This is a genomic window from Achromobacter insuavis (assembly GCF_902859645.1).
Lineage (GTDB): Bacteria > Pseudomonadota > Gammaproteobacteria > Burkholderiales > Burkholderiaceae_B > Achromobacter > Achromobacter insuavis.
In genome coordinates this window covers 1-49,951 of record NZ_CADIJR010000047.1, presented here as the reverse complement: position 1 = coordinate 49,951, position 49,951 = coordinate 1, and the positions used below count along the sequence as shown (strand labels likewise).

The 49,951-nt window shown below is 64.5% G+C and carries 44 protein-coding genes and 4 pseudogenes; 29 read left to right on the top strand and 19 right to left on the bottom strand.

Annotated features, from left to right (window positions below; genetic code table 11):
* The coding region (locus tag H0523_RS21330) for an MFS transporter (protein ID WP_180180136.1) at window positions 1-1,288 on the bottom strand (1,288 nt) is incomplete at its 3' end.
* A 38-nt stretch (window positions 1,289-1,326) separates the two neighbouring features.
* Entirely contained in the window at window positions 1,327-1,755 is a 429-nt protein-coding gene (locus H0523_RS21325) for a VOC family protein (protein WP_054431201.1), read from the bottom strand.
* Window positions 1,756-2,019: 264 nt separating this feature from the next.
* On the opposite strand from H0523_RS21325, the gene H0523_RS21320 reads away from it, so the two are divergent.
* From H0523_RS21320 to H0523_RS21250, 15 genes are all read left to right on the top strand, one after another.
* Complete coding sequence (locus tag H0523_RS21320; protein WP_054431203.1) at window positions 2,020-2,910, top strand: nitrilase family protein; 891 nt, start codon at window positions 2,020-2,022, stop codon at window positions 2,908-2,910.
* Between the two features lie 39 nt (window positions 2,911-2,949).
* Window positions 2,950-4,116: a substrate-binding protein gene (locus tag H0523_RS21315; protein WP_054431205.1), complete on the top strand. Its 1,167-nt coding sequence runs from the start codon at window positions 2,950-2,952 to the stop codon at window positions 4,114-4,116.
* Between the two features lie 55 nt (window positions 4,117-4,171).
* Window positions 4,172-5,005 (top strand): branched-chain amino acid ABC transporter permease, encoded by an 834-nt coding sequence (locus H0523_RS21310; protein ID WP_054416553.1) that lies wholly within the window; start codon window positions 4,172-4,174, stop codon window positions 5,003-5,005.
* Entirely contained in the window at window positions 4,998-6,875 is a 1,878-nt protein-coding gene (locus H0523_RS21305) for a branched-chain amino acid ABC transporter ATP-binding protein/permease (RefSeq protein WP_054431207.1), read from the top strand. Before H0523_RS21310 ends, H0523_RS21305 begins: the two co-directional genes overlap by 8 nt.
* Window positions 6,872-7,585 (top strand): ABC transporter ATP-binding protein, encoded by a 714-nt coding sequence (locus H0523_RS21300; RefSeq protein WP_054431209.1) that lies wholly within the window; start codon window positions 6,872-6,874, stop codon window positions 7,583-7,585. The genes H0523_RS21305 and H0523_RS21300 overlap by 4 nt, the downstream gene beginning before the upstream one ends.
* Window positions 7,586-7,638: 53 nt before the next feature.
* Complete coding sequence (locus tag H0523_RS21295; protein WP_054431212.1) at window positions 7,639-8,799, top strand: transporter substrate-binding domain-containing protein; 1,161 nt, start codon at window positions 7,639-7,641, stop codon at window positions 8,797-8,799.
* Between the two features lie 2 nt (window positions 8,800-8,801).
* A complete protein-coding gene (locus H0523_RS21290) occupies window positions 8,802-9,455 on the top strand; it encodes an ANTAR domain-containing response regulator (protein ID WP_082380490.1) in 654 nt (217 codons plus the stop codon).
* On the top strand, window positions 9,452-10,945 hold the full coding sequence (locus H0523_RS21285; protein WP_054431214.1) for a M81 family metallopeptidase: 1,494 nt from the start codon (window positions 9,452-9,454) through the stop codon (window positions 10,943-10,945). Before H0523_RS21290 ends, H0523_RS21285 begins: the two co-directional genes overlap by 4 nt.
* Window positions 10,946-11,464: 519 nt before the next feature.
* Window positions 11,465-12,565, top strand: a complete 1,101-nt coding sequence (locus tag H0523_RS21280; protein WP_231689875.1) for a hypothetical protein — start codon at window positions 11,465-11,467, stop codon at window positions 12,563-12,565.
* 392 nt (window positions 12,566-12,957) lie between these two features.
* Complete coding sequence (locus tag H0523_RS21275) at window positions 12,958-14,139, top strand: hypothetical protein (protein WP_054431218.1); 1,182 nt, start codon at window positions 12,958-12,960, stop codon at window positions 14,137-14,139.
* A gap of 97 nt (window positions 14,140-14,236) precedes the next feature.
* Window positions 14,237-14,644 carry a carboxymuconolactone decarboxylase family protein gene (locus tag H0523_RS21270; RefSeq protein ID WP_054431219.1) on the top strand — a complete coding sequence of 136 codons (408 nt, stop codon included), beginning with the start codon at window positions 14,237-14,239 and terminating at the stop codon, window positions 14,642-14,644.
* A gap of 9 nt (window positions 14,645-14,653) precedes the next feature.
* Window positions 14,654-15,262, top strand: a complete 609-nt coding sequence (locus H0523_RS21265; RefSeq protein WP_054431221.1) for an LON peptidase substrate-binding domain-containing protein — start codon at window positions 14,654-14,656, stop codon at window positions 15,260-15,262.
* Window positions 15,263-15,333: 71 nt separating this feature from the next.
* A complete protein-coding gene (locus tag H0523_RS21260) occupies window positions 15,334-16,158 on the top strand; it encodes a ParB N-terminal domain-containing protein (RefSeq protein WP_054431453.1) in 825 nt (274 codons plus the stop codon).
* A 102-nt stretch (window positions 16,159-16,260) separates the two neighbouring features.
* A complete protein-coding gene (locus H0523_RS21255; RefSeq protein ID WP_054431454.1) occupies window positions 16,261-16,881 on the top strand; it encodes a hypothetical protein in 621 nt (206 codons plus the stop codon).
* 78 nt (window positions 16,882-16,959) lie between these two features.
* Complete coding sequence (locus tag H0523_RS21250; protein ID WP_054431223.1) at window positions 16,960-17,319, top strand: Rap1a/Tai family immunity protein; 360 nt, start codon at window positions 16,960-16,962, stop codon at window positions 17,317-17,319.
* 57 nt (window positions 17,320-17,376) lie between these two features.
* Here H0523_RS21250 and H0523_RS21245 read toward each other — a convergent pair whose 3' ends face one another.
* Window positions 17,377-17,802, bottom strand: a complete 426-nt coding sequence (locus tag H0523_RS21245) for a hypothetical protein (protein WP_156350066.1) — start codon at window positions 17,800-17,802, stop codon at window positions 17,377-17,379.
* Window positions 17,803-18,437: 635 nt separating this feature from the next.
* Between H0523_RS21245 and H0523_RS21240 the strand changes: the two genes are divergently transcribed.
* From H0523_RS21240 to H0523_RS21225, 4 genes are all read left to right on the top strand, one after another.
* Window positions 18,438-20,036, top strand: coding sequence for a tetratricopeptide repeat protein (locus H0523_RS21240; protein ID WP_156350068.1), 1,599 nt, complete (start codon window positions 18,438-18,440; stop codon window positions 20,034-20,036).
* Window positions 20,037-20,392: 356 nt separating this feature from the next.
* A complete protein-coding gene (locus H0523_RS21235) occupies window positions 20,393-22,015 on the top strand; it encodes a methyl-accepting chemotaxis protein (protein ID WP_054431228.1) in 1,623 nt (540 codons plus the stop codon).
* Window positions 22,016-22,157: 142 nt separating this feature from the next.
* The gene (locus tag H0523_RS21230; protein ID WP_054431230.1) at window positions 22,158-23,135 is read left to right on the top strand and encodes a cation diffusion facilitator family transporter; all 978 of its coding nucleotides are present in this window, start codon (window positions 22,158-22,160) and stop codon (window positions 23,133-23,135) included.
* 25 nt (window positions 23,136-23,160) lie between these two features.
* Window positions 23,161-23,712 (top strand): cytochrome b, encoded by a 552-nt coding sequence (locus H0523_RS21225; RefSeq protein WP_054431231.1) that lies wholly within the window; start codon window positions 23,161-23,163, stop codon window positions 23,710-23,712.
* A gap of 67 nt (window positions 23,713-23,779) precedes the next feature.
* Here the strand turns inward: H0523_RS21225 and H0523_RS21220 are convergent.
* Window positions 23,780-24,661 (bottom strand): annotated as a pseudogene (locus H0523_RS21220) (beta-ketoacyl synthase N-terminal-like domain-containing protein); the annotation flags it as partial.
* Between H0523_RS21220 and H0523_RS32465 the strand changes: the two are divergent.
* Window positions 24,656-24,775, top strand: a pseudogene (locus H0523_RS32465) (TetR/AcrR family transcriptional regulator); the annotation flags it as partial. The pseudogenes H0523_RS21220 and H0523_RS32465 sit on opposite strands and share 6 nt — an antisense overlap.
* Before the next feature lie 356 nt (window positions 24,776-25,131).
* Here H0523_RS32465 and H0523_RS21215 read toward each other — a convergent pair.
* From H0523_RS21215 to H0523_RS21195, 4 genes and pseudogenes are all read right to left on the bottom strand, one after another.
* Complete coding sequence (locus tag H0523_RS21215) at window positions 25,132-27,570, bottom strand: AAA family ATPase (RefSeq protein ID WP_054431234.1); 2,439 nt, start codon at window positions 27,568-27,570, stop codon at window positions 25,132-25,134.
* Window positions 27,571-27,809: 239 nt separating this feature from the next.
* Window positions 27,810-27,960, bottom strand: a pseudogene (locus H0523_RS21210) (transposase); the annotation flags it as partial.
* Window positions 27,961-28,087: 127 nt separating this feature from the next.
* Window positions 28,088-28,309, bottom strand: a pseudogene (locus H0523_RS21205) (helix-turn-helix domain-containing protein); the annotation flags it as partial.
* A gap of 263 nt (window positions 28,310-28,572) precedes the next feature.
* Window positions 28,573-29,844, bottom strand: a complete 1,272-nt coding sequence (locus H0523_RS21195) for an HNH endonuclease signature motif containing protein (RefSeq protein WP_197287370.1) — start codon at window positions 29,842-29,844, stop codon at window positions 28,573-28,575.
* A gap of 725 nt (window positions 29,845-30,569) precedes the next feature.
* On the opposite strand from H0523_RS21195, the gene H0523_RS32320 reads away from it, so the two are divergent.
* From H0523_RS32320 to H0523_RS21155, 8 genes are all read left to right on the top strand, one after another.
* Window positions 30,570-30,776 carry a hypothetical protein gene (locus H0523_RS32320; RefSeq protein ID WP_231689873.1) on the top strand — a complete coding sequence of 69 codons (207 nt, stop codon included), beginning with the start codon at window positions 30,570-30,572 and terminating at the stop codon, window positions 30,774-30,776.
* Between the two features lie 119 nt (window positions 30,777-30,895).
* Window positions 30,896-31,576, top strand: coding sequence for an RraA family protein (locus H0523_RS21185; protein WP_054431238.1), 681 nt, complete (start codon window positions 30,896-30,898; stop codon window positions 31,574-31,576).
* The gene (locus tag H0523_RS21180; RefSeq protein WP_054431240.1) at window positions 31,573-32,826 is read left to right on the top strand and encodes an aminotransferase class I/II-fold pyridoxal phosphate-dependent enzyme; all 1,254 of its coding nucleotides are present in this window, start codon (window positions 31,573-31,575) and stop codon (window positions 32,824-32,826) included. The genes H0523_RS21185 and H0523_RS21180 overlap by 4 nt, the downstream gene beginning before the upstream one ends.
* A 72-nt stretch (window positions 32,827-32,898) precedes the next feature.
* On the top strand, window positions 32,899-33,720 hold the full coding sequence (locus H0523_RS21175) for an ABC transporter substrate-binding protein (RefSeq protein ID WP_054431242.1): 822 nt from the start codon (window positions 32,899-32,901) through the stop codon (window positions 33,718-33,720).
* 16 nt (window positions 33,721-33,736) lie between these two features.
* Window positions 33,737-34,426 carry an amino acid ABC transporter permease gene (locus H0523_RS21170; protein WP_006386293.1) on the top strand — a complete coding sequence of 230 codons (690 nt, stop codon included), beginning with the start codon at window positions 33,737-33,739 and terminating at the stop codon, window positions 34,424-34,426.
* On the top strand, window positions 34,419-35,108 hold the full coding sequence (locus H0523_RS21165; protein ID WP_006386294.1) for an amino acid ABC transporter permease: 690 nt from the start codon (window positions 34,419-34,421) through the stop codon (window positions 35,106-35,108). Before H0523_RS21170 ends, H0523_RS21165 begins: the two co-directional genes overlap by 8 nt.
* Before the next feature lie 62 nt (window positions 35,109-35,170).
* A complete protein-coding gene (locus H0523_RS21160) occupies window positions 35,171-35,905 on the top strand; it encodes an amino acid ABC transporter ATP-binding protein (RefSeq protein ID WP_054431244.1) in 735 nt (244 codons plus the stop codon).
* Window positions 35,906-35,995: 90 nt separating this feature from the next.
* Window positions 35,996-36,961: a LysR family transcriptional regulator gene (locus H0523_RS21155; protein WP_156350070.1), complete on the top strand. Its 966-nt coding sequence runs from the start codon at window positions 35,996-35,998 to the stop codon at window positions 36,959-36,961.
* A 118-nt stretch (window positions 36,962-37,079) separates the two neighbouring features.
* Here H0523_RS21155 and H0523_RS21150 read toward each other — a convergent pair whose 3' ends face one another.
* The 7 genes from H0523_RS21150 to H0523_RS21120 form a co-directional block, all read right to left on the bottom strand.
* Window positions 37,080-37,799, bottom strand: coding sequence for an RES domain-containing protein (locus H0523_RS21150; protein WP_054431245.1), 720 nt, complete (start codon window positions 37,797-37,799; stop codon window positions 37,080-37,082).
* Window positions 37,800-37,812: 13 nt separating this feature from the next.
* Entirely contained in the window at window positions 37,813-38,469 is a 657-nt protein-coding gene (locus H0523_RS32315) for a hypothetical protein (protein WP_231689872.1), read from the bottom strand.
* 10 nt (window positions 38,470-38,479) lie between these two features.
* Complete coding sequence (locus H0523_RS21140; protein ID WP_156333311.1) at window positions 38,480-38,890, bottom strand: hypothetical protein; 411 nt, start codon at window positions 38,888-38,890, stop codon at window positions 38,480-38,482.
* Window positions 38,891-38,928: 38 nt separating this feature from the next.
* Window positions 38,929-40,650, bottom strand: a complete 1,722-nt coding sequence (locus H0523_RS21135) for a nicotinate phosphoribosyltransferase (RefSeq protein WP_054431251.1) — start codon at window positions 40,648-40,650, stop codon at window positions 38,929-38,931.
* A gap of 22 nt (window positions 40,651-40,672) precedes the next feature.
* Window positions 40,673-41,587, bottom strand: a complete 915-nt coding sequence (gene prs / locus H0523_RS21130; protein WP_054431253.1) for a ribose-phosphate diphosphokinase — start codon at window positions 41,585-41,587, stop codon at window positions 40,673-40,675.
* A gap of 90 nt (window positions 41,588-41,677) precedes the next feature.
* Entirely contained in the window at window positions 41,678-42,328 is a 651-nt protein-coding gene (locus tag H0523_RS21125) for an NUDIX hydrolase (RefSeq protein ID WP_054431255.1), read from the bottom strand.
* A gap of 72 nt (window positions 42,329-42,400) precedes the next feature.
* Complete coding sequence (locus H0523_RS21120; protein ID WP_054431257.1) at window positions 42,401-43,273, bottom strand: aldo/keto reductase family oxidoreductase; 873 nt, start codon at window positions 43,271-43,273, stop codon at window positions 42,401-42,403.
* A 108-nt stretch (window positions 43,274-43,381) separates the two neighbouring features.
* Here H0523_RS21120 and H0523_RS21115 point away from each other — a divergent pair, with 108 nt between their 5' ends.
* Window positions 43,382-44,281, top strand: coding sequence for a LysR family transcriptional regulator (locus tag H0523_RS21115; protein WP_054431259.1), 900 nt, complete (start codon window positions 43,382-43,384; stop codon window positions 44,279-44,281).
* Between the two features lie 25 nt (window positions 44,282-44,306).
* Here H0523_RS21115 and H0523_RS21110 read toward each other — a convergent pair whose 3' ends face one another.
* The 4 genes from H0523_RS21110 to H0523_RS21095 all read right to left on the bottom strand — a co-directional run.
* Window positions 44,307-44,645, bottom strand: a complete 339-nt coding sequence (locus tag H0523_RS21110) for a hypothetical protein (RefSeq protein WP_054431261.1) — start codon at window positions 44,643-44,645, stop codon at window positions 44,307-44,309.
* A gap of 119 nt (window positions 44,646-44,764) precedes the next feature.
* A complete protein-coding gene (locus tag H0523_RS21105) occupies window positions 44,765-45,145 on the bottom strand; it encodes an I78 family peptidase inhibitor (protein ID WP_054431263.1) in 381 nt (126 codons plus the stop codon).
* Window positions 45,146-45,380: 235 nt separating this feature from the next.
* Window positions 45,381-48,608 (bottom strand): error-prone DNA polymerase, encoded by a 3,228-nt coding sequence (locus H0523_RS21100; RefSeq protein ID WP_054431266.1) that lies wholly within the window; start codon window positions 48,606-48,608, stop codon window positions 45,381-45,383.
* A gap of 5 nt (window positions 48,609-48,613) precedes the next feature.
* Window positions 48,614-49,951: Y-family DNA polymerase (locus tag H0523_RS21095; protein ID WP_257225163.1), on the bottom strand; the 1,338-nt coding region annotated here is incomplete at its 5' end.

Here is a 49,951-nt window from a genome sequence, read left to right as displayed (position 1 = left end):
CGCCGGCCAGCGCCGCCGTGCGCGCCGCGGCCAGGCTGGCCAGCACCGCCAACCCCAGCGCGCCGCCCATCATGAAGGCGGTGTTGACCACGCCGGACGCCAGGCCCGACTGGCTCGGCTCGACGTCGCTCATGGCGGCCAGCAGCATCGGGTTGAAGGCGATGCCCGCGCCCAGGCCCAGCAGCAGCATGCCCGGCAGCACATCGGCCGTGAAACCGCCGTCGACCGGCGCGCGCGCGAACAGCGCCAGCCCCAGCGCCGCCATCAGCAGCCCGGTGGCCAGCGGCCCGCGGATGCCAAAACGCATCACCAGCTTGGCCGACAGCCCCAGCGAGAACGCCGCCATGATCAGGTTGGCCGGCAGGAACGCCAGCCCCACCTGCATGGCGTCATAGCCCAGCACCAGCTGCATGTACAGCGCCGACACGAAGAACCACGCGAACATGGCCGCGGCCCACAGCACCCCGACCACGTTGGCGGTGGCCACGTTGCGCAGGCGGAACAGCGCCAGCGGCATCAGCGGCTCGGCCACGCGCGCCTCGATCGCCAGGAACAGCGCCATCAGCAGCGCGGCCGCGCCCAGCAGGCCGAGCGACTGCGCCGAGGTCCAGCCGGCCTCGTTGCCGTTGACCACGGCGTACACCGCCAGCATCAGCGACGCGGTGACCGCCAGCGCGCCGGCCACGTCGAGCCGGCCGCCGCCGGCCGCGCCGCGCGCCGCCGGCAACAGCCGCAGGCATAGCGCATACACCACCGCGCCGATCGGAATGTTGACCAGGAAGATCCAGTGCCACGACAGCGTGCTGGTCAGCAGCCCGCCCAGCAGCACGCCCAGGCTGCCGCCGCCCGCACAGACGAAGCCGTACACGCCCATGGCGCGGGCGCGTTCGCCGGCCTCGGTGAAGAGATTCATGATGAGCGACAGCGACACCGCCGACACCACCGCGCCGCCCAGCCCCTGCGCGGCGCGCGCGGCGATCAGCAGGCCCTGGCCCCGCGCCAGCCCACAGGCCAGCGATGCCACGGTGAACAGGACCAGGCCCGCCAGGAACATGCGCCGGTGGCCGAGCAGGTCGCCCAGCCGTCCGCCCAGCAGCAGGAAGCCGCCGAAGGTCAGCATGTAGGCGTTCACCACCCACACCAGCGAGGTCTCGGTGAAATGCAGGTCTTCGCGGATCGAGGGCAGGGCGACGTTGACGATGGTGGTGTCCAGCACGATCATCAATACGCCCAGGCACAACACCATCAGTGCCCACCAGCGTTGCTTGCCCTGTATGCCATGCGTCATGGATCTCTCGCTCCATCCGCTTGTGGCGGATGCGGTTGTCAGTGGTTGAGCCGCCCGCCGCTGACCATCCACCGCGTGTCGTAGCGGTCGATCAGCGCGCCGTAGGCTTCGGCCCAGAAGGTTTTCTGGAGCGGCATGGTAACGCTGCCGCCCTCGGCCAGCATATCGAACACGCGTTGCGCGTCCGAGACCGTGGGGTAGGCCAGCGACAGCGCCATGCCCTGCTTGCCGGGGTAGGGATGGCCGGCGGTGGCGTCGCTCGCCATCAGCACCTGTTCGTCCAGCGCCAGGCGGGCGTACATGATGCGTTCGGCGTCTTCGCCGGACAGCGCCGGCATGGCGGCATCGGCGGGCGCATCCGCGTAGCGGACCATGGCTTCGACGCGGCCGCCGAGCACGCGTTCGTAGAAACGCATGGCCTCGGCGCAGTTGCCGTCGAAACTGAGGTAGGCGGAAAGTTGGGGCATGGCGGGTTCCTCCTTTGTGGCCGATCCTGATTCTCGCATCCATGGCGCCGTCCGGGAAACCTCTTATTGCCGCCGGTCCGAGCCCATCCCTATCATTCGCCACAGGATCAGGACTGATCCGCACGCACCGGCACGGCTTGGTGCGGCAGTGCCCCGCAGCAATGATTGCTGCCCGAACCTTCGTCTGGCTATAGAAGCCCCCGACTCACACGCAACGCGTGGTCGGGGGCTTTTTTGTTTTCCAAAACGTTGCAGGGAGATCGCATGCAAGTTTCACCGCCGCCGGACGCCACCTCGTCCGCGATCCACGTGGCCAGTGTGCAGACGGCCCCCGTCATGGGCGAGGTCGCCGCCAACGTGGCCCGTTCCATCGAACTGGTCGAGCAGGCCGCCGCGCAGGGCGCGCGGCTGGTGGTGCTGCCCGAGCTGGCCAACACCGGCTACGTGTTCGCCAGCCGCCAGGAGGCCCACGCCCTGGCCGAAACCGTGCCCGACGGCCCCAGTTCGCAGGCCTGGATCGCGCTGGCGCAACGCCTGGGCATCTACCTGGTGGCCGGCATCGCCGAGCGCAGCGGCGGCCGGCTGTACAACGCCGCCGTCATCGCCGGCCCCGACGGCTATCTGGGCACCTACCGCAAGCTGCACCTGTGGGGCGACGAGAACCTGTTCTTCGAGCCGGGCGACCTGGGCCTGCCAGTGTTCCATACCGAATTCGGCCGGCTGGGCGTGGCGATCTGCTACGACGGCTGGTTCCCCGAGGTCTACCGCCTGCTGGCGCTGCGCGGCGCCGACATCGTCGCGGTGCCCACCAACTGGGTGCCGATGCCGGGGCAGACGCCCGACGGCCCGGCCATGGCGCATGCGCTGGCGGCGGCCGGCGCCCACAGCAACGGCCTGACGCTGGTGTGCGCCGACCGGGTCGGCGTCGAGCGCGGCCAGCCCTTCGTCGGCCGCAGCCTGATCGTCGGCTCGCAGGGCTGGACCGTGGCCGGCCCCGCCAGCCACGACCGCGAAGAGGTGCTGGTGGCGCCGGTGGACCTGGCCGCCTCGCGCCGCGCGCGGCAACTGAACGACTTCAACCACGTGCTGCGCGATCGGCGCCGCGACCTTTACGACGAACTGCTGGGCGCCGCCGAGGCGCCGCGGCAGCGTTGAATACAACGGCGGACAGCCGGCCCCCAAGGAGAAATCCCCATGAAAAACCCCACTTGCAGCTTCCTCATCCGACTTTCCTTCATCGCCGCGCTGACCGGCGCGGCGGGCGCGCAAGCGGCCGAACCCTTGCGCATCGGCGTGCCGGTCGGCCTGTCGGGCGCCAACAGCGTGGTCGCGCCCGGCGTGGTGCAGGCCTCGCAGCTGGCCGCCGATGAAATCAACGCCGCCGGCGGCATCCTCGGCCGCCAGGTGGTGCTGGAGATCGCCGACGACGCCTCGGGCGCGGTCGGCGCGCAGAAGGCCTACGACACGCTGGTGTTCCAGAAGAAGGTGGACGCCATCATCGCCATGGAAACCAGCGCGGCGCGCAACGCGGCGCTGCCCATCGTCTCGCGCGGCAAGGTGCCGTACATCTACACCTCGTTCTACGAAGGCCGCTCGTGCAACCGCTGGATGCACGTCAACGGCTGGGTGCCCGAGCAACAGGTGGCGCCGGTGGTGGACCACTTCATGAAGGAACGCGGCGCCAAGACCTTCTTCCTGGTCGGCAGCGACTACGCCTTCGGCCGCGGCATGCTCAAGTTCACCCGCGAATACATCGAGAAGCAGGGCGGGCGCGTGGTGGGCGAGGAATACCTGCCCATCGACGGCTCCGACTGGACGCCGGTGGTCTCGAAGATCCGCTCGGCCAACCCGGACGCGCTGATCAGCTCCACCGCCGGCGGCGGCCCCAACGTCAGCCTGGCCAAGCAGGTCAAGGCGGCCGGCCTGACCATGCCCTACGGCAACCTGGCGATCGACGAAGCCACCGCCAAGACCATGGGCGACACGGCGGTCGGCATGTACCTGTCGGCCTCGTACCTGACCAGCATCGATACGCCGCAGAATCGCAAGTTCCTCGACGGCCTGAAGGCCAAGTTCGGCGCCGACGCCAAGACCGCCAACGAGTTCTCGGGCCCGCAGTACGAAGCCTTCTTCCTGTACAAGGCGGCGGTCGAGAAGGCTGGCGGCACCGATTCGCAGAAGGTGGTGCAGGCGCTGAGCGAAGTGTCGTTCGACGGCCCGCGCGGCCCGGTCAAGATGGACCGCCAGCGCCACGCCGCCCTGACCATGCGGCTGGGCCAGGTGCAGCCGGACGGCTCCATCAAGATCCTGCAGACCTTCAACCAGGTCGATCCGGGCGCGCAGTGCCCCGACCTGAAGTAACGCGCTAAGCCACACCCTGCGCGCCGCCGGTTCGCCGGCGGCGCAGGAGAACACAATGGGTTTGATGCTGGACATCCTGAGCACGGCCGCCATGCTGTTCATCGTGACGGCCGGGCTGATGATCATTTTCGGCGTGATGAAGATCGTCAATTTCGCGCACGGCGCCATCATCACGCTGGGCAGCTACGCCGCCCTGGTGGTGACGCGGCTGGGGCTGGACCCGTGGCTGGCGCTGCCGTGCGCGCTGGCTGCGGGCGTGCTGGTGGGCATGCTGGTCGAGCGCCTGATCGTGCAGCCGCTGTACAAGCGGCCGCTGGACGCCATCCTGGCCACCTGGGGCCTGGGCATCGTGATCGGCCAGCTCATCACCATGGCCTTCGGCCGCGAGGTGCAGTTCGCCGACGCGCCGATCCAGGGCGCGGTGCCGTTCCTGGGCACCGAATACTCGGCCTACCGGCTGTTCCTGGTGCCGGGCGCGCTGCTGCTGTACGTGGCGCTGACGCTGCTGCTGAACGGCACGCGCTTCGGTGTGCGCACCCGCGCCGTCATCATGAACGAGGACCTGGCGCGCGGCCTGGGCATCAACGCCGAACGAATCCGCTTCACCACCTTCGCGCTCGGCGCGGGGCTGGGGGCGCTGGCCGGCGCGCTCATCACGCCGCTGTCCAGCGTCGATCCGAACATGGGGCTGCCGTGGCTGGTCAGCGCCTTCATGCTGGTGATGGTGTCGGGCAATTCGATCACCGCGCTGCTCCTGACCTGCCTGGTCTATGGCGCCTGCCAGGTGCTGGTGGGCGTGTTCATCAGCCCGATCCTGGGCGGCGTCACCATCGCGGTGCTGGCGGCCCTGACCCTGCGCCTGCGCCCCAAAGGATTCGCCCATGACTGATTCCTCCCTCGCGCAACCGGCGCTGGCGACCCGCGCCGACCCGCGCCGCGCCGCCCGCGGCCGCGACCTGCTGTGGCTGGCGGTCGCCTGCCTGGCGCTGACCGTGGCCGGCCCCTGGCTGTTCGACACCTATCTGCTGAACGTGCTGATCAAGGCGCTGTTCTTCGCCGTGGCGGCGGTCACGGTGGACATCCTGTGGGGCTACACCGGCTACCTGACCTTCGGCCAGTCGGCCTTCTTCGGCGTCGGCGCCTATGCCGCCGGGCTGGCCTTCACGCACTACGGCTTCTCGCCGGGCATCGCGCTCGCGGCCGCGCTGGTGGCGGTGGGGGCGGCCATGCTGCTGGCGCTGGCCACTGGCTGGCTGTCGTTTTACCGCGGCGCCTCGCCGTTTTTCGCCACCGTGATCTCGCTGGTGCTGCCCATCGTGCTGACCCAGGTCGTGCTGTCGGGCGGCACCTACACCGGCTCCTCGTCCGGCCTGACCGGCTACGACACCTTCGACCTGTCGCTGGAGGCCTGGTACGTCATCGCCGCCGGCGGCCTGTCGATCGTGGCGCTGCTGGCCTGGGTCGCGGTGCGCAGCGACGGCGGCCGCATCCTGGCCGCGCTGCGCGACAACGAGGGCCGCTGCAGCTACCTGGGCCTGAACACCGCGCACTGGCGCATCGCGCTGCTGGTGGTGTGCGGCGCGGTCGCCAGCCTGGCGGGCTTCGGCTACGGCGCCTTCAGCGGCGTGGTCGCGCCGGAACTGACCGGCTTCGTGTTCGGCACCGAACTCATCATCTGGGTGGCGCTGGGCGGACGCGGCACGGTGTGGGGCCCGGTGCTGGGCGCCGTGCTGATCAACGTGGCCGGCTCGTACCTCAGCGGCAACATGCCGTTCGTCTACCAGCTGGTGCTGGGCGTGACCTTCATCCTGGTGATCCTGCTGCTGCCGCGCGGGCTGCTGCCGCTGCTGCTGGCGCCGTGGCGCCGCCGGCGGCCGGCCCCGGTGCCGGAATTGGTGGCGCGCGCGCCAGCCCAGGCCGCCACCGAAAGCGGCCTGGTCCTGGCCGGCGTGGCCAAGCGCTTCGGCAGCCTCAAGGTGCTGGAAGGCATCGACCTGCGGGCGCGCGGCGGCGAGCTGCTGGGCCTGATCGGCCCCAACGGCGCCGGCAAGACCACGCTGATGCGCTGCATCGCCGACGGCGCCGAGCGCAGCGACGGCGCCGTCGAACTCTGCGGCCACGCGGTCAAGCGCGACGGGCCGGAGCAGTGCGTGCGTTACGGCCTGGGCCGCAAGTTCCAGAACGCCAACATCTTCGACACCCTCACCGTCGCCGAAAGCCTGCGCATCGCCACCACGCTGCGCGAACGCCCGTCATGGCGCCGCCGCGCGCCCGACCTGGCGCTGCCGGCCTACGCGCTGGAGGTGCTGCGCATGACCGGCCTGGACCAGCAGCTGGACCGCGTGGCGCGCGACCTGTCGCACGGCCAGCAGCAGGCGCTGGAACTGGCCATGGTGCTGGCGCTGGAGCCGCGCGTGGTGTTGCTGGACGAACCCACCGCGGGCCTGAGCAAGGACGAGCGCGCCCGCATCGGCCAGGTGCTGTCGGCCCTGGCCCACACCCACGGCCTGTGCTGCCTGCTGGTCGAGCACGACCTGGACTTCGTGGCCGAAGTGGCCACCCGCATCATCGTGCTGCACCAGGGCCGCATCGTCATGGACGGCAGCTTCCGCGAAGTGGCCGAATCCGAACTGGTGCGCACTATCTACGCCGGCAGCGCGCCGGCCGGGCAGGGCGCCCAGGCCGGCACCCTCGGCGAAAACCCCGGCGGCAATCCGCCCGACCCGCAACCCACCCCGTCCCAAGGAGCCCCGGCATGAGCCACGCCGCCCCGGCCTTGCGCCTGGACCACGTCGCCAGCGGCTACAAAGGCGCCGTGGTGCTGAACGACATCTCGCTGTCCGTGGCCGGCGGCGCCTGCGTGGCGCTGCTGGGCAAGAACGGCATGGGCAAGAGTACGCTGCTCAAGACCGTGATGGGCTACCTGCCCAAGCTGCGCGGCAAGGTCAGCCTGGGCGGCGTCGACGCCACCCGCCTGCGGCCGCACGAAGTCGCGCGCCGCGGCGTCGCCTACGCGGCCCAGGACCAGCCGCTGTTCCCCGACCTGAACATCCGCGACAACCTGCGCCTGGGCCTGGCCAACGACCGCCTGTTCGACGAACGCTTCGGCGAGATCGCCGACCTGTTCCCGGTCTTCGCCAGCCGCCTGCGCCAGCATGCCGGCACCCTGTCGGGCGGCGAGCAGAAGATGCTGCTGGTGGCGCGCGGCCTGATGCAGCGGCCGGCCCTGTTGCTGCTGGACGAGATCACCGAAGGCCTGCAGCCCTCGATGATCGAGCGGCTGGGCCGGGCGCTCAACTGGGAGCGCGAGCGGCGCGGCACCTCCATGTTCATCGTCGAACAAAACGTGGCCTTCGCGCTGGACGTGGCCGACCGCTACCTGGTGCTCAAGCAGGGCGCCATCGTCGACCAGGGCGAGGCTGGCGCGCCCGGGGCCGCCGGCCATATCATGGACCACTTGAAGGTATGAACCGTGCCGGCGCCAGCGGCGCGCCGGCCACGATCTAGCAGAAGGAAGCCCCTATGACCCCCCGCACTGACACGGACGCCGCCACGCCGGGATGGCGCATCGGCGTGCTGTATTCGCGCAGCGGCGTGACCGGCACCACCGAATCGCAGCACTTCTTCGGCACCGTGCTGGCGGTCGAGGAAATCAACGCGCTCGGCGGCGTGCTGGGCCGGCCGCTGGAACCGGTGGTCTACGACCCGCGCAGCGACGCCGAGGAATACCGCCGCCTGGCCGCGCGGCTGCTGCTGGACGACGAGGTCAACGTGATCTTCGGCGGCTGCACCTCGCATTGCCGCAAGGCCATGCTGCCGGTGGTCGAACGCAGCAACGCGCTGCTGTGGTACGCCTCGGTCTACGAAGGCTTCGAGTATTCGCCCAACGTCATCTACACCGGCGCCGCGCCCAACCAGGGCAGCATGCAGCTGGCCGCCTACCTGATCCAGCACTGCGGCAAGCGCATCTTCCTGGTGGGCGCCGACTACATCTACCCGCGCGAAACCAACCGCATCATGCGCGACACCGTCGAGGAGCACGGCGGCGAGATCCTCGACGAAACCTACCTGCCGCTGGGTTGCGACGAAGGCGAGATCATCGACGTGGTGCGCGACATCCGCCGCATCAAGCCGGACGTGGTGTTCTCCACCCTGATCGGCGACGACGCCCAGCGCTTCTACCGCCGCTACCACGCCGCCTGCGAGGCCGACCCGGGCGCGCCGCACATCCCCATCGCCAGCCTCACCATGGCCGAATCCGAGGTGGCCGAGATCGGCCCGGCCCTGTGCGCCGGCCACATCACCGCCGCCACCTACTTCAACACCGTCGACTCGCCCGCCAACGCCCATTTCCTGGACCTTTGGCGCGCCCGCTTCGGCGACCGGCCGGCCAGCGTCTACGCCGAGGCCTGCTACAGCCAGGTGCACCTGTTCGCGCGCGCCCTGCAGCGCGCCGGCAGCCTGGACACGCGCAAGCTGGTGCAGGCGGTGCACCAGGTGGGCTTTGACGCGCCCGGCGGCCGGCTGACCATCCTGGCCGAGAACAACCACAGCGTGCTGACCCCGCGCATCGGCCTGTGCCGCGCCGACGGCCGCTTCGACATCGTCTGGGCCAGCGGCGAACCGGTCAAGCCGGACCCCTACCTGACGGCCTTCGGCCTGGACGAGTTTTGGCTGGCATGAGCATGGACCATAGCCTCCGCCGCCTCTACGAAGACCTGCGCAGCGTGGCCGTCGCCGTGGCCTATCCGCCCGGCGAAGACCGCGACCTGCTGGTCGAGCAGCTCAAGCGCATCGGCTGCCGCATCCACCTGGTCTGGCCGTTCCCCGACAAACCGCCGGCCGGCGCCGACGTAGTGTTCTTCCAGGTCTCGCAATGCGGCCAGAACTCGTTCGCCTGGTCCGCCAGCGAGGTCGACGCCACCCTGATCGCGCTGTCCGAATACGAAACCCCCACCACCTTGAAGCAGCTGCTCAAGACCAACGCCCACGGCGTGCTGACGCGGCCGTTCCGCTCGGCCGGCATCCTCAGCACCCTGGTGCTGGCGCGCTCGGCCAAGCAGTTCCAGAACCGCCAGCAGAACAAGATCGACAAGCTGGAAAGCACCATCAAGGCGCGCCGCGTGATCGAAAAGGCGATCCGCGTGCTGATGGACCACCAGCGCCTGGACGAACGCGCCGCCTACGAACACATGCGGACCCGCGCCACCGGCCTGCGGGTCAGCGTGGCCGAGGTCGCCGCCATGATCGTCGAGGCCAGCGAAGCCATGGAAAAACTGGGCCTGGGCGGCGCGCGCCCCGACCCGCACAACAACAGCAACAACGGAGGCAAGGCATGAAAGTCATGATCGCCCGCATGAACCACGAGACCAACACCTTTTCGCCGGTGCCCACGCCGCTGTCCGCCTTCGGCAACGACGGCCCCACCTACGACCGCGCCGCCTACGAAGAGAACCACGGCAAGCGCACCGCCATGTCCGCCTTCATCGACCTGGCGCAAGCGCAGGGCGCCACGCTGGTCACGCCGGTGTCCGCCACCGCCTATCCCAGCGGCCGCGTCGACGGCCAGGCCTATCGTGAATTGTGCGACCGCATCGTCGCCGCCGCCGCCGGCTGCGACGCGCTGCTGCTGGACCTGCACGGCGCCATGGCCGTCGAGACCACCGACGACGGCGAAGGCGACCTGCTCGAACGCCTGCGCGAGCAAGCCCCCGGCGTGCCGATCGCCGTCGCCCTGGACCTGCACGGCAACGTCACCCAGAAAATGATCGACAACGCCGACGTCATCGTCAGCTTCAAGACCTACCCGCACATCGACATGTACGAAACCGGCGAGCACGCCGGCCGCCTCCTGTTCGACTGGCTCGCCGGCGGCCCGCGCCCGCGCCTGGCCTGGCGCCGCCTGCCGCTCATGAGCCACACCCTGCGCAGCAACACCGCCGAAGGCGCCATGCGCCGCGCCGTGCAGGCCGCGCGCGGCGCCGAGGCCGGCGGCATGCTGGGCGTGTCGGTGCTGGCCGGCTTCGCCCTGGCCGACATCCCCGACCCGTGCCTGAGCGTGGTGGTGGTCGCCGCCGGCGACGCCGAGGCTGCCGAGCGCGTCGCCGCGGGCCTGGCCGCCGCCATCTGGGAAGACCGCGACGGCTTCGTCTACGAGGCCGAACCCCTGGCCGCCTCGCTCGAACGCGCCGCCGCCCTGGCGCGCGGCGCCGACCGCCCGGTGCTGCTGCTGGACCACGGCGACAACTGCATGTCCGGCGGCACCTGCGACACCATGGACGTGTTGGTCGCCGCCGTCGACGCCGGCCTGACGGGCATCGTCGCCGGCCTGTATTGCGACCCCGAAGCCGTCGCCGCCATGATCGCGGCCGGGCAGGGCGCCCGGGTCGAACTGCCGGTCGGCAACAAGCTGCCCATCCCCGCCATCGGCCGGCCCGCCGCGCCGGTGACGCTGACCGGCGTGGTGCGCGCCATCACCGACGGCAGCTACGTCATCACCGGCCCCACCTACACCGGCCAGACCGCCTGCATGGGCCGCAGCGCCGTGCTGGACATTGGCGCCGCGCAACTGGTCGTCACCGAACGCACCCACGAACCCTGGGACCTGGGCGTCTTCGAAAGCCTGGGAATCGACCCGCGCGCCGCCCGCTTCATCCTGGTCAAGTCGCGCATGTACTGCCGCCCGGTGTTCGTGCCCATCTCGTGCGCCCTGATCGAATGCGACAGCCCCGGCGTCACCAGCTCGGACTTCTCGCTGTTCCCGTACCAGCGGCGCAATCGGCCGCGCTATCCGCTCGATCCGTTCAAGCCGGCGCAGATGTCGGCGTGAGGGCGGGGCGGATGATGCCGTGAGGGCGGCGCGGGGATGCTCCTGGCGCGCCATTCGCCTGTTTCCCCACGGCTTGATTCGCGCCGGGCTTTCCCGTTCAATAGCGGTCATCGCAGCGGGCAGCGCGCCGCCGCCCGCCGCGTGACGTGTCCGATCAGACAGGGACACGCTCAAGATCGATCCGACGCGGAGTTAACGTTCGGATAATCCTTCCTATGCAAAATCCCAACGCATAGAGACGCCGTGCCCAGGTCTGCCGGTGCATCGTCACCGCGCCAGCGATAGCGAAACAACCGCGATCGCATAAATCAGGCCATGGGTCACGCCGACCGCAACCGTCCGGCTCCCCCAGAATCCCCAGGCAGGCATCTGCCCGCGGCATCGGCGCGCGCCCTCGACGCCGACTTCACCCTGCAGCCTGGGCAATGGAACGCATCAATGAACAACACGACAATCACGGCGCAAACCCCTCGCCACGGCGGGAGCCTTCGGGCCCGCAAGGGCAGGCGAAGGGCAGGGATGCTGATCATCTTCTGCGCGGCGGTGATGGGACTGCCGGGCCTGGCGCAGGCTCAGACCTCGGGAAGAGGATGTGCTTCCTCGGGCGGCTTCAATATCCAGTTGATCCCTTCCGTGAACTTCACGCTTGGCAAGCTGCCGCCGCCCGGCACCGAAATCTATAGAACGACCACCTATGTCATCAACTATGAATGCTACTACTTTGACAAGTTAGGTAATGCCGCTACCGTCACTCCCCAGCTGTACGCGCTCTCCGACTACGGCAAGCTGAACGATGCCTTGCTCAAGGCGGGATTGCAGCTGGCAATCATCGTCAATGGCGACGAGAGCAACCCGTGGTATCCGAACCTGATCCCGGGGACTAGGCCGGTATCGGAAACCCACGAGGCCGGCCTTCCCTACACAGGGACTTCGGGCCCGCGAACTGTCAGCATTGCCGCCAAGCTGTCGGTGGTGAACGATAACCCTCCAGCGGCGCGTTACCCGGTTCCCTCGGCAACCATATTCAAACTGGTCCCAGCTTATGGAGCGGGGTCTTCGTCCGGTCCATTCATCACCAGTTCCGCCACGCGCATGCAGTACGTTCCGCAGTGCATCGGCGATGTCAGTGTGGACAATCTGGTGCAGTTCGACAGGGTCATGGCGGTGACGGGCTATATGGGCACCCTGCCACAACAGCACCCCTTCACCGTGACGGGCCGAATCAACCCGTCCTGCGCTATCGGCTCCCTGACCGCGCCCGCCAGTCCGGATAACGCTCAAACCCAATTCCTCATGCTGCTCGCGGCGCAGTTCGTCCTGCAAGGGGCAGGGCGCCTCGACGATGCTGGCCAGTCCATCATCCTGAGCAATGACGACGGCGTCGATAACGGACTGAAAATGCAGATACTCGATGCCGACAATGCGAACCTCCCCGTCACCATCCTGCCCGCCCCGGCGCCGCCTTCACGCGCCGATGTCGGCAATTTCGGCCAGCTGGTCGGCTACAACCCCGCCGCGGCGGTCCACACCTATACCGCATTGCTGATGCCGGACCCAGGCAAGGAACTGAAAATCGGCAAATACTCGACCCAGGTGCTTGTCAGGGTGACCTATTATTAGGCAACCCCGTTCAATGGAGAACGCGGCGCGTCGCCAGCCGCCGCAACGACGTTTCCGATCAGACAGGGACACCGTCAAGATTGATCCGACGTAAATTTAACGTTCGGATAATCCCCCCTATGCACCATAACAACCAATAAAGACGTCGTGCCAGGCTCCACTGGCGCGTCGTCACAGTGGCAGCGTTCGAACAGTGGTCATGTTCGTATAAATCGGGCCGTGGGCCACTCCGGCTGCAACCGCCCGATTCCCCCAGAATCCGTACGCGGGCAATGGCCCGCGGCATCGGCACACGCCGCCAGCGCACAAGCGGCAATACTTCCTTGACCGCAAGTCCCGGGGCCGTGGCCGGCGCCGATTTCACCTTGCAGCCCGGTCAATGGAGCGCCTCAATGAACCACACGACAACCATGGCGGAAACTCGTCGCAACAGCGCGCGCCCTGGGGCCCGCCATTGCAGGCGGATGGCCGGGCTGCTGATCCTGCTCTGCGCGGCGGTGATAGGGCTTGCCGGCCCGGCGAAGGCGCAGGTTGCGCAGCCCAGCGGGTGTCGCGCCGACAGCGGCGTCGCGATCAAGCTGATCCCTTCCGTGAATTTCACGCTTGGCAAGCTACCGCCGCCAGGCACCGAAATCTACAGAACCATCACCTATGTGATCAACTACGACTGCTCCATGTACGACCGGTTGGGTAAGCCCTTGGCCGCAACCGTCCAACTCCAGGCGCTTGCCGACTACTCCACACTGAACCAGTCCTTGACCAGGGCCGGATTGAAACTGGAAATCGTCATCAACGGCGACGAGGCCCATCCGTGGGCGCCGAATCTGGTTGCCGGTCTTCCGATATCGGAAACCCATCCGGTCGGTCCTGGTTACGCGGGGGAGTCGGGCCCCCGAACCCTCAACCTGGTCGCGAAATTGACGGTGCTAAACGACAATCCCCCGCCTGCGCGCTACCCGGTTCCCTCAGGGACCATATTCAAGCTGGTCCCCGCTTACGGGGCCGGAGGTTACCCCGGCCCATTCATCACCAATACGCCCACGCGCATGCAGTTCACCCCGCAGTGCATCGGCGATGTCAGCGTGGACAATCTGGTGCGGTTCGACAGGGTCATGGCCACCGCGGGCTACATGGGTACCCTGCCGCAGCAGCATCCCTTCAGCGTCACCGCCCGAATCAATCCATCCTGCTCCATCGGCTCACTGACAGCCCCCGCGAGGCCGGATAACGCTCAAACCCAATTCCTCATGCTGCTCTCGGCGCAGTTCATCCTGCAAGGGGCAGGGCGCCTCGTCGACGGTGGCCAGTCCATCATCCTGAGCAATGACGATGGCGTCGAGAACGGGCTGAAAATGCAGATACTGGATATCGACAATGCGAACCAGCCCATCACCATCCTGCCTGCCCCCATCCCTCTTGCATACGCCGATATCGGCAACTTTGGTCAGTTGATCGGCGATCGCCCCGCCGCGGCCGTCCACACCTATATGGCATCGCTGACGCCGGACGTCGGCAAGGAACTGAAACTCGGCAAATACTCGACCCTGGTGCTCGTCAGGGTGATCTATTACTGAACGCCCCGCGCCTTGAACCGCGCCGGGCTTTCCAGTTCAATGGGACGTTGCGCGGGCGGCACGCCGCCGCCCGGCCCCTTACCCGTTGGAGTGGCATATGGCTACGGTGCATCTGCTGTCGGATGAAGAAGCGCGCAAGATCCCCGAGGCGTGGGCGGTGTTCGAAGACATCCGCGCCACCCGCAAGTCCGATTTCGTCAATAACTTCTGGCGCGCCCTGGCCAACGACCCGCCCCAGCTCAAGCGCGTCTGGGAACAGCTCAAACAGGTCATGATGGCCGACGGCGAAATCCCGCCGCTGGTGCGCGAGATGATCTACATCGCGGTATCGACCGCCAACGGCTGCGCCTACTGCATCCATTCCCACACCGCCGCCGCCCGCGCCAAGGGCATGACCGACGGCCAGCACGCCGAACTGCTCGCCGTCATCGGCATGGCCGCCCAGACCAACGCGCTGGTCACCGCCATGCAGGTGCCCGTCGACGACGCCTTCACCGTGAAATAGGGCGCCGCCATGGCGACCATTCCGCTGTTTCCGCTGTCCAACGCGCTGTTCCCCGCCGGCGTGCTGCACCTGCGCATCTTCGAGGTGCGCTACCTGGACATGATCCGCCGCTGCATCGCCGACGGCACCGAGTTCGGCGTGGTCGCGCTGCTGTCCGGCAACGAAGTCCGCTCGCCCGAAGGCCAGGAGACCCTGGCCGACACCGGCACCCTGGCCCGCATCGACGCCTGGGACGCGCCCATGCCCGCCTTGCTGCAACTGCGCTGCGTGGGGACGAGCCGCTTTCGCCTGGTCTCCAGCCAACTGGCAAAATACGGTCTTTGGATGGGCGAAACCGAGCCCATCGACGATGACCCGCCGCTACCCGTGCCGGCGCCGCTGCAACCCTGCGCCGACGCCCTGGGCCGCCTGGTGGCCCAATGGCAGCAGGAAGGCGTGCCCGCCGACCGCATGCCGGTGGCGCCGCCGTACCGCCTGGATGAATGCGCCTGGGTGGCTGACCGCTGGTGTGAATTGTTGCCGCTGCCGGCGGCGGAGAAGGTCCGGTTGCTGGCGCTGACGGATCCCCGCGTTCGCCTCGAAGCCGTGCGCATCGCGCTGGAAGGGCCGCAGGCCTAGCCAGCGGCAGGCGGCGCTGCTTTGGCGGAGCAGGGCAACGCGAGTCGGGCTTGAACTGTTTTTTGGACACCATGGATATCAGGATTGACGAAGGCCTGCGCGCCTATATTGACCCCTTGACCGACGACGAGCGCGAGGCGCTTGAACGCAGCCTGCTGGCCGAAGGCTGCCGCGACGCGCTGGTGCTGTGGGGCGACCTGCTGATCGACGGCCACAACCGCTACGCGCTGTGCAGGAAGCACGGCATTCCCTTCGAGACCAGGCAGAACACCTCGTTCAAATCGATGGACGACGTGCACCTGTGGATGATCGAGAACCACCTGGGCCGGCGCAGCGTGTCGGATTTCCAGCGCGGGGTGCTGGCGCTGCGCAAGAAGGAGATCCTGCAATCGCGCAGCGTGCCGCCCTGGGAAGACGACGGCAGCACGCCGCCGCCGGAACCGCCGCCCATCCCGCCGGCCGCGGCATTCAGCCGGCAGGCGTTGGCGCGTGAAGCGCGCATCAGCAGCAATACGCTGGGGCAGATCGAGCGGATTCAGAAGGCCGCCGCGCCGGAGCTGGTGCGGGCGGTGAAGGATGGGGCGATCTCCATCAACGCCGCGGCGGCGGTCGCGACCTTGCCGCAGGAGCGGCAGGCGGCGGCGGTGGCGGGGGGCAGGAAGGAATTGCAGCAGGCTGCGCGCGAAGTGCGCCAGGCCAAGGCGCCGCCGCCGAAAGAGGCAGTGCCGGATATTCCGATCGAGAACATCGCGGATTTGCCGGCTGAAGTGGCGCGGCTACGGGAGCTGCTGGCGCGGTTGACGGATGAAAGGGATCAGTTGAAGAAGAAGGTGATGCATTTGACGGTGGCGTTGGCTGAGGCGCGGAATGCGTCGGCGGGGGGAGGGGATGATTGACGGGGGCCGCCTCTCAACTGAACGAATCTTGTCGAGAATTGGCCTGACGGCCCATATTTGGTAAAAGCAAGGTTGATCAGAACCTGAGAGTCGATGGCTGCCATGTCCGAACCCTATTCGGCCTTTCTCAACCTCCAGATGCCCCGCGAGAATCTTGCCAGATGGCTCGCGGCCCCGGCGCCGGCGGCATCAAGATGGTCGGACTGGCGTGCCATTGGCGGCCTGTGGTACCTCTCCGAAGGCAAGGATCTGGCCGCCTCCAGCAATCAGGATCTGGGCAGGCTCATTGCGGAATGCGACGCCATGCTGGCTCGCCATCCGGACAACCGCGCGGCGCTGAGGGCCATCCTGACATCCGCGGAGGCCGAGAACATCAAAGTTGCGGCCTACGACCGTACAGGAACGCGCTTCGTTGCAGGCTCGCTGACCTATTCCGAAAACCTCTACGACCTCATCGTCTTTTTTTCGATAGCACGTGGAGCGGCCGACTTTTTCGAGGCGGATGGTCGTGGCCTTGCAGTGGTCCACGACTATCTCTGGGGCGAGGAAGACGAACGAGAAACGGTGGCTGCGCTGGAACTCGCCGGAAACGGCGGCTCCGTATTCCTGGCGTCCGAAGCAATCGGCCAAGCCGCTGGCGCATTCGAGGCCATGGTGGACGCGATGCTGGAAGGCAAAGAGGATCCGGAGTTCCAGCCGCGCAATCAACTCGAGCTTCTTTGAGACCAGACCTGCGTCCAGCAGGGACAACAGCGTGCACACGACAGGGCCGCCTGGCGGGCCAAAGAGGCAAAATTTCCAATGCGATTGCTACCACTGGTTATCATGCTGTCCGCTTGCGCGGTCTGCCAGGCGCAGGGAACCAGGACCTGGCACTTTACGGGTGCCGAACTGGTCGCGGCCCTTGAAGGCCGGATGCCCTCAGAGCTCCGCGATGCATCGCTTCGCCGCCAATTTTCTTCCTCCTATGCGCAGGCCTACGTGGTCGGCATCGCCGACCAGACACAAGGCACGGTCTGGTGCACCCCCACCGGCGTCCTTCCTCACGAATTGAAGGACAGGGTGTACAGCTACTTGTCCAAGCTGCCGACCAGCCGTCTCGCGGACAATGCCGGCCCGCTGGTGAGCGAGGCACTCCGTCAGTCTTTCGCTTGCCGGTAGGATCCTTTCCGCCAATATGTCCTCCGGGCCGCACTCTTAAAATAAATTAAACCGGCTCTATGCCGTTATCGAAAACCGAGATTGCGAAGAGGCGGGGGAAGATGTTTTCAGATCCAGAATTTCCCCGCTCACAGCCTTCGCTATCATTGCTGCACGAATCGATCCCAAATTGCTGGATGCATCACCAGGAAGATTCAAGCCCTTCAATTGTTCGGCGTATTGATCGGCAACCTCTACGACGCCAGACTTATAAATTGTCGCAACGCGTTGATCTCCCTTCATGACAACCTGAACGGCATTTTTGGCGGAGTTGTCGGCCTCAAGGCGACCTATGCCTTGTTCCACTGCTTCCGCTTTGCGCAGCGCTTCAGCCGAGGCTGCCAAATCATGAGCAAAGTTAGCGGTCGGCTTCACCAGCGGAAGATTCAAGTCCGCAATGCTGCGCGACCTTGTCGTTAGGGGTATGCCTTTGGAAATGTCCATAGGTGAAAATCCTTCTGTTTGATTGCTTTTGATCACTGAAAAAGCAGCCGGACTATTGGAACAGCCTGATCCATCAATCAGGTAAATTCTACGAATCCCTGATCAATATGAATGCACGAATAGCGCCCACGTTTATGGCTATTTATGCCGTTGTTCCAGGGTTTAGATAGTTCGGATCGTTGTCGCAACGAATGGCTGAAGGCTTTCCACACCTGGTTGCCGTGGTTGGCAGCGACCCCCTGGGGATGCTCCACTGCCGAGGACCGAGCTCCCGTTGGAGAAAAGACTCGCGCGAGCGAGAACATCAGTGACGGCAGAAAACTCAGAATTGGCCATTCGATCAAGGCGACGGTGAATGACCTGGATGTGTCGTTAGCAGCCCAAGGTGGCGGATTACTAGCGGCCAAAAGCGGACATTGGGCGTCGGTCCACGCGGGACAGCTACCGGCTGATCTGAGCCGATCGTGTCGCCTGCCTGGGTGGTAGCTCTCGCCCGCACCGGTCAGTGAATGCGGCGTTGAAAGCGCGGAGGCAATGCCGCCGCAGCCCGGTATATCAGTGGCTTCTGTTAGTATCCGCGACAAAGAATTTGCAACCAATGGCAACTTATGAAATCGACCCACGGAGCGAGTCCAATGGTTAGGCTGCTGGCTATTTGCTTTTTGCTGTGGGGCACAGCTGTAGCGCAAGCGACTGAGACTTTTGCGTCGCGAGACGAATTGAATGCCTTCAAGGAATTGCAGCAAAGCAAGTTGGAGTCACAAAAGGAGCTTCAAGTCAAAGAGTTGGAGTCACAAAAGGCGCTTCAAGTCAAAGATATTGAGACCGTCCGCCAACAGATCACTGCCGTTGACAAGCGTGTAGATGACCAATTGGCGCAGTTGGGTCAAAGCATTGACCGGTTTGGCACCTTGACCACCCTGCTGAGCGTCGTCATCACGGTATTGCTGGTTTTGGGTGGATTTCTCGGGTATCGCAATGCCAAGTCGGAAGCTAAAGAGGCGGCCTCTGATGTTGCGAGAGCTAGCGCACAAGAGTGGTTTGACAAACAGGCAGAACAGCTGAGAGAACAAATTAAAGCACTTGGGCATAAAGCCGCTCAGTTGCATATAGAAATGGATGGGCATGCGCAAGGGGTTCAAGCGTACGCTGCTGATGTCGAAAGGGCTATCAAAACTGTACAAGAGTCAATTGTCAAAAACGGGGCCCAAACCCCATCTGCTCTGGCCGACTCAACAAAAGTGCTTGCTCAGCGCGACCGTGAGCTGAAAGCCTCTAACGAAGACAGCTACTCTTTCGATGACTGGAACACTCGCGCCCACGCCGCGTACACCGCCGGAGCCTTGGAAGACGCTGCCTATTTTTGGTTCAAAGCCGCAGGAGTTGCCGATGCCAGTGCCACCAGTGTTGCAAAGGTGCTAATCAATCGAGGTATCACGCAGGGGCAACTGAGCCAACACGAAGCCGAAATTGCCAGTTACGATGAGGTGCTGCACCGCTTTGGTGATGCTGCCGAGCCCGCGCTGCGCGAGCAGGTCGCCAGGGCCTTGGTCAACAAGGGCGTCACCCAAGGCCAAGTGAACCAGAACGAAGCCGAAATAGCCACCTACGATGAGGTGCTGCGCCGCTTTGGCGATGCTGCCGAGCCCGCGCTACGCGAGCAGGTCGCGATGGCCTTGCTCTACAAGGGCATCACCCAAGGCCAAATGAACCAGAACGAAGCCGCCATGGCCACCTTCGATGAGGTGTTGCGCCGCTTTGGTGATGCTGCCGAACCCGCGCTGCGCGAGCAGGTCGCCAGCGCCAAGGTCAACAAGGGCATCGCCCAAGGCAAACTGAAGCAGAACGAAGCCGCCATGGCCTCCTTCAATGAGGTGTTGCGCCGCTTTGGTGATGCTGCCGAGCCTGCGCTGTGCGAGCAGGTCGCCAGGGCCTTGGTCAATAAGGGCGTCACCCAAGGCGAACTGAACCAGAGCGAAGCCGAAATATCCACCTACGATGAGGTGCTGAGCCGCTTTGGCGATGCTGCCGAGCCCGCGCTGCGCGAGCAGGTCGCGATGGCCTTGCTCTACAAGGGCATCACCCAAGGCCAACTGAACCAGAACGAAGCCGCCATGGCCACCTTCGATGAGGTGCTGCGCCGCTTTGGTAATGCTGCCGAGCCTGCGCTGCGCGAGACGGTCGCCAGGGCCACGGTCAACAAGGACGGCATCCAACGCCAGTTAAACCTGTGAGAGGAAATTCGCGGGTGACTGCTTTGGGTCGAAAGCTACCCGTCATCAACGACTACTCGGCAGGGAGGCGCGCAACGCCTAGGGGGGAAGGGGCGTTAAGAAAACGTCAATGCCTTCCCCCAACCTCGCATGCCGCTGTCGGCAGGGGGCGCACGTCACAGCACGTCATCGACTTCCGCGCCATCCCGCGCTATGGGGAACTGACCGTCATTTGACTTCCCCGGGATCTCGAGAACGCTGGCAGCCACAAAAAATTTCCCCCTGCCATGCGAAATCGCAAACCCTCATCACAAGCTCGTTGCTATATACGTCATGATTTTTATACTAGGGTTTTCCCTTTGTCATAATACAAATTCATGCGCTCGCGTTTCACTATCGGCAACCTCTCCATTGGCACCCGGCTGACGCTGGGCTTCGGCACCGTACTCGCCCTGTTATTGGCGCTCACTGGCCTATCGCAATACGAACTGACCCACATCGGCGGTATCAACCGCGCAATCACAGAACAGACTTGGGCCAAAGCGAACGCCATCAACATTATTGACGTGACGACGCGCGCCAATGCGCGCGCCAATCTCGAACTGATCGTCAATACCGATCCCCGCACCGCCGAAACGCTGTTTGCTCGTATCGACACCAACCGAAAGGCGATCGACCAGGCGCTGGAGACCCTGCGGCCGTTGTTCCGCACCGACGATGAACGCCTGAAGTTGCGGTTATTGGAAGACGTGCGCGGTCGCTATGTGAAGTCATTCCAGGGCGTGGGCGCACTCCTCAAGAGTAATGAGCGCGACGCCGCTCGCCAGCGCTTGCTGGAAGAGACCCTTCCGCTTCTGGACAGCCTGCAAGACCGTGTCGTGGAGATTTCCCGGATTCAATCTGCCGAGATGGTGGATGCCGGCGCCGATAGCCAGCGGGTGATCGACAACGCGGGTATGTTGAACCTGATCCTGTCGGGCATGGCCGTCGTGCTGGGCGGCCTGTTCGCGTGGCGGGTGTCCAAGTCGATCACGGCGCCGCTTGCTCAGGCTGTGTCGGTGGCCGAGACCGTGGCGCGTGGCGACCTGGGGCAGCCCATTCACGCTGTCACCCGCGATGAAACCGGCCGGCTGCTGCGTGCGCTGCATGACATGCAGGACAAGTTGGCCGGCGCGGTTCGCACCATTCGGGCCGGGGCCGAAACCATATCCAGCGCAGCGGGGCAGATTGCGGCCGGCAACACGGACTTGTCCAGCCGAACCGAAGAGCAGGCCGCATCGCTGGAAGAAACCGCCGCATCGATGGAAGAACTGGCATCGACCGTCAAACAGAATGCCGATAACGCGCGCCAGGCCAATCAATTGGCGGCAAGCGCCTCCGAAGTCGCCCAGCGCGGCGGCGCCGTCGTGTCGGCGGTGGTCAGCACGATGGGGGATATTTCCGCCAGCTCGCGCAAGATTTCCGAGATTGTCTCGGTCATCGATGGGATCGCATTCCAGACCAACATCCTGGCGCTGAACGCCGCCGTTGAAGCGGCCAGGGCGGGCGAGCAGGGCAAGGGCTTCGCGGTGGTCGCGGGCGAGGTGCGGTCGTTGGCGCAACGCAGCGCGCAGGCCGCGCGCGAGGTCAAGACGCTGATCGAAGCGTCCGTGAGCAAAGTGGCCGAGGGCGCCAACCACGCGGAAAACGCAGGCACCACGATGCAGGATGTGGTCGCCTCGGTGAAGCGCGTGACGGACATCATGGGCGAGATCGCCGCGGCATCGCAGGAACAGGCCTCCGGCATCGAGCAGGTCAACCGCGCGGTGTCGCAGATGGACGAGGTGACCCAGCAAAATGCCGCGCTGGTCGAAGAGGCCGCGGCTGCAGCGGGCTCGATGCAGGACCAGGCGCATGCGTTGGTGAGAGCGGTTGGTGTGTTCCGCTTGAGCGAGGATGCCGCGCGACGTGGGGACGTTGTTGCCCAGCCGCGCGAGCGCGGCGCGCTGATGTTGACCTGATCATTACGTCTCACTACGGGTCAGACCATGGGCGGGGCGCAATGCCCCGCTAGTACCACGTTCATCAACCGTTCAGGCTTCGGTGCTTATGCTCCAGGCCCGAATGCCGCAAGGCTAGATTGCAAGAACGGGAGCACACACCATGACAGTCTTTCCGCCTCCGCTGGAAGATCCGGAGGACGATGAACACAGCCCGGCCGAACGCGCCGCCGCTGCCGCCCGCAGCACCTGGGTGAGCGTGGGCGTCAATGTGGTGCTCGCTACCGCGCAGATCGTCATCGGTATTTTCTCGAAGTCGCAGGGCTTGATTGCGGACGGTATTCATTCTTCTTCCGATCTGATCGCCGACTTCATCGTGCTGCTGGCCAACCGCCATGGCCAGAAAGCAGCCGACGCGGACCACCACTACGGCCATTATCGCTACGAGACCGCGGCGTCCCTGGCGCTGGGCGTCTTGCTGCTGCTGGTCGGCGGCGGCATGCTGTGGTCCGCCGTGACCAAGCTGGAGCAGCCCGACGCGATCCCGCAGGTCCACCTCGTCGCGCTCTGGGTGGCCTGTGCCGCCCTGATCATCAAAGAGGCCTTGTTCCGCTACATGCTTGCCGTGGCCAAGCGCGTGAAGTCCAGCATGCTGGTGGCCAACGCCTGGCATGCGCGCTCCGACGCGGCATCGTCGCTGGTGGTGGGCCTGGGCATCGTCGGCAACCTGTTGGGCTACCCGATACTGGACCCCATCGCCGCAGCCATCGTGGGCTTCATGGTGGCCCGAATGGGCTGGAGCTTCGGCTGGGACGCCTTGCACGACCTGCTGGACCGAGCCATCGACGAGGACGAAGCCGCCGCGATCCAGCGTACCTTGATGGAAACGTCAGGCGTTCAAGGCGTACACGATCTTCGCACCCGAAAAATGGGGGATATGATCGTTGTCGACGCTCACCTGGAAATCGACGCCGGGCTGACCGTCGAGGAAGGCCACAAGATCGCCGTGCAAGCGCGCCAGCGCGTCATGCAACGGCATCGTGTATTGAACGTGATGACCCATGTTGATCCCTGGAGACCTCCCGACGCGCCCAAGCAGGGCGCCGAGGGCAGGGCGATTATCGAACCAGGCCGTCCGTAGCGCGCTTTGACGACAAGGAAGAAACATGAAAATCAAGAACTCCAATACTCAGTATGCAGGCCTCGTGATCGCCATGCACTGGCTCATGCTCGTGGTCCTGGCATTGGTCTACGCCTGTATGGAATTGCGCGGGCTGGCCACTAAAGGCACCGATCTGTACAACAACATCAAGGCGCTGCATTTCTCGCTGGGGTTGTGTGTGATCGGGCTGGTGGTTTTGCGGGTGGTTATCCGGGTGGCTTCGGGCCCGGCGCCTGGCGTGCGGCCGCCGATGCCGAGGTGGCAGGATGTGCTTTCACGGCTGATGCATTACGCGTTGTATGCGTTCATGATCGTCACGCCGATTTTGGGGTGGTTGACGCTTAGCGCGGGAGGGAAGGTGATTCCGTTGTTCGGCCTGGAGGTTCCGGCGCTGGTGGGGCCGGATAAGGCCTTGGCGGATCAGGTCAAGGAATTGCATGAGACCTTGGCTACGGTGGGGTATTTCCTGGTGGGGCTGCATGCTGCTGCGGCGTTGTTGCATCATTATGTGTTTCGGGATAACACGTTGGTGCGGATGTTGCCGGGGAAGCGCTGAGCTCTTGGGGCGGGAGCGCGAGGCGGGCGTGATCCACGGCAGAAGCGCCTCACCCGCGAGGCAGGGCTCAGGCTGAAAATCGCTTGAGAACCAATGACGCATTGACGCCACCGAAGCCAAATCCGTTGAGCATGGCATGCTCTATGGCATGAGCGCGCGCACTTCCAGCGATCAGGTCTAGGCCGTCTGCCAACGGATCTGGATGTTGCAGGTTGAGCACGTGTGGCGCAATCTGGTCACGCAGGGCCAATATAGTGAAAATCGCGGCGGCCGCTCCAGCGGCTCCCAGCATGTGGCCCATGGCGGATTTCGTGGTCGTAATGGAGGGGCCAGAGCCTGCTCCAAACACTTGGCGAATGGCCGCCAGCTCTCCTCGGTCACCGACAAGCGTGGATGTCGCATGAGCATTCAGATGTTGAATGTCATGGGGTTGCAACCGCGCCTGCCGCAACGCCGCGCGCATCGATCGGGCGGCGCTGGAACCATCTTCCGGCCCGGAAGTGACACGATAGGCATCGGCGGAAGTGCCGTAGCCTACGACTTCCACCAGCGGCTTGGCACCGCGAGCCAACGCATGATCCAGCGCCTCAAGCACCAATAGCCCCGCGCCTTCGGCCATGACAAAGCCGTCCCGGGCCAGGTCAAACGGGCGGGAAGCCTTCGCGGGCTCGCTGTCGCAATGGGTCTTCACCGCCTTAGCCGCCGCAAAGCTGCCTAGCGCCACTTTGTCGATGGTGGCTTCGCTACCGCCGCAGAGCGCCATGTCGGCTTCGTCATTCCGAATCAGGCGCGCCGCATCGCCAATGGCCTGGATGCTGGCGGCACAGGCTGTCACCGGCGCTCCCAACGGACCCTTTAGCTGGTGCCTGATCGACACTTGTCCCGCCGCCAGATTGGCCAGGAAAGCCGGCACGGTGAAAGGCGACAAGCGCTGCGGCCCTTTGCCATCGTGACCCTCAGCAGCATGGTTGGTGCATTGACCCTCGCCCGCGCCACGGCGGCGGGCAACCCGGCGCTTTCCGAAGAAATCCTGGCAACCGTGCGGGAGCAGTTGGCTGGATAGTTTTATTCTGGCGGCTGCCTCGCCCAACTCGCCTGAGCTAGCCTAGCGCTATTCGGACTGGTTCAAAATCTCCAACTGCAGGGGTTGAGTTATTACTAGGGCGGGAGGGGAGGGGGCCGCCCCCTCTAACTCAAAGCTGTTGGCTGCAAAATCCGGCGGCTCCACAGAATTGATGTCAAGGTTGATTATGCAGACGGCCACGGAGGTAGTCAGCCAGAAGCGGATATTCACCAACTTTCTATTTTAGGCGTCGGAAATTCCTACGAAACAGGGCCAATTCAATCGCCTGTATTAGACCGAGATAGACGTTTCTGAATGGGCGCCCGCTTAGGTACTGCTGCCGAAGATTAATCAACTCAGAATGGGCTATTCGACTCAGAATCAGCCGTCCCTGCAGAGGGTGCCTCGGGGACTGGCGCGACCAGAGGTATAACTACAGATGTATGGATGCTCGTTGGCCCGACAGCAGCGCTAGTACCAGGCCCACCCGCAACAAGGATTGCCGCATCTGCGTCGATTGCAGCATCGCCAACATTGCGCATCAAATCTTCATCTTTAGCCGCACCCTCATCTGGGTCTAAATCGACAAAGTTTCGGCCCATCATCATTTTGTAATGAGGCATGTGCTCCATAGTTTTGAAGACCTTGAAGAAAATTTTCATGTAACTTTGCGTCATGCCATCGCTTATGGCCACATACAGTTCATCCGGTGAGTAGTGAGAGCCGTCGTTCACCCAGCTAATCAAGGATTGGCACTGAACTTTCTCGTGCCCTTCGAACCTTGAGAGAATGATACTCGTATCTATATTCCCCAAAATTTTGAAGTAATTCTCGAGGATTCTGCGCATAGTATTTTGAATGGTGAGCGCAGGTAGTGGATTTCTCGCCAGCTCTGCCCACAGAAGCTGATAGGAGGTTTTAATTGGGTTGGTCTCAAACCCTTCAACTCTCGAATAGTCATCGGGCTTGCGCACTATCCAAAATGTCTCGTCTTTCATAGGGTCATCGCCAGTCCTCTGTGGGTTAAAGGTGATTTCTTTATGAAAATGTATATTATGGGTCAGGACAAAGATCTGCTTGATATTACTCGTCCTCTGACGAACTTCGTGAAAAAGCTTTTTGATCAAACTACTCACGATGAACAGTACATCGCTGTCCAAACTTGATACCGGGTCATCAATGACGACAATTCGATCAGTTTTTATACCCGAGGTCGTGGTGCTTCCTCTCACCAAATGATAAAAGTACAGGAAGGTAACGAAGGTCTTCTCTCCTTCACTGAGCGTTGCTTTGGCATCAGTGCCGTCGCTTCTGATCAGGCGGTATGAATCGTCTGTACACGCAGTGTCAAGGGAGAAGCTTCGGAATCCAAAGTCTTTAAGAATTTTATTGATGGCGATGACAGTGGGTTTCACGCTTGTCAATGAAGCTTCAATCCTTGCTATCTCCGCGTCAGCCATGGATATGTCTAAATTGGCTTTCTCCAGGCTCGCACTGATGCCAGCAATTGCTTTGCTAATACGGCCTATATCACTGACATAATCGGCAATAGTGTCTTTAAGCTCGACATCAAGAAGGTGCCGCCATACCGAACCTGTTAAATTCCTCTGTTCGGCAGAGAAATTGGAAACAAGACGATTGTGCTCAGAGACCCTGAGGTTGGCTGAATTGATCAATTCCGAAATTCTCAGTGAAATCTCAGCGAGACCTTCCAGTATTACAATGGTGCTGGGACTAGCCAATTTTTGATCAATGCGCTGCCTGTTCGCCATTATGATTGCTTTCACGGCCTGCAATTCAGCATCAAGCTTTTCTCTATCTAAAAGGGGATAGTCTGTATCCAGCAGTGCCTGAGCTTGAGTTAAAATTCCATCTGCTACCGAATTATAATTCTCGCGGAACCGCGATAGCGCCCTAGTGTCAGCCTCGAAAGTCTCATCGAAGTAAGCTTCAAGGCTTTTCTCGAAGTCATGCGGCAATTTCTGTTGGCAAAAAGGGCAGTCACCATCCGTATGGCCTAAATACTTCGTACCTTGCCTAATCCAGTCACTGTTTCCCAAGTGCTGAATCATCGCAGATACACTCACATCCTCTTTGCCGACCACCTTCTTGCCGAGCACAGCACTTTTTTCAAATGCGACCAAGCGAGCAAGGTCAAGGGTAGGAACAGCACTCATGGGTGACGGTGCGTCACCATAAAGAACGTGGGCGCGTTTGCGCAGATCTTCGATGTCAACTAGCTCTGAAGTATTTTCTTTGCTTTCTTGTAGGACCCTATTCTTGAATGCTTCCTTGTTGTTTCTAAAGCCTTTAAAGGCTATGTGAAACTCCTTGTCATGCTTTTGTTTTTGTTCCCAACATCGAGTTAGCAGCTTTGCTTCCAGTGCATTTTTTTCTCCAATCTTCCCGCTCTCGCCATCGGCGCCTTGCAAATTTTCTTGCGCTTTAGCCCTGATCTGTTCGTAAGCGCGCCTCTCTCTCTGAAGTTCTTCCAAACGATCACGCTGGTCCTTGACGGTTTGCCCTAGTGTGAACACACCCTTGAACTGCTTCGAATCAGTGAAGTTCTCGGCGATGAAGTCGTTGTTGTAGACCATGGTAGGGATCGGATTTCCCTTTGCCCAAAGAACCCTTGAATCGGCGGACAGTGCTGGATCTTTTATCAGCCTGCTGATTGTTGTCTTACCTGATCCGTTGGCACCGTAGAAGTAGTTCACAGCCTTCAGGTTTTGAATTATTTCCGGGGCTTTGGAACTGTAGGTAGCTATGCCTGAAAGGGTGATCGATTCAATCATGTCTCGCATCCTTGGAGAGGGGCAAGCCGAAGCATGGCCTGGATATGAAGCACAGCACTCCGAATCTGGAACGGCAAGTCGCATTTTGCCACCGATGCGGACACCATAAAACCTGCTTGTGAAGCCCGTCGCTTGGCATGAATACCGTCGCGAGCCCCCGGTGAGGTCTACGCTTGTTTGTTCGTCGATGGCACCATCGAAATGAGGATAGATTTTGCTCTACATGTCCCCTTTTAGTGCGCCATCAGCGATACGTCCATGCCACCGTACTTGGAACGCCACTTGTAGAGCGTGGCCGAGTTGAAGCCTAGGTCCCGGCATAGCTCTGACCTGCTCCACGCGCTTGCTGACATCAATGATCTGGCTATTCGTAAATCTCGACTTCTTCATTCGGTAGAACTCCCTGCCATTGTCTGAGAGCACGGTTTCGATACGCAGGCCCTGCTGTTCGAAGTGCAGTAAGACATCGTTGTTCAGCACGTCGACCGCCGTTAGAGGTTAGAGGTAGCTTACTGTATTGGTCGAGCTCCGGCGCCCCGCGGTTCGGGTGTGGGCCCTGCCTCCAGGCGGTTTATCGCCCCCCCCCTGCCGAGCCATAGGTCTGATAGTTGGGGCGAATCTCATAGAGCTGCTGGCGGCTATAGCCCATAACTTTGCATGCCTTGCTGACATTACGCAGTTCCTGCGTCAGATCCAACAGACTGAGTTTGCGACGTGCTACTTTTTCTTCCGTGGTAATACGTACTCTTCGGATCATGCAACCGGTAGGGATACCCGTTTCATAACCCGGCTTTGAGTCGTATGACTACGCCCCAACGCGTACAACTGTCAGGTCAATACCACCTCAGTACAAATAATGTCCTGCATCACCGCGCTTTTGCGCTTGGCCGTCCAGCGTTTGAGGTCCTCTTCCATCTTCATGCTCATCGAAAATTCCCTCATGACAGGCTGAGAATAGGACCTCGTGGCATAGTCACCACTCAGCAATCGGACGAGCTCGACCTAAACATCCTCGCCAGGGAACCGTGGATTAAATCCCGCAACCTGCAACCAGCCTTGTTCATCACGCAGATATAGCTGTCCCGTCCCCCATCCAATGCCACGGCCCCGAGTGTGAAAGCACTTTGAGCACATGCACGCCCAATAGCTGGCACTCTTTACGCCGCCATCGATCATGTACTTGTCTCTGTATAGTAGGCGACGACACAAATCGCAATGATCGGGGGGCGGTAAAAAGTAAACCAAACGGCTCCTCGCTTCATCCATGTCTACCAAGGCATCGAGGGTCTGATCTGCATCCGAGTGGACACTCGCTTCTTCCACTGCGCGGGGCGAAGTAGCCGGTTCATTCAGCGCGTCATCCCACGCACTTCGCGGTAAGCCTAAAACAACGCCTGTAGCAGTCATGATCCTGCTTTCGTAATCAACGTTCGTAATGCGCACGACCCCTGAAAAAGTGCTTTGACCGGAAGAGGGCCGAAACAGTGTGAATGCCGTTGACGTTGTGATCCATTGAGGGTCGATGAATACAACAAGCTTAAAATCGCCCAACGTGGCGTAAATATGCGAGTCTTTTCGCAAATCTCCTGAAAACACCTGTTGTCGATAGGCGTCAGACCCGATGGCGTCCATGGGAACGTTTTTCGTCCGAAACCGCAATCGGTCGAACGATAACAATGCCCCAATATGGCCTTCGTGCATCTTCAATAGCGAGACAGGAATCGTCATCAGCTCAAGGTGCGCAAGTACTGACTGGAACGCATTCATTAAATGGTTCAAGTCCCATCCTAAGCTGTGTAAAGTCTTGTTCTCTTTATATCGACTAAGGTCCACCTTGAATCCGTGCAGCTCTGCCTGCTCGCATAATCTGGGCACATTAATGTACGTTAGTTGTGAAAGATTGGATTTCCACGGCTGAGGTCTGCCTAAATTTTTCTCTATCCAATCAAGATGTTCCTGCTTCTTTCTATGCAGCAGATCTATCGTATATTCATGCTCAGCGTCGTCGATAATCTTGTGATGCTTCCGGCATAACAGCATAAGATTGTCGGGGTCGTTGCGCTCTTCAATAGATAAATGCGAAACTCCTCGGGCCGCATCTGCTCGTTCACCGACAATATGCGCAACCTCGCCAATCAAAGATGTCGTGCCTCCCGCCGTTTCATGAATGACTTCTTCCCTACAGTGGGCGCATCTCGCAGCGAACTGACCCCAAATAATTTTGTATGTTTTCTCGGAAATTGGCATCTGATTGCTCTTGAGTTTTTGATTCACAGAGATATGGTGCTATTAGCATAACCTATGCCGGCAAAGTCGTGCGCTTAGTGCGTTCGCTGGGAATGACTCAAGACCTTCGAAAACGGCCTTCGTAATTGCTTGCTCGATCCCATACCTCACCCGCGATTCCGACTGGAGGATATACCTCTCGGACCTACCGTTAAATTTAAAATTGCAGCTCTCGCGCATGAAAACCAGACGTTAGTCGCGGCGGTACTGAGCTGCCTGCGCTGGATCTTCGACCTCAACAGTCGCCGGCGATTGGTTCGACGGTGGCTAGACTAGCTTCAAGTAAAGAGCTGCCTCTTTTCCCGGGAAGGCAATCCGAGACGACGCCGCACAATTGGATCATTGCAACGATACCCTTTGGCTTGCTGCGGCCCGGGAATGACAACTTTAAAGCGCCTCGCCCCAAAAAATGCGGACAGGCTCCGCTAAGTACCAATGACAAAATTGTCCCTCCTACATCCAACGCCCCTCCATGTCACCATACACTCATGACTGTCACCTCTCCGGTGCCGGTTTGGAAGCCGGAAAGCTATAGGCGGAAAGCCGCAACGATTTGCGGCCTGACTCATTCCTATAGAAGGCAGTCCCCCATGCTGCACCCCCTCACCCAAAACCCCTAGCATATCCACACCGACCGCGAATCCGGCCCCGTCTCCCTCTCCCACCTCCACCAACTAGACCGCACCCGCTACGCCATCCAGACCATCGCCCGCATGGTCGGCAACAGCGCGTCCGAACCCGACGCCACCGGCTCCCCACCGCTAGACCCCTGGGCAATCACCGCCCTGATGGGCGGCGTCCAAAGCCTCTGCGAGCACCTCGGCACGCTGACCGAAGCCATGCTCGACCAAGCCCTGCAACCCGACGACGAAAAGGAAGCCCCCAACCCCACCCACAACGCTCCCCCCGCGATCCAATAACATTCACGAAAATAATTCCTACATAACCGGGAATTTATATCGTTTTGAGGATCGCCCCGCGAGGCCTTGTAATGCGTGTTCGCTTATTGCCGTTCACGCCTTCAAGAAAATTCCTCGCTATGAATCCCATCGGATACCGCATTCTTCCCCGGCCCGCGCCGGCCGTCGCCGCTGACGTGCTGGCCGGTTTTGCCGCCATTGGCTCGGCCCAGATCAGCGATTGCATGAACCGCCTGTACGGCGTCAGCGGGCTGCGTCCGCTGCACGCCGGCAACCAGCGCACGGTTGGCCTGGCGCTGACGGTGAAGACGCGGCCGGGCGATAACCTGATGATCCACAAGGCGATTTCGCTGGGTGGCGCGGGCGATGTGATCGTGGTCGATGGCGCCGGCGATACCAGCAATGCGCTGGTCGGCGAGTTGATGATGATGGATGCGCAGGGGCGCGGCATCGCCGGGTTCGTGATCGACGGCGCGGTGCGTGACCTGGATGTGTTCGCGCAGGGGCAGTTCGGCTGCTTTGCGCGCGCGGTGTCGCACAAGGGGCCGTACAAGGACGGCCCGGGCGAGATCAATGTGCCGGTGTCGGTGGGCGGCCAGGTGGTCAACCCGGGTGATGTGGTGGTCGGCGATGCCGACGGCGTGGTGGTGATTCCCGCCGAGCATGCCGCGGCGGTGTTGGCGCTGGCGGCCAAGAAGGAAGCCGACGAGGCGGTGGCGAAGGAGAAGCTGCGCGCCGGCACCTACACCAAGCCCTGGCTGGAGAAGACGCTGGCCGAGAAGACGGGAGCCGCGAAGTGAACCAAACCCCGACGCAAACCCAGGCCCAGACTCAGCCCTCGCAAGCCGCCAGCATCGTCGCCGACCGCATCAAGCGCATCAAGCTGTCGCCCAGCGTGGCGGCGCGCGCGATTATTGCCGAGCTGCGCGAGCAGGGCCGGCGCATTATCGACCTGACGATCGGCGAACCGGATTTCTCGACGCCGGAGCATATCCGCCAGGCGGCCACGGCCGCGATGAACCGGGGCGAGACCAAGTATCCGCCGGCCCAGGGCACGGTGGCGCTGCGGAAGGCGGCGCGGACGCATCTGCTGGAAGCGACCGGCGTCGATTACCCGGCGGCGCGCATCATTGTAAGCACGGGCGCCAAGCAGGTGATTTTCAACGGGCTGGCGGCGACGCTGAACGAGGGCGACGAGGTGCTGATTCCGGCGCCGTTCTGGGTGTCGTATCCGGACATGGTGCTGGTCAACGGCGGGGTGCCGGTGACGGTGCCGACGACGCCGGCCACGGATTACAAGCTGACGCCGGAGGCGCTGGAGCGCGCCATCACGCCGCGCACCAAGTGGCTGATGATGAACGCGCCCAGCAATCCGACGGGCTCGGTCTACACTGCCGACGAGCTGCGCGGGCTGACCGCGGTGCTCGAGCGCCATCCGCATGTCTGGCTGATGACGGACGATATTTATGCGCGGTTGAACTTCACCGACGCGCCGACGGTGCATCCGTTGCAGGTGGCGCCGGCGCTGGCGGCGCGCACGCTGGTGGTCAATGGCGTGTCCAAGGCCTATGCGATGACGGGCTGGCGCATCGGTTACGGCGCCGGGCCGGATGAGCTGATCAAGGCGATGGCGATTCTGCAGTCGCAGAGCACGTCGGGCGCGTCGTCGGTGAGCCAGGCGGCGGCGCTGGAGGCGCTGTCGGGGCCGCAGGACTGCGTGACGGAGTTTGCGCGGGTGTTCCGCGAGCGCCGCGATCTGGCGGTGGCGGAGCTGTCTGGCACGCCGGGGCTGGCGATCGTGGTGCCGCAGGGCGCGTTCTACGTGTTTCCGGATTGCTCGGGGCTGCTGGGCAAGCGCACGCCGGCAGGCGTCGAGATCCGCACCGATACCGACCTGACGCATTACCTGCTGCGCGAGGCTGGCGTGGCGGTGATCGACGGCCATGCCTATGGCGCGCCGGGCACGTTCCGGCTGTCGTTCGCGGCTTCGCTGGACGATATCCGGCAGGGCTGCACGGGCATCCGCGAGGCTTGCGCCAAGCTCGTCTAGTTGTTCCCGGGCCCGCCGACGAGCGGGCCGGTTCCGTTTTTCTGTTCAAACCACAACACAAGGGGAATCACCATGAAACGCCATTCACTTATCGCCGCCTGCCTGGGCCTGGCCGCGTTGTCGCTGGGCGCTGGCGCGCGCGCCGACCAGGTCGCGGACATCAAGGCCCGCGGCGAATTGATCTGCGGCACGCTGGGCACGTCGCAGCCGTTCAGCTTCCAGGATGCGGCGACGCGCCAGCTGGTGGGCTATGACGTCGACATGTGCAAGCTGGTGGCCGACAAGCTGGGCGTGAAGGTCAGCTACAAGCTGCTGTCGGTGGCGGCGCGCGTGCCGGAGCTGAACGAGGGGCGCGTCGATATCCTGGCGGCGAACCTGGGCTATTCGCCGGACCGCGCCGAGCAGATCGCTTTCAGCCACGCGTACTACGTCAGCCCGCAGAAGCTGCTGGTGCGCAAGGATTCGGGGCTGGACACGATCGAGTCGCTGAACGGCCGCCGCGTCGGCGCGACCAAGGGTTCCAGTTCGGAACGCGAGATCAAGCGCATTCTCGATAAGTCGCAGGTGATCGGCTACGGCGACAGCTCGGCCACGTACCTGGCCCTGCAGCAGAAGAAGGTGGACGCGCAGTTCGCGTCGGAACTGGTGCTGGTGCGCCTGGTGTTGCAGAGCCCGCCGACGGCGCCGGTCAGCGTGATCGCCAAGTCGGTGTTCGACGAGCCGTGGGGCCTGGGCGTGCGCAAGTCGGAGCCGGGCATGCTGACGGTGGTGAACCAGGCGCTGGACGAGGCGGAAAGCTCGGGCGTGGCCGCACAGTTGTTCGACAAGTGGTTCGGCGCGCAGACGCCGTACAAGCTCGAGCGCGGTTTCAAGATCGGCCCCATCGCGGGCTGAACGCCGGTACCGCGCAATGAGCCTACTTGACGCTTCGCAATACCAGCTGCTGGCCAGCGGCATGGTGGTGACGCTGCAGCTGTTCCTGGTGTCCTGGGTGATGGCGTTCACGATCGCGGTGACGCTGGTCGTGGTGCGCGCCACCAACCTGGCGCCGTGCCGCTGGCTGGTCGACGCCTATGTGGAATACCACCGCAACGTGCCGCTGCTGGTGCAGGTGCTGTTCTGGTACTTCGGCATGCCCGAGCTGCTGCCGGAGGGTTTCCGGATGTGGCTGTACCAGCACAACGCCGAGATGTCGCTGGCGGCGATCGCGCTGGCGCTGGGGTCGGCCGCCTATATCGCCGAGGACATCCGCAGCGGGCTGCGCGCCATTCCCGGCACGCAGTTCGAGGCGGCCCGGGCGCTGGGCGCCAGCTATCTGCAATGTATGCGCTTCGTGATCGTGCCGCAGGCGGTGCGGATTTCCATCCCGCCGCTGGTGGGCCGCGCCTTGCTGTTGTTCAAGAACACCAGCGTGGCCATGGCCATCGGCGTGATGGAGCTGACCTACCAGGCGCGCGAGATCGAGAACGAGACCTATCGCACCTTCGCTACGTTTGGCGCGGCGACCCTCATGTACCTGCTGGGATCCTTCCTCATCATGCTGATCGGATCGCGCATCTATGCGCGCTACCGCCTGAACCGGGGAGGCCACGGTGCTTGATCTCCTGTCGCAATACTGGCCGACGCTGCTGGTCGGCCAATACCCCAATGGGCCGCTGGGCGGCCTGGCGCTGACGCTGATCCTGGCGTTGTGCGGCCTGGCGCTGTCGCTGCCGCTGGCGCTGGCCATCGCGCTGGCGCGGGTCAGTCCGTTTGGCTGGCTGCGCGTGGCCAGCAAGACGCTGGTCAACGTGGTGCGCGGCATGCCGCTGCTGATGCTGATCTTCTGGGCCTATTTCGTCATTCCGAAGCTGACGGGGCAGGTGATCAGCGGCTTCTGGACGCTGATCGCGGCGCTGGTGGTGTACGAGAGCGCCTATCTGTCGGAGGTGATCCGCTCGGGCATCGAGGCGGTGCCGCGCGGCCAGATCGAGGCCTCGCGCTCGCTGGGCGTGGGCTACTGGACCACGATGCGCCGGGTGGTGCTGCCGCAGGCGCTGTTCAACGTGCTGCCCAGCATGACCAGCCAGTTCGTCTCCACCATCAAGGAGACCTCGCTGGGGTATGTGATCAGCGTGAACGAACTGACGTTTGCCGCCAACCAGGTCAACAACCTGGTGCTGACCAAGCCGCTTCAGGTGTTCGGCATCCTGGCCATCATCTATTTCCTGGTGTGCTTCAGCCTGAGCCGCGGCCTGTCCTGGCTGGACCTGCGCATCCGCCGCCAGCGCGCCATGGCCTAGGGCCCGTGCGAGGCCCCTTTTAGCGAGAACAGGCCCTGAGCCGGCGCTTATCGGAATTCATCATGATCAAGCTTGAGAAAGTCAACAAATGGTATGGCGCGCATCACGTCCTGAAGGACGTGGACCTGTCGGTCGCGCGCGGCGAGGTGCTGGTGGTGTGCGGGCCGTCGGGCTCGGGCAAGTCCACCATGATCCGCACCATCAACCGCCTGGAACCGATCGAGAAGGGCCGCATCCTGATCGACGACGCCGACATCTATGGCAAGGGCGTCAACCTGAACGCGCTGCGCCAGAAGATCGGTTTCGTGTTCCAGCAGTTCAACCTGTTTCCGCACATGAGCGTGCTGGACAACGTGGTGTTCGCGCCGGTCAACATCCGCAAGCAGCCGCGCAAGCAGGCCACCGAACTGGCGCGCCAGCTGCTGGCGCGGGTGGGGCTGGAGCACAAGATCGACGCCTATCCCGGCTCGCTGTCGGGCGGCCAGCAGCAGCGCGTGGCGATCGCCCGGGCGCTGGCGCTGCAACCGCCGGTGATGCTGTTCGACGAGCCCACCAGCGCGCTCGACCCCGAGATGGTGGGCGAGGTGCTGCAGGTGATGAAGGGCCTGGCCAAGGAAGGCATGACCATGGTCTGCGTGACGCACGAGATGGGGTTCGCGCGGGACGTGTGCGACCGGGTGGTGTTCATGGATGCGGGCGAGATCCTGGAGATGGATACGCCGGAGCGCTTCTTCAGCGCGCCGCAGCATCCGCGGGCGCAGCGGTTCCTGGCGGATATCTTGCATCCGCGAGGGTAGGCGGGGCGCGGAGCCTACCGTCCGCCCGGTTCCTTGCGGACCGGGCGGCGCGCAGCCGCGCTGCTGTCGACGATAATGTGAGGGTTCTTCATGCATTTCACGTCCACCGCCGCGATGTACACCCTCAAACAGCTGGAGGCGTTCTACTGGAGCTCGCAACTGGGCAGCTTCAGCGCGTCCTCGCGCAAGCTGCACACCACCCAGTCGGCGGTCGCCAAGCGGGTGGGGGAACTCGAAGCCTTCGCCGGCGCGCCGCTGTTCGAGCGCCGCGCCAAGAAGCTGGTGATGACGGCGCAGGGCCGCAAGCTGTTCGAGCTGGCGCGCGAGATGCTGGACCTGAACAGCCGTATCGTGCAGAACATGGCCGACCCGGCCAGTTTCGAGGGCGTGGTGCGGCTGGGCGTGACCGAGCTGGTCGGCATGACCTGGCTGGCGCGGCTGGTCAGCCAGATCAGCCTGCGCTATCCCAAGGTGCAGCTGATGCCCGAGATCGACGGCGGCATCACGCTGTATGAGCGGCTGGAGCAGGACCAGCTGGACCTGGCCATCATGCCGGGACCGTTCTGGAGCTATCAATACGACTGCGTCCACCTGGGCGCGGTGACCAACGTCTGGATGGCCAGCCCGTCGCTGGACATCGATTTCTCGGCGCGGTTGGCGCCGCAGGACCTGGCGCCGTATCCGGTGATCTCGCAGCCGACCAATTCGGCGCTGTCGCATCTGTACGATGCCTGGTTCGCCGAGCAGGGCCTGTCGGTCAAGCGGGTGCTGACCTGCAACAGCCTGGGCATGATGGCGCAGCTGACCATGCTGGGGCTGGGCATCAGCTACCTGCCGGGGGCGTATTTCGCGCCGCTGGTCGAGCGCGGGGCGTTGTGCCGGCTGGATGTGCAGCCGGATCTGCCGACGATCAATTACTACGCGGTGCACAAGAAGAGCATCGTCAACCCGGTCGTGTCGCGGGTGATCGATATCGCGCGGGAGGAGTGCGCGTTTGAGGTCGCGGGGGCGTTCCTGCCGCATGTGCCGCCGGCGGTGCGGCAGGGCGGGGAGTAGGGCGGGGCGGCGTTACAACGATCCGTGGCTATTGAGGCAGTTCCGTCCTGGCAGGCCTGCACGCCTGCCAGGACGAAACGTTGCCCAAAGAACGGGTTTACTTTCCCGCCCTCGGACTCTACCGTGGCATGGGCCGCGTTGCGCTTGGCGCGGGTGCGTACAGTGCATCGGCGCGCAAGGCTTCATAGGCGGCGCTCTGCCCGAACGGCTCGTGCGTGATCGTTGCGCCTGCCTTGAGGTCGGACAGAATGTCGCTTCGGATGGCGATCGCCTGATGCCCTCGCATCCGTCTGGAGGGATAGCAGAAACCATCGGGTATTGCATCCGGTTCACGGCTCATCATGGCTTCGCGAAGACGATGCCCGATCCAATGGCACGCTTCGTAGTCGCTCGATGAAATCGTGTCGTGAATGCCAAGCTTGGCACACGCTTCACCCGACAGGTTCCAAAGGCGGAGATCACGGCCGAAGGCCAGGGTGCCGATGACACCGGTTTCAACCGCCGATGGATGTATATAGAAATGCCCCGCGCGCGTGGCGTCGTGTCGGACGAGTTGGCCTTCCCAGAGAGCGGTGGAGAGGTCCCGAGCGAGGTAGAGCCAAGCGTAGGGCAGCGGTTCATCTTCCTGACGCAACGCCATCGGTGGGCCGAACCGATAGGGATTGATCAGGACTTCCGGCAGCAGGTATTTTGCGTCGCCGGCCGTGCGGTATAGAACGGTGCCCGCCGCCAGCCGCTCGACGGAATGGGTTAGCGCGGCCAGCAGGGCGGCGGTACTGGGAACTAGTGCCTGTAGGTGAGACGGCGGCTCGTAACGCGCTTGTTCATCGAATGGCATACCACGACCGATTTCAATCAGTCATGCCCCTTCCTGCATACCTTGCAAGCGCCAGAACCCGCTGCAGCCGTTCTGCCGTCGACAGCGAAAGCAGTCGCGCCTGTGCGGGCGATACTGCGCCTCGATTTTCAAACGGCAGGCCCGCCAACATTTCCGCGGGCGACAGTTCGTTGAGGTCGTCTTGCTGGGTAACGAAAAAAGCATGAAGCTCGAACTGCAACACTCCACGCAACTCGGTGATGACGTGCGGCAAAAGGCTGGGAACCGGATCAACGAACTGCCAGGCCGGGAACATGCGCCCATTCTGTTTCGCTGACGGCTTCACGCAATAGAGCTTGCCGGCCTTGTCGTATCGATACAGGGTCGTCAACGCGCTCAGCTTTTGCTTCGCAACCACCTCGGCGGGAGACCACATGGTAACTGGCAGAGCGGCCGCCTTTTCTTCGGGCAGCGCTACATTTGCGTCACATACCAACCAATCTTCGAGCTGTCGCACAAGGATGTTCAGCAGGTCGTCCGTGCGGCCAGGTTTCTGGAGCGGGGAGAGCTCCTTGGCCAGCGTGGACGCCATGCTTTTGATCACTGCGTGGGGATCGCCTGGATAGCTTCCATTGACAATCGCCCGGACATCTTTGGGGGTTGCTTGGTACTTAAGTGAGACCAGTCCCATGGTTACCTCCTCAGGCGAATAGCGGCGGTGCTGCGACCGGGGCCATTTGCCGTCGAGTGGTGGCGCTACTGCGCGTCGTGTTGTTTCTGGACGTGGGGGGAGAGCCCGTTGCGATTCGGGCAAGAAGTCGAATGCGCCGCTCGCCCAGCAAGCGTCGGACGACCCAGATCAATCTTTCCCTGAGCCGGCCGAGCTCAAGTTTGTGGATGCCGTAGCGTTCTTCCTCTTGATAGGCGATGCCACGAAGCACATCAAACGCATATTCAAGAAAGTCACGACTATTGCTTGTCGGATGGGTCTGCTCATAGCGTTCGACCGCTTCTTGGTACGCCTGGCTTGTAGCCTCGTCCAGGCCGAGCGCCATGATTTCCCTGCAAGTGAGCAGGTTGCTTTCTGAGCGAGACGATACGGTGGCGGTCATGCGACCCTCATGGGTGAACATCCGAGTTGGTTCATAGCTTAGTCTATTTTTTCCACTTTTTCCATTTTTTTCATATTTCTCATCCAATCAATACTCCCCGGCTCCGGACAAACCCAAGACCCCTGCAACCGTTCCCGGATCTGCGCCAGATCCTGCTCCACCAGCAAAACCCCATCCCGAAACACCGGCACCAACGCCCCGCCTTCCGCCTGTTCCTGCGTCTGCTGGTCGCGCAGCACATACCCCGTCGCCGTTTCATCCACCCGCAGCAACCCCTTGGCCGAACGCTTCACGCCGGAGTCGGTCACCGGGTCCTTCACCAGTTCCTGCGGTTCGCCATTGACCTCGGCGTACGTCGCCTTGAGCGCCCAGCCGAAGCTGTCGCGGGTCAGGTATTGGTAGGTGTAGGAGCCGATGCCCAGGACCACGTTGCCGGACGCAAACCCCTTTCTTTCCAACCGCACCAGGATGTCGCGGCCACGCGCCAGCGTGATGGAATCGCCGTAGATCAGGCCGACGTGCGGGTCCAGCAGCTTGTAGCCGCGCTCGGTCACCACGCCGCCGAAGATGTCCCACAGGCACTGCACCGCGCCTTTGACTTCGGCCTCGCGCAGCGTCTGGCTGGCGCGGGCGTCGTCGTCGAGCCGCCAGGTGAGGCCGGTGGCGATATCTCGCACGGCCTCGAATCCGTCGCGGCGGGCGGCGGCCAGGGCCGGAGCGTCTTCCACGCTGGACACGTCCGTGCAGAAGTAGCCGGTCAGGATCTTCACCGGGTCGCCCGAGTCCGGGCGGAACACGACCTTGGCGTTGCCGAAGGGATCGGGCTGGCGCGCCAGGATTTCCGACTTCAATGCGGCCGCGAAGTCCGTGACCACTTGCCAGAAGTCCCAGGTGTCGGACACCACCGACACGATACCGGCCGGATAGACCTGCGTGACCAGGCGGCGGATGGTTTCGATTTCGCCTTCCTTGCTGCCCAGGCACATGACCGAGTGTTCGGTCGCGGGCACCGAGCCGCCGACCAGTTCGCGGTCGGAGTCGGCGCCGTAGATGTCTTCCAGGTAGTCGATGGCCGGGATGGTGTCGGTGCCGGTGAACGACAGCAGGTGGCCGGCGCCGCTCTTGCGGGCGTCGTACAGGCCGGACATGCCGCGCATCGAGAAGTCGTGGCCTTGCCAGTTGACGAAGTCCATCGGGCTGCCGGTCAGGCGGGCGAAGTAGGTCAAGAGCTTGCGATATTCGAAGGCGATGGTGGCCACGGTGGACGGCTTCCACGATTCGCAGCTGAACAGCGTTTCGATGTAGGTGACCAGCCAGGCGAATTCCGGCTTGGTGTTGACGAAGGTGACGGGCGGCACGCGGATGTCGACGCGGGCGCCTTCGGGCAGGGAACGGATTTCCAGCGGCAGATAGCCCAGCTCGTACAGCGCCTGCAGGTGATCGACGGTGACCGCGCCCTTGCCCAGCGCGTTGTCGACGCGGCGCTGGTACTGGCGCACGGCGGCGCTGGCGGGCTTGCCGAAGAATTCGCGGTTGAACAGGTCGATCAGGATTTCCTTGATGAAGCCTTGCAGGCCGAACCAGACGATCTTGTTGTCGAACAGTTCAGGCAGCACGGGCGCCAGCCGGGCCGAGCGCGGCGTGAAGTTGGCCAGGATCTTGTTGGTGCCCCTGGGGTACTGGAAGGGGTGGCCGGTCTTGTAGAAGTCGGCTTGCAGGAAGGGGTTGATGCCGTTCTTGAGGGGGGCGGGGGTATTCATGGTGTGGACTCCTGCTTGATGTTCAGTTGGCCGCGGCGGCGATTGCGGGGGCGCAGGCCGCTTCCATGGCGTTGGCGGGCATGGCGGCGCTGGCGGCTTCGGTCGTGTTGACCAGGACGGGCGCGCCGGCGCCTTCGCTGGCAGTCCAGTCGTAGGCGGTGTAGATCCCGGCGTAGCGGGCGTTCAGTTCGGCGAAGCCCTTGCTGAAGAGGCCATGGGTCACGTACAGGTAGAGGGGCTGGCCGGTCTTGTCGCGCAGGGCGTTGGCCAGTTCCAGGAAGGTGCGGCCGCCGTCGCAGATGTCGTCGACCACCAGCACGGGTTGCGCGGGGATGTCGTCGGGCACGCGGGTCTCGGTGATGCGGCCGGTTTGCGGGTCGCGGACTTTTTCGGCGTAGCGGACGTCGGCCACGCCCAGCTTTTTGGCCAGGGCCTGCACGCGCTTGCGGGCGCCGGCGTCGGGCGCCATCAGGGTGACGCCGTTGGCGAAGGCGGGGTTGGCCAGCGCGTTCTTCAGGAAGGCGGCGGCGTCGATCACGCGGACGCGTTGCAGCAGGGCGGGGGTGACGTCGCTGTGCGGTTCGACCACGGTGACGGTGGCGTATTGCTGGTCGTTGATCAACTTGCAGAACACCGCCGCGCCGAGCGCCTCGCCCGGATTGCAGACTCGGTCCTGGCGGGCGTAGGGCACGTAGGGCATGTCCAGGTGCACGGGCGCGGCCGGGTTCAGGCGGCGCAGCGCGTCGGTCAGCATCAGCAACTGCATGACGTCGTCGGCCGATTTCAGCAGGGCGTGGATGCGGAATTCGCTGGCCGCGTCGGCGCGGGCCTGCCAGGCCGCGGGCACGGTGACCTGGCTTTCGCCGCCGGGGAACACGAACGCGCTGGGCGTATCGATGTGGCGTTGTCCTTCTACTACCGCGGTGAGGGTGAACATGATTTGGCCTTAGTGGCAAATTAAAACTAAGTGAGGCAAGTATAAGCCTGCTTATTGTTTATTTGCAACTAAGAGGAATTCGGCGCGGGGTTAGCCGACGCTGCGGTCGAACAGGGCGAAGTCTTTCAGGCGGTACAGGCGGGCGGGACGCTGCGCGCCCAGCGCGTAGTCGTCGGTGGCTTCCAGCACGTCCCAGGCTTCCATCTTGCGGCGGAAGTTCGATTTCTCGAGCGTGGTCTGCAGGATGGCTTCGTAGGTGCGCTGCAGCTCGGTCAGGGTGAAGCGTTCGGGCAGCAGGAAGAACGGCAGGGTCGAGTAGCTGGATTTGCCGCGCAGGCGGGCCACGGCGGCGGCGACGATGTCGGCGTGGTCGAAGGCCAGCGGCGGCAGCGCGTCCACGCTGACGAACCGGAAGCCGGCGGGGGCGGCTTCCAGTTCGGCGGCCGGCACCAGCGCCACGTAGGACACCGACAGCGACCACTTGCGCGGGTCGCGGTCGGGGCCCGAGAACACCTGCAACTGCTCCAGGTAGCGCGGCTCGAAGCCGGTCTTCTCGCGCAGCACGCGGCGGATGCTGGCCTCGGTGCTGGCGTCTTCGTCCACGTGCACCACGCCGCCGGGCAAGGCCATGGCGCCCTTGAACGGCGCGCGGTCGCGCGGGTGCAGGGCGATTTCCAGGCCGGTCGTGCGCAGGGTGAGCAGGACGGCGTCGACGGTGACGAGGGGCTGTGGGTGGTCCAAGTGGGGTTCCGGGCGTGGCACTTCGGGGTAAGGTGCCACTATGCGACGGATTGGTCAACCGCGCCCGTCGAACTAGCCCGCGGCGCCGATCCCGTCCAGCTCGGCCACGGCCTGCGGCGGCAGCGCCAGGCTGGCCGCGGCGACGTTCTGCCGCAGGTGTTCCAGCGACGAGGTGCCCGGGATCAGCAGGATGTTGGGCGAGCGTTGCAGCAGCCAGGCCAGCGCGGTCTGCATCGGCGTGGCCTGGCATTCGGCGGCCACGCGCTCCAGCGTGGCCGATTGCAGCGGCGAGAAGCCGCCCAGCGGGAAGAACGGCACGTAGGCGATGCCGTCTTGCGCCAGCCGCCCGATCAGCGCGTCGTCGGCGCGGTGCGCGATGTTGTACTGGTTCTGCACGCAGACGATGTCGGCGATGCCGCGCGCCTGCGCCACCTGGCGCGCGGTGGCGTTGCTCAGGCCCAGGTGGCGTATCAGGCCCTTGCGCTGCAATTCGGCCAGGGTGGTCACCGACTGTTCGATGTCGCCTTCGGCGGGGCCGGCCACGTCGAACATGAGGCGCAGGTTGACCACGTCCAGCATGTCCAGGCCCAGGTTGCGCAGGTTGTCGTGCACCGCCGATTCGAGTTCGGCGGGCGAATTGGCCAGCAGCCACGAGGCATCGTCGCCGCGACGCGCGCCGACCTTGGTGACGATGGTCAGGTCGTCGCGGTAGGGATGCAGCGCTTCGCGGATCAGTTGGTTGGTGATGTGCGGGCCGTAGAAGTCGCTGGTGTCGATGTGGTTGATGCCGAGCTCGAGCGCTTCCCGCAGGACCGCCAGGGCTTGCGCCTTGTCCTTGGGCGGTCCGAAGACGTGGGGGCCGGCCAGTTGCATGGCGCCGTAGCCCAGGCGGTTGACGGTCAGGTCGCCCAGCGCATAGGCGCCGGCTTGTTGAATCGAGGTCATGAGGTGCTCCAGGGAGGGAATGACAGCGAGTCTAGGGCGGCGTGGGGCGTGCGACAATCCTTGGTAATCGCACAGCTTGTGCGTAATGGCGAACAATCGGGGCCGGCCATGTCCAATCTTCAAGACATCAGCGCCTTTGTCGCGGTGGCCACGCATGGGGGATTTCGCGGCGCGGCGCGCCAGACGGGGACCAGCGCGTCGCAGTTGAGCGAAGCCGTGCGCCGGCTGGAAGCCCGGCTGGGCGTGCGGCTGCTGAACCGCACCACGCGCAGCGTGGCGACCACGGCGGCCGGGCAGCGCCTGCTGGAGCAACTGGCGCCCGCGCTGGACGCGGTCGAGTCGGCGCTGGACGTGGCCAACAGCTTTCGCGACCGGCCGGCGGGCCGGCTGCGGCTGAATGTGCCGCTGTCGGCTTCCCGGCTGGTGCTGCCGCGCATCGTGCCGCCGTTTCTGGCCCAGTATCCGGAGATCCGGCTGGAGGTGATCGTCGACGATCGCTTTGTCGAGCTGCTGCAGTCCGGCTGCGATGCGGGCATCCGGTACGAGGAAAGCATGGACCAGGACATGGTGGCCATCCCCATCGGGCCGCGGCGCCAGCGCATGGCGGTGGCCGCCGCGCCGGCCTACCTGGCCCGGCATGGGCGGCCGCAGCATCCGGAAGACCTGCGCCAGCATCTCTGCCTGCGCGGTCGCTTCGCCAGCGGCGCCATGCCGCCGTGGGAGTTCGCCAAGGACGGCAAGTCGATCACGGTGGAGGTGGACGGCCCGCTGATCGTCAGCCTGGGAGAGGCGGTGGATCTGGCGGTCGATGCGGCGGTGGCGGGCGCCGGGGTGGTCTTCCTGTTCGAGGAATGGCTGCAGCCCTATCTGGACCGCGGCGAGCTGGAACCGGTGCTGCAGGATTGGTGGCCGAGTTTTACCGGGCCGTTGCTGTATTTTCCGGGGCGGCGCTATCTGCCGGCGCCGCTGCGCGCGTTCGTGGATTTCGTCCAGGCGACGCGCTGGTAGCGAGCGTAGGCGGGGGGCAGGGGCATTAATCCGGCGGCGGCATGCGATCGGCGAACGCCTGCGCCGACAGGCTGAAATCGTCGATCAAGGCCGGGTTCAGTTCGGGGCAGACGCTGCCCCGCATCTGTTGCAGCCACTGGTGGAAGGCGGCGAAGAACGCGTCGGTGGCCGGCGTCAGCTCGAACACGCCGGCATCGGTGTGGGTCAGCGCCAGGGCGGCGACGATGCGCTGGAATTGCGTGGGATGGGCCGCGATGTGACGCGGCGGCACCTGCATCAGGGCCCGGATCAGCTTCATTTCCTGGGCCAGGTCCATGATGGTCGGCAGGCCGGCGACTTGCTTGCTGAGGGTATGGAGATCCATGGGCAGGTGAGCCTTCACGAAGATTCCATGAGGGATGGCGGGACATCGGCGCCATCCTGAAAAATCGGGCGCGGGGCGGTGGTGCCCGCCGCGCCCGTCTTGCGGTTCACGCGGGACGGTCAGCCGCAGCGGATCGCCGTCATCACATCCTTGTCGTCGACGATCAGGTTCAGGCGGGTGTCGTTGTATTCCATGGTGACCAGCTGGCCGGGGCGCAGGATGCGGGCGGTGGTGGCGCCGCTGCGCTTGCGCAGGTCTTCCAGGACGGACTGGGTGGCCTTCTGGCCGATCTGCGATTGCAGCGCGCCGGCGTCGCAGGTCTTGCCAGAGGAGGGGATGGCGGAGGGCGATCCGTACGTCGCGCCGGACGAGCTGTCGGCGGCGGCGGGCGAGCTGGAGGAACTGGAGGCGGCGGACGGGGAAGAGGAACGCGGGGCTCCGGAATTGGCGCAGGCGCTCAGCGTGGCTACCAGCAGAACGGGAATCAGCTTGCGGATCATGATCACTCCTGAAAAAGAAAACGTTTCCACGGCGCGGCCGGCGTGCGGGCTGGCGGGCGGCGCGGAAAATCCATCATAGACCAGCCGCCCGCGCCGCGCTTGGCCTTGGCGCGGGCGGCCTCGCTCCGGGTCGCGGCATCCGGCTGTCGTGTCGTGGCGCCGTCCGGTTGTCGCAACCTGTCGTCTCAACCCACGCGCGCCCCGTGGCGCCGGTGCCATGGGGCGCGCGCCGCCGTCAGTGGAAATTGCGACTGGGCATGCTCAGGCCGCCCAGCAAGTCGGACAGGTCCACCAGCCGCTGCGCGATCAGGTGGCGCACGCCGTCCACGCTCTGCCAGCTGCCGTAGACGCCGAGCAGGGAGGAGGCGAGCAGTTCGCGGCGCTGGCGTTCGATCAGTTCGGGACGCACCACCACGTTGACCGGTCCGGTTTCGTCTTCCAGGGTGACGAAGATGACGCCCTTGGAGGTCTGCGGCCGCTGGCGCACGGTGACGATGCCGCAGGCGCGGGCCACGCGCTTGTCGGGGTAGCCGTTGAGCACGCTGGCCGGCTGGAAATTACGCGCCGCCAGTTGCGGCCGCAGCAGTTCGACGGGGTGGCGCCGCAGGGTCAGGCCGACGCTGCGGTAGTCGGCCGCGACGGTCTGGTTCTCAGTCGGCGCGGCCAGTCGCGGCGTCTCGGTTTCGTGGATGGCGGCGTCGCGCAGCAGGTCGCGGCTGTGGACGCTGGCGGCGGCTTCCCAGCTGGCCTGGCGGCGGTGGCCGGCCAGGGTCAGCAGGGCGTCGCCGGCGGCCAGCGCGTTCAGGTCGTGGCGCGTCAGGGCGGCGCGGCGGGCCAGGTCGCCGGTGCTGGTGAAGGGGGCGTCGGCGCGGGCGGCCTCGATGCGGCGGGCGCTGTCTTCGTGCAGGCCCTGGATCAGGCTCAGGCCCAGGCGCACGGCGGGGCGGATCTCGTCCGAGGCGGGGGCGTGGGGATGCGGCCGGCGCGGCGGCGCGTCGGCCGGCGCGGTCTCCAGCGCCGCGTCCCAGCCGCTGACGGTCACGTCCGCCGGCAGCACCCGCACGCCGTGGCGGCGCGCGTCCTGCACCAATTGCGCCGGGGGATAGAAGCCCATGGGCTGGGAGTTGAGCAGCGCGGCCAGGAAGGCCTCGGGCTCGTGGCGCTTGAGCCAGGAGCTGGCGTAGGCCAGCAGCGCGAAGCTGGCGGCGTGGCTTTCGGGAAAGCCGTATTCGCCGAAGCCTTCGATCTGGCGGAACAGCGCTTCGGCGAAGTCCAGCGTGTAGCCGTGCGCCAGCAGGCCGCCGACCAGCTTGACGCGGTATTTGTCGACGCCGCCCTTGCGCTTCCAGGCGGCCATGGAGCGCCGCAGCTGGTCGGCGTCGCCGGGCGTGAAGCCGGCCGCCACCACGGCGATCTGCATCACCTGTTCCTGGAAGATCGGCACGCCCATGGTGCGGCTGAGCACGCCGCGCACCTTTTCGCTGGGATAGGTTTCCTTTTCCTTGCCCTGGCGGCGGCGCAGGTACGGATGCACCATGCCGCCCTGGATCGGGCCGGGCCGCACGATCGCCACCTGCACCACCAGGTCGTAGTATTTGCGCGGCCGCAGGCGCGGCAGCATGCTCATCTGGGCGCGCGATTCGATCTGGAACACGCCGATGGTGTCGGCCTCGCAGATCATGTCGTAGGTGGGTTCGTCACCCTCGGGGATGTCCTGCAGGCGCAGCGGCCGGCCACGGCGCTGGCCGGCCAGTTCCAGGGTGCGGCGCAGCGCCGACAGCATTCCCAGCGCCAGCACGTCGACCTTGAGCAGCTTGAGCGCGTCCAGGTCGTCCTTGTCCCATTGCACCACGCTGCGGTCGGCCATGGCGGCGTTCTCGATCGGCACCAGCCGCGACAGCTTGCCGCGCGAGATGACGAAGCCGCCCGGGTGCTGCGACAGGTGGCGCGGAAAGCCCATCAGGGTCTGGGCCAGCGCGGCCCACTGCCGCGCCACCTGCGATTCCGGATCGAGGCCGCAGGCGCCCAGGGTGCGCAGCATTTCCTTCTTGCCGTCCCACCACTGGTGGGCGCGCGCCACCGCGTCGATCACGCCCGCGTCCACGCCCAGCGCGCGGCCGGTGTCGCGCAGCACGCTGCGCGGCCGGTACGAGATCACCACGGCGGTCAGGGCGGCGCGCTGGCGGCCGTATTTGCCGTAGATGTACTGGATCACTTCCTCGCGCCGCTGGTGCTCGAAGTCGACGTCGATGTCGGGCGGCTCGTTGCGTTCCTTGCTGATGAAGCGCTCGAACAGGTTGGTGCCGCGGCGCGGGTCGACCTCGGTGATGCCCAGGCAGTAGCACACCGCCGAGTTGGCGGCCGAGCCGCGCCCCTGGCACAGGATGCCGTTGTTGCGGGCGTACAGCACGATGTCGTAGACCGTGAGGAAGTAGGCCTCGTATTGCAGGTCGGCGATCAGCGCCAGTTCCTTGTCGATCTGTTCGGTGACGTGGGCCGGCGTCCCGTCCGGAAAGCGCCGCGCCGCGCCGGCCAGGGTTTCCTGGCGCAGGTAGGTGGCGGGCGTGTGGCCGCGCGGGATGATCTCGTCGGGGTATTCGTAGCGCAGTTCGTCCAGCGAGAAGGCGCAGCGCCGCGCCACCACCAGCGTCTGCGCCAGGGCCTCGGGCGGATAGAGGTTGGCCAGCCGCATGCGGGTGCGCAGGTGTTGTTCGGCGTTGCCCGACAGCGCGTAGCCGCATTGCGACACGGGCTGGTGGATGCGGATGCCGGTCAGGGTGTCGTGCAGCGGCTTGCGCGAGCGCACGTGCATCTGGACGTGGCCCAGCGCCACCACCGGCAGGTCGGCGGCGCGCGCGGCGTGGTCGACGGCGGCGCGGTGCAGGTCGTCGCGCGAGCGGTACAGCAGCGTCAGGCCGACCCAGGCGCGGTGCGGGAAGGTGGCGGCCAGCCAGCGCGCCTGCCGCGCCATGCGGTCGGGGTCGTCGCCGTAGACCGGCGACAGGATCGCCAGGCATTCGGGCAGGTGGCGCAAGTGTTCGTAGCCCGGCGGCGGGGCGGTGAAATCCTCGGGCGCCAGCCGGTATTCGCCCTTGGGGGCGCGGGTGCGGGCCAGGGTGATGAGTTCGGACAGGTTGCCGTAGCCCTCGCGGGTCTGGGCCAGCAGGGTCAGGTCCAGCGGCGCGGCCTCGGGCCCGGCGCGCAGCCGGAAGGTGGCGCCGATGATGAGCGGCAGCTTCTGGGTCTTGGCCTCCATGTGGGCGCGCACCACGCCGGCCAGGCTGCATTCGTCGGTGATGGCCAGGGCGGCGTAGCCCAGCTCGGCGGCGCGGGCGGCCAGTTCCTCGGGGTGCGAGGCGCCTTGCAGGAACGAGAAGTTCGACTGGCATTGCAGTTCGGCGTAGCCGGGCAGCCCGGTCGGCGGGCCGGGGGCGTCGTCATGGGGATCGTCGGGCGCTTGCATGGCGGTCAGGCGTACAGCCCGTGCAGATACCAGCGGGCGTGCTCGTCGTCGCGCTCGCGGTAGATCCAGTAGCGCGCGCTGGCGGCGTCCTCGGCCACGAAGTAGTCGCGCACGGTGAGCGCCGGGTCCCACCAGCCGCTTTCGATGCGCTCGGGGCCGCGCATCAGCCGCAGCGCCTGGCCGGCGTACTGCGGGCGGTGGCCGGCCAGCTTCAGCGGCAGTGGCGGATCGAGCAGCCAGAAGGGGCGGTCCAGCGGGTCGGGCAGCGGTTCGGGGCGCTGCGGCGGCTCCAGCGCGTCGCCCCAGGCATTGGCGGCCTCGGGCCGGTGGTCGGGGGCGGGACAGGCGTGGCGCACCTGCTCGCGGCCCAGCCGCGCCGTCAGCAGGTCCAGCAGCCGGGCGTGGTCGGCGGCGGTGCCGCCGGGCTCCGGGAACAGCGTGGTGCTGGCGGCGGGCTGTTCGGTGGTGTCGGGCGCCAGCAGCGTCACCGCGATCACCGGCGCTTCGAGCGTCAGGCGGCCGAGCTTTTCGCGCAGCAGGTTGAGGATCTGCGGCGCCTGCCAGACGGGTTGGGCCAACGCCAGTTCCAGGTCGGTGGGCGGGCGCGCGTGGCGGCCGCGCTCGTGGTCCAGGCGCAGCAGCACGCGCCGCACCGCCAGCTGCCGCGCCGTCAGCCAGCCGCCCAGCTGTTCGGCCAGGCGCCGCGCCACGGCCAGCACCGCGTCGGTGTGCTCGAGGTATTCCATCAGCTCGATGCGGCGCTCGAAACGCGGCGGCGGCTCGATCCAGCGATGCAGCTCGGGCAACTGGCCGTAGGCCGCGTCCAGCGCCTGCAGCAGGTCGGGCGCGCTGCGCCGTTGCAGGCCGGCGCGCGGCAGGGCGCGCAGGTCGGCCAGGGTATGGCAGCCGATGTCGTTGAGCCAGTCCAGGCGCGGCTGGGCCTGGGGCAGCAGGGCCACGGGCAGGGCGTCGAGCCGGTGCGCCAGCGTGCGCGTGGTCAGCACCCGGCGTGGCGGCCTGCGTCCGCCGCGGTGCGCCAGCAGCCAGGCGCCGGCGGCGGTGGGCGCCATGCCCAGCGACACGCGCAGGTCCAGCGCGGCCAGCGTGGCGGCCACGCGCCGGTGCAGCGCGCGCGGCCCGCGGAAGAACAGCAGGCTGGCGCCGACGTTGAGCAGCACGGTGTCTGCGTCCGCCAGCGCGACCTCGGGGGTGTATTGCAGCAGCGCCAGCGCCGCGCCCTGCAGGGTGTCGGCCTCGGCCACCGGGTCGCGCGTCAGCAGTTCGACCTCGGGCGCGATGGCGGCCGCGCCGCCGCGGCGCATGCCCGGGCGCACGCCGGCCTG

What these genes read in the sequence shown, in the direction of transcription:
- H0523_RS21135 (WP_054431251.1), bottom strand. Translation starts at nt 40,650, where the DNA reads ATGAATACCCCCGCCCCCCTCAAGAACGGCATCAACCCCTTCCTGCAA.
- H0523_RS21150 (WP_054431245.1), bottom strand. Translation starts at nt 37,799, where the DNA reads ATGCCATTCGATGAACAAGCGCGTTACGAGCCGCCGTCTCACCTACAG.
- H0523_RS21215 (WP_054431234.1), bottom strand. Translation starts at nt 27,570, where the DNA reads ATGATTGAATCGATCACCCTTTCAGGCATAGCTACCTACAGTTCCAAA.
- H0523_RS21325 (WP_054431201.1), bottom strand. Translation starts at nt 1,755, where the DNA reads ATGCCCCAACTTTCCGCCTACCTCAGTTTCGACGGCAACTGCGCCGAG.
- H0523_RS21170 (WP_006386293.1), top strand. Translation starts at nt 33,737, where the DNA reads ATGAGCCTACTTGACGCTTCGCAATACCAGCTGCTGGCCAGCGGCATG.
- H0523_RS21275 (WP_054431218.1), top strand. Translation starts at nt 12,958, where the DNA reads ATGAACCACACGACAACCATGGCGGAAACTCGTCGCAACAGCGCGCGC.
- H0523_RS21240 (WP_156350068.1), top strand. Translation starts at nt 18,438, where the DNA reads ATGGTTAGGCTGCTGGCTATTTGCTTTTTGCTGTGGGGCACAGCTGTA.
- H0523_RS21245 (WP_156350066.1), bottom strand. Translation starts at nt 17,802, where the DNA reads ATGGACATTTCCAAAGGCATACCCCTAACGACAAGGTCGCGCAGCATT.
- H0523_RS21140 (WP_156333311.1), bottom strand. Translation starts at nt 38,890, where the DNA reads ATGACCGCCACCGTATCGTCTCGCTCAGAAAGCAACCTGCTCACTTGC.
- H0523_RS21115 (WP_054431259.1), top strand. Translation starts at nt 43,382, where the DNA reads ATGTCCAATCTTCAAGACATCAGCGCCTTTGTCGCGGTGGCCACGCAT.
- H0523_RS21120 (WP_054431257.1), bottom strand. Translation starts at nt 43,273, where the DNA reads ATGACCTCGATTCAACAAGCCGGCGCCTATGCGCTGGGCGACCTGACC.
- H0523_RS21230 (WP_054431230.1), top strand. Translation starts at nt 22,158, where the DNA reads ATGACAGTCTTTCCGCCTCCGCTGGAAGATCCGGAGGACGATGAACAC.
- H0523_RS21160 (WP_054431244.1), top strand. Translation starts at nt 35,171, where the DNA reads ATGATCAAGCTTGAGAAAGTCAACAAATGGTATGGCGCGCATCACGTC.
- H0523_RS21235 (WP_054431228.1), top strand. Translation starts at nt 20,393, where the DNA reads ATGCGCTCGCGTTTCACTATCGGCAACCTCTCCATTGGCACCCGGCTG.
- H0523_RS21225 (WP_054431231.1), top strand. Translation starts at nt 23,161, where the DNA reads ATGAAAATCAAGAACTCCAATACTCAGTATGCAGGCCTCGTGATCGCC.
- H0523_RS21295 (WP_054431212.1), top strand. Translation starts at nt 7,639, where the DNA reads ATGACCCCCCGCACTGACACGGACGCCGCCACGCCGGGATGGCGCATC.
- H0523_RS21290 (WP_082380490.1), top strand. Translation starts at nt 8,802, where the DNA reads ATGGACCATAGCCTCCGCCGCCTCTACGAAGACCTGCGCAGCGTGGCC.
- H0523_RS21175 (WP_054431242.1), top strand. Translation starts at nt 32,899, where the DNA reads ATGAAACGCCATTCACTTATCGCCGCCTGCCTGGGCCTGGCCGCGTTG.
- H0523_RS21285 (WP_054431214.1), top strand. Translation starts at nt 9,452, where the DNA reads ATGAAAGTCATGATCGCCCGCATGAACCACGAGACCAACACCTTTTCG.
- H0523_RS21310 (WP_054416553.1), top strand. Translation starts at nt 4,172, where the DNA reads ATGGGTTTGATGCTGGACATCCTGAGCACGGCCGCCATGCTGTTCATC.
- H0523_RS21185 (WP_054431238.1), top strand. Translation starts at nt 30,896, where the DNA reads ATGAATCCCATCGGATACCGCATTCTTCCCCGGCCCGCGCCGGCCGTC.
- H0523_RS21300 (WP_054431209.1), top strand. Translation starts at nt 6,872, where the DNA reads ATGAGCCACGCCGCCCCGGCCTTGCGCCTGGACCACGTCGCCAGCGGC.
- H0523_RS21315 (WP_054431205.1), top strand. Translation starts at nt 2,950, where the DNA reads ATGAAAAACCCCACTTGCAGCTTCCTCATCCGACTTTCCTTCATCGCC.
- H0523_RS32320 (WP_231689873.1), top strand. Translation starts at nt 30,570, where the DNA reads ATGGTCGGCAACAGCGCGTCCGAACCCGACGCCACCGGCTCCCCACCG.
- H0523_RS21105 (WP_054431263.1), bottom strand. Translation starts at nt 45,145, where the DNA reads ATGATCCGCAAGCTGATTCCCGTTCTGCTGGTAGCCACGCTGAGCGCC.
- H0523_RS21320 (WP_054431203.1), top strand. Translation starts at nt 2,020, where the DNA reads ATGCAAGTTTCACCGCCGCCGGACGCCACCTCGTCCGCGATCCACGTG.
- H0523_RS21260 (WP_054431453.1), top strand. Translation starts at nt 15,334, where the DNA reads ATGGATATCAGGATTGACGAAGGCCTGCGCGCCTATATTGACCCCTTG.
- H0523_RS21250 (WP_054431223.1), top strand. Translation starts at nt 16,960, where the DNA reads ATGCGATTGCTACCACTGGTTATCATGCTGTCCGCTTGCGCGGTCTGC.
- H0523_RS21270 (WP_054431219.1), top strand. Translation starts at nt 14,237, where the DNA reads ATGGCTACGGTGCATCTGCTGTCGGATGAAGAAGCGCGCAAGATCCCC.
- H0523_RS21280 (WP_231689875.1), top strand. Translation starts at nt 11,465, where the DNA reads ATGCTGATCATCTTCTGCGCGGCGGTGATGGGACTGCCGGGCCTGGCG.
- H0523_RS21155 (WP_156350070.1), top strand. Translation starts at nt 35,996, where the DNA reads ATGCATTTCACGTCCACCGCCGCGATGTACACCCTCAAACAGCTGGAG.
- H0523_RS21305 (WP_054431207.1), top strand. Translation starts at nt 4,998, where the DNA reads ATGACTGATTCCTCCCTCGCGCAACCGGCGCTGGCGACCCGCGCCGAC.
- H0523_RS21265 (WP_054431221.1), top strand. Translation starts at nt 14,654, where the DNA reads ATGGCGACCATTCCGCTGTTTCCGCTGTCCAACGCGCTGTTCCCCGCC.
- H0523_RS21110 (WP_054431261.1), bottom strand. Translation starts at nt 44,645, where the DNA reads ATGGATCTCCATACCCTCAGCAAGCAAGTCGCCGGCCTGCCGACCATC.
- H0523_RS32315 (WP_231689872.1), bottom strand. Translation starts at nt 38,469, where the DNA reads ATGGGACTGGTCTCACTTAAGTACCAAGCAACCCCCAAAGATGTCCGG.
- H0523_RS21100 (WP_054431266.1), bottom strand. Translation starts at nt 48,608, where the DNA reads ATGCAAGCGCCCGACGATCCCCATGACGACGCCCCCGGCCCGCCGACC.
- H0523_RS21255 (WP_054431454.1), top strand. Translation starts at nt 16,261, where the DNA reads ATGTCCGAACCCTATTCGGCCTTTCTCAACCTCCAGATGCCCCGCGAG.
- prs (WP_054431253.1), bottom strand. Translation starts at nt 41,587, where the DNA reads ATGTTCACCCTCACCGCGGTAGTAGAAGGACAACGCCACATCGATACG.